We start from the raw sequence: 55668 nt of genomic DNA on the forward strand, positions 1-55668 counted from the left end.
GAGGCGCGGGTGCAGGTCACCGACAACCTGCAGCTGATGGGCAGCTACACCTACAACGACGTGGAGTACAGCAAGTCCTACTTCGTCTTCGACGCCCTCGGCGGCGTGGTCGACGCCAAGGGCCACACGCCGTACCAGACCCCCGAGCAGATGGCCAGCCTGTGGGCCGACTACGCCTTCAGGGAAGGCCCGCTGGCCGGCCTGACCCTCGGCGCCGGCGCGCGCTACGTGGGCGAGAGCTACGGCAGCGACCTGAACGACTTCGAGGTGCCGTCCTACACCCTGTTCGACGCGGCGATCGGCTACGACCTGAGCCACGTCGGCCTGGCGGGCACCTCGGTGCGGGTCAACGCCAACAACCTCACCGACGAGTACTACGTGGCGTCCTGCTACTCGGAAGCCGCATGCTACCTGGGCGAAGAGCGCACCGTGGTGGCCACCGTCACCCAGAAGTTCTGAGGCGTCACTCCAGGCCGGTGAAGGCCGGCGCATTGTCACGGTAGTAGTGCAGGGCGTCGACGAAGCGTTCCGCCTGGTGGCGGTCGGCCACGCGAAATTCGCGGAGCAGGTCGCCGCCGGGGCCGTTCAGGCGTACCCGGTAGCCGCGCAGGGCATGGTCCAGGGAGATGGTGTCGAGCGAGTTGAAGTAGATGCGCTCGCGGATGTCCTGTGGCGTGCCGACCGCCTCGCGCTCGTCGCGGAAGCCCAGGAAGCGGCTGTCCAGGTAGGCAGAGTCGGGGCTGCGGGCGGCGGGCTGCTGCAGTGCCACCTCGGTGATGACCGCGTAGGCCTCGCGTTCGGAAATGGGCTGTGGCCGATAGTCCTCGCGGGTCACGCAGCCAGCCACGAGGCAGGTGACGAGGGCGATCCAGATGGCGCGCATGGCGTGTTCTCCCTGGCAGCGTGATCGGATGCGCCGGTCCCCCGAACCGGCCTGGCGTCGGCGGCCATCCGCTGCCAAGATGGCGCCCCGACTTCCCCCGAAAACCTTCCTGGACCCTCCGTGATCCCTGCGCCTTTCCGGCTTGCCGCTCTGTGTCTCGTCCTCGGCGTTTCGCCCGGCGCGTTCGCTGCCTGCCCCGCGGGGCAGGTCGAAATCTGCTTCAACGGCTGCCTGTGCGTGCCCGAGTTCGAGCGGGTGAAGGAGGACGTGGTCAACCTGGCCGCGCTTTCCCTCGAGCGCTGGATCCTGCAGTCCCGCACCACGGCCCTGTCCAGGGGCACCCGGCCGGTTCCGCCGCCCATCCGCGAGCAGCTGCTGTCCTATTACGACCGCGAGCTGCTCGACGCGGTTCGGTTCCGCGTCGGTGGCCACGAGGAGCTGGACGTCGCCACGGCCATGCTGCAGAACCCGGACGTGCAGGCGGTCACCCTGGTGGACGTGGTGGTGTTTCGCAACGAGGAGGACGCCGAGCTGGACGTCGCCCTCTGGGCCCACGAACTGCACCACGTCCGCCAGTACCGGCAGTGGGGCAGCGCCGGCTTCGCCCAGCGCTACACCCGCGACTTCGAGGCGGTGGAAGGTCCGGCCTACGACGTGCAGCTGCAGGTGGCGCGGGACATCCGGCGACGCTGACGTACGGTTTGGCTTGAAAACCAAGCAAGCGCTCGGTTAAGTTGACGGGAAAACAAAACGGGAGCCACCCGCATGTCCGCCTTTCAGGAATACTTCGACGATTCCCATCAACTGATCCGCGACTCGGTACGCCGCTTCGTCGAGCGCGAAATCCTGCCCCACGTGGCGGACTGGGAGGAAGCAGAGGAATTCCCCCGCGCGCTCTACCGCAAGGCCGGCGAGGCCGGCATCCTCGGCATCGGCTACCCGGAACGCTTCGGCGGCAGCCACGAGGGTGACCTGTTCGCCAAGGTGGTGGCCAGCGAGGAACTGATGCGCTCCGGCTCCGGCGGCCTGGTCGCCAGCCTCGGCTCGCTGGACATCGGCCTGCCGCCGGTACTCAAGTGGGCGCACCCCGAGGTGCGTGACCGGGTGGTGCCTCAGGTACTGGCCGGGGAGAAGATCGCCGCGCTGGCGGTGACCGAGCCCTCCGGCGGCTCCGACGTGGCCAACCTCAAGACCCGCGCCGTGCGCGACGGCGACTGCTACCGCGTCACCGGCAGCAAGACCTTCATCACCAGCGGCGTGTGCGCCGACTACTACACCGTGGCCGTGCGCACCGGCGGCGAGGGCTTCGGCGGGGTCAGCCTGCTGCTGGTGGAGAAGGGCACCCCCGGCTTCACCGTCGGCCGCTCGCTGAAGAAGATGGGCTGGTGGGCCTCGGACACCGCCGAGCTGTTCTTCGACGACTGCCGAGTGCCGGCGGAGAATCTGATCGGCGCCGAGAACATGGGCTTTGCCTGCATCATGGCCAACTTCCAGAGCGAGCGCCTGAGCCTGGCGCTGATGGCCAACATGACCTCCCAGCTGGCGCTGGAGGAGGCCATGGCCTGGGCCCGCGAGCGCGAGGCGTTCGGCAAGCCGATCGGCAAGTTCCAGGTGCTCCGCCACCGCCTGGCCGAGATGGCGACCCAGCTGGAGGTGTCCCGCGAGTTCACCTACCGCCAGGCCGCCAAGATGGCCGCCGGCAAGAGCGTGATCAAGGAAATCTCCATGGCCAAGAACTTCGCCACCGACGTGGCCGACCGCATCACCTACGACGCGGTGCAGATCCTCGGCGGCATGGGCTACATGCGCGAGAGCCTGGTGGAGCGCCTGTACCGCGACAACCGCATCCTCTCCATCGGCGGCGGCTCGCGGGAGATCATGAACGAGATCATCGGCAAGCAGATGGGCCTGTAGCGCCTCCGTCCCCGCGAGCGCGGCGTCGCCGGTTTGAACCTGGCCGCCGTCTCGACCCTCCTATGCGATACGCCATCTCGCGCCTGGCCGGATGACGCCTGAGCTATGCTCGGCTGAAGCCGGTCGTTATATGCAGAATGTAATAATTTATCCATGGCTAGTGCCTGATAGTTATGGATAATCGCAGCGAACCCTTCGCTGACAGAGGCAGAGCCGCGCGAGGAGACAGATCAATTCGCCCCATCCGGCCATGGACGGGGCATGGGACAGGGGAGATTCATGGAGCTGTTGCTCATCGTCGGCTTGCCGTTTCTCGGCGTCTTCCTTCCCATTCTCTTCGAGCGCCATGGGCGCCTGGCCAGCAGCCTGGCGACCTCGGTCGCGCCGTTGCTGGGCCTGGGCATCCTGTTGTGGCTGGCGCCGCGGGTATTCGCCGGCGAGCCGCTGGTGGTGTCCCAGCCCTGGCTGACCCAGCTGGGCTTCAACCTGTCGCTGCGCCTCGACGGCCTGTCCTTCCTGTTCGCCCTGCTGATCCTCGGCATCGGCCTGCTGGTGATCCTCTACGCCCGCTACTACCTGTCCGAACGTGAGCGGATCGGCCGCTTCTTCGCCTACCTGCTGCTGTTCATGGGCGCCATGCTCGGCGTAGTTCTGTCGGAAAACCTGCTGCTGATGCTGACCTTCTGGGAGTTGACTAGCCTGTCGTCGTTCCTGCTGATCGGCTTCTGGAACAAGCGTAGCGACGCCCGCCGCGGCGCGCGCATGGCGCTGGCGGTCACCGGCGGCGGCGGCCTGGCGCTGCTGGCCGGCATCCTGCTGCTCGGCCACATCGTCGGCAGCTTCGAGCTGAGCGTGGTGCTGGCTTCGGCCGAGCTGATCCAGGGCCACGCGCTGTACCCGCTGACCCTGGCGCTGGTGCTGGTCGGCGCTTTCACCAAGTCGGCGCAGTTCCCGTTCCACTTCTGGCTGCCCCACGCCATGTCGGCGCCCACCCCGGTGTCCGCCTACCTGCACTCGGCGACCATGGTCAAGGCCGGGGTGTTCCTGCTGGCGCGCCTGTACCCGGCGCTGGCCGGCTCCGACCTGTGGTTCCAGCTGGTGGCCAGCGCCGGCCTGGTGACCCTGCTGCTGGGCGCGTTCATGGCGCTGTTCCAGCATGACCTCAAGGGCGTGCTGGCCTACTCGACCATCAGCCACCTCGGCCTGATCGTCCTGCTGCTGGGCCTCAACTCGCCGCTGTCCAACGTCGCGGCGGTGTTCCACATCATCAACCACGCCACCTTCAAGGCCTCGCTGTTCATGGCCGCCGGCATCATCGACCACGAGACCGGCAGCCGCGACATGCGGCGCATCAACGGTATGTGGAAGTACATGCCGCACACCGCCGTGCTGGCCATGGTGGCGTCCTCGGCGATGGCCGGGGTGCCGCTGCTCAACGGCTTCCTGAGCAAGGAGATGTTCTTTGGCGAGACCCTGCAGCAGGCGCTGCTGGGCAGCTTCTTCAACTGGCTGATCCCGGTGGCGGCCACCGTGGCCGCGGTGTTCTCGGTGGCCTATTCGCTGCGCTTCATCCACGACGTGTTCTTCAACGGCGAGCCGGTCAACCTGCCCAAGTTCCCGCCCCACGAGCCGCCGCGCTACATGAAGGTGCCGGTGGAGATCCTGGTGTTCCTCTGCCTGCTGGTGGGCATGCTGCCGGCCTACACGGTGGCGCCGCTGCTGGCGGTGGCGGCGCAGGCCAGCCTGGGCGGCCCGCTGCCGGAATACAGCCTGGCAGTCTGGCACGGCTTCAACTTCCCGCTGATGATGAGCTGCGTGGCGCTGGTTGGCGGCGTGCTCATCTACATCGGCCGCAAGCCGCTGTTCCGCTGGTACGAGGGCCTGCCGGAGCTGGACGCCAAGGACCTGTTCGAGCGCGCGGTGCTGCGCCTGGTCGGCGCGTCGGCGTGGATCACCGGGCGCCTGGAGAACGGCTCGCTGCAGCGCTACCTGGCCCTGCTGCTGCTCAGCGCCCTGGTGCTCACCGTCGTCACTCTGGCGCCGATGCCGCAACTGGTGGGCGAGCGGGCGCTGACGCCGCTCGACGGCATCACCACGCTGGGCATGCTGCTGCTGGCGGGCAGCGGCCTGCTCGCCGCCGCCTACCATCACCAGCGCCTGGTGGCGCTGCTGATCCTCGGCGTCGCCGGCCTGCTGGTGTCGCTGGCCTTCGCCCGTTTCTCCGCGCCGGACCTGGCCCTGACCCAGCTGGTGGTGGAGGTGGTGACCATCATCCTGCTGATGCTGGCGCTCTACTACCTGCCCTCCGTCACCCCCCGCGAAAGCTCCAGCCTGCGGGTGCTGCGCGACGTGGCCCTGGCCGGCGCCGGCGGTACCGTGGTGGGCATGCTGGCCTACGGCGTGCTGACCCGTGGCTACGAGACCAGCATCGGCGAGTTCTTCCTGGCCAACAGCGTCAGCGGAGGCGGCGGCACCAACGTGGTCAACGTGATCCTGGTGGACTTCCGCGGCTTCGATACCCTGGGCGAGATCACCGTGCTGGCCATCGCCGCGGTGGGCATCTTCGCCATGCTCGACGGCCTGCGCCTGACCAACCCGACCTGCGATCCCCAGGGACGCCGCTGGGCCTGGGCGAAGAACCCGCTGATCCTGATGACCCTGTCGCGCCTGCTGTTCCCTCTGGCGCTGCTGATCTCGGCCTTCATCTTCCTGCGCGGGCACAACCTGCCGGGTGGCGGCTTCATCGCTGGCCTGGTCACCGCCGTGGCCCTGGCCCTGCAGTACATCGCCAACGGCGTCGCCTGGATGGAGGAGCGGCTGCCGCTCGACTACCAGCGCATGGCCGGCGCCGGCGTGCTGATCGCCGGGCTCACCGGCCTCGGCAGCCTGGCCTTCGGTCAGCCGTTCCTGACCTCGGCCTTCGGCCACTTCGAGCTGCCCCTGGTGGGCGAGTTCGAACTGGCCACGGCCATGCTGTTCGACCTCGGCGTGTACCTGACCGTGATCGGCGCCACCCAGCTGGTGCTGGTCAACATCGGCAAGCTCGCCCTGTCCCCGCCCGCGAGCAAGGAGATTCACTGATGGAAGCACTGTTCGCCGCGACCCTCGGCCTGCTCACCGCCAGCGGCCTGTACCTGCTGCTGCGCGCCCGCACCTTCGCGGTGGTGCTCGGCCTGACCCTGCTGTCCTACGCGGTCAACCTGTTCCTCTTCGCCATGGGCCGGCTGGCCGGCGACGCGGCGGTGCTGGGGCAGGGTGGCGCGCACGCCGACCCGCTGCCCCAGGCACTGGTGCTGACCGCCATCGTCATCGGCTTCGCCATGACCGCCTTCGTCGTGGTGCTCGCCCTGCGCGGCGTCGCCAACCTGGGCAGCGACCATGTCGATGGCCAGCCCGGCGGGCGCCTGGACGAGGAGCGGCCGCGTTGAACCACCTGATCATCCTGCCGATCCTGATCCCGCTGCTGGTCGGCGCGCTGCTGCTGGTGCTGCCGTCCCACGAGCGGCTCAAGCGCACGCTGTCGGTGCTCGCCGTGCTGGCCCTGGTGCCGCTGGCGCTGCTCCTGCTGCAACAGGCCGACGAGGGGCCGCTGCGGGTCTACGCCCTGGGCGGCTGGCGCCCGCCGTTCGGCATCGTGCTCATGCTCGACCGGTTCAACGCCCTGCTGCTGCTGGCCGCCGCCGTGCTCGGCAGCGCCGTGGCGATCTACGCGGTGCGCGGCGACGACCGCCTCGGCCCGCGCTTCCACGCGCTGCTGCAGTTCCAGATGCTGGGCATCAACGGCTCGTTCCTCACCGGCGACCTGTTCAACCTGTTCGTGTTCTTCGAGATCCTGCTGATCGCCTCCTACGCGCTGCTGCTGCACGGCGGCGGCGCGGAGCGGGTGAGGGCGGGGCTGCACTACGTGATCCTCAACCTGACCGGCTCGGCGCTGTTCCTCATCGCCCTGGGGCTGATCTATGGCGTCAGCGGCACCCTGAACATGGCCGACCTGTCGGCGCGGGCGGCCGCCGCCAGTGGCGACCGGGTGCCGCTGCTGGCCGCCGCCGGGCTGCTCCTGCTGCTGGTGTTCGCCCTCAAGGCGGCGCTGCTGCCGCTGCACTTTTGGCTGCCGCGGGCCTACGCCGCGGCCAGCGCGCCGGCGGCGGCGCTGTTCGCGATCATGACCAAGGTGGGCATCTACGCCATCCTGCGGGTATGCACGCTGATCTTCGGCGACGACGCCGGCGAACTGGCCAACCTGGCCCAGGCCTGGCTCTGGCCGTTGGCGCTGGCCACGGTGGCGCTCGGCGCGCTCGGCGCCCTGGCCGCGGACAGCCTGCAGAAGCTGCTGGCCTACCTGGTGCTGATCTCCGCTGGCACCCTGCTGGCGGCGGTGGCCATCGGTACGCCCGAGGCCCATGCGGCGGCGCTCTATTACCTGCTGCACAGCACCTGGGTGGCCGGCGGGTTGTTCCTGCTCGCCGACCTCATCGCCCGCCAGCGTGGCAGCCGTGGCGCGACCCTGGTGCCGGGGGCCGCGCTGGAGCACCCGGGGCTGCTCGGCGCGCTGTTCTTCTTCGGCGCGGTGGCCGTGGTCGGCCTGCCGCCGCTGTCCGGTTTCCTCGGCAAGCTCCTGCTGCTGCGCGCGGCGCCGTCGGTGGCGCTGTGGAGCGTGCTGCTGCTGGGCGGCTTCGCCGCGCTGCTGGCCCTGAGCCGCGCCGGCAGCACCCTGTTCTGGCGCGTCGGCACCAGCAGCCTGGACAGCGCCGAGCTGGACCGCGGCCGGCTATTCGCCACCGTGCTGCTGCTGGCCGGCTGCCTGCTGCTGGTGGTGCTGGCCGAGCCGCTGCTCGCCTACACCGAGGCCGCCGCCGCGCAACTGCATGACCCGGCGGCGTACCGGGCGATCCTCCAGGAGGGCCGACCATGAACCGCCTGTTGCCGCACCCGGCCCAGAGCCTGCTCCTGCTGCTGATCTGGCTGATCCTGATGAGCTCCTTCGCCCCCGGCCACTGGCTGCTCGGCGGCCTGCTGGCGGTGGTCATCCCGCTGGCCTGCAACCGCCTGCTGATCGAGCACCCTCACGGCTGGAAGCCGCTCAAGCTGCTGCGCTTCCTGGGCCTGGTGATCTTCGACATCCTGATCGCCAACTTCCAGGTGGCGCGCCTGACCCTCGGCCGCATCGACAAGCTGCGCCCGGCCTTCGTCGAAGTGCCGATCGACCTGGATAACGAACTGGCCGTCAGCGTGCTGGTCAGCGTGGTGTCGCTGACCCCCGGCTCGCTGGCCGCGGACCTCAGCGTCGACCGCCGTACCCTGCTGGTGCATGGCCTCGACGTGCCGGACGCGCAGGCCATGATCGACGAGATCAAGCAGCGCTACGAGGCGCCGCTCAAGGAGATCTTCCCATGCTCGGATACGTGATCCCGATCAGCCTGGTCATGCTCGCGGCGGCCCTGCTGCTGGCCGTGGCGCGCCTGGTCAAGGGCCCGTGCCTGCCCGACCGGGTGCTGGCGCTGGACACCCTGTACATCAATGCCATCGCCATGGTGGTGCTGTATGGCATCTGGAAGAACACCCAACTGTTCTTCGAGATCGCCCTGCTGATCGCCGTGCTGGGCTTCGTCAGCACCGTGGCCGTGGCCAAGTACATGCTGCGTGGAGACATCATCGAATGAACCTGTGGCTGGAACTCCTCGTCTGCGCGCTGCTCCTGCTCGGCAGCGGCTTCGTCTTGATCGGCGCCATCGGCCTTTACCGCCTGCCGGACTTCTTCACACGTCTGCACGGCCCGACCAAGGCCACCACCCTGGGTGTTGGCGGCATGGTCGTGGCCTCGCTGGTGTTCTTCAGCGCGGGTGAGCGCGGGCTCAGCCTGCACGAGCTGCTGATCAGCCTGTTCCTGTTCATCAGCGCCCCGGTCAGCGCCTACATGCTGGCCAAGGCCGCGGTGCTGCAGCAGCTGCCGCTGGAGCCGAAGACCCGCGGCAAGCCCTGGGAGCAGTAGCGCTTTTATCTGTGTGTGGGAGCGGCCTCGGCCGCGATGGCGGTTGGCAAGCCAATCGAAATGCCGCCCAACCGCTCCCGCACAGTTTTCGCCGCCCGCTGTGCCTGTCGGCACCCGTGCCCGGCGCCTACACTCAGGCTTTTGAGTGGAGGTGGCGATGGCCCGGCAGGGACGTGCGTTCGCGATGGCCTGCCTGGTGCTGGCGATGGCCCTGTGGGGCAGCTCGTTCATCGCGCTCAAGTTCGCCTTCGCCGAGCTGCCGCCGATGTGGGTGATCTTCGGCCGCATGTTCCTCGGCAGCCTGGTGTTCCTGTTGGCCTGGCGCTGGCGTGGCCGCCTCGACTACCGCCGTGGCGACTGGCGCTATCTGCTCGCCCTGGCCGCCTGCGAGCCCTGCCTGTACTTCATCTTCGAGGCGCTGGCGCTGCAGAACACCAGCGCCACCCAGGCCGGCATGATCACCGCGCTGCTGCCGCTGATGGTGGCGATGGGCGCCTTCGTCTTCCTGCGCGAGCGGGTGGCCCGCAGCACCTGGGCCGGCTTCCTGCTGGCGGTGTGCGGGGCGATCTGGCTGAGTCTGACCGGTGAGGCGGACGCCAGCGCGCCGGCGCCGCTGCTCGGCAACTTCTACGAATTCGTCGCGATACTCTGCGCCACCTGCTACACGCTGCTGCTGAAGTTCCTCTGCGAGCGCTACTCGCCCTTCGTCCTCACCGCCATGCAGGCGTTCATCGGCTCGCTGTTCTTCCTGCCGCTGGCGCTGGTCACCGAACCGCTGCCGAGCCAGTTCGGCGTGCTCGGCATCGGCTCGGTGATCTACCTGGGCCTGGTGGTCACGGTGGGCGCCTACGGCCTGTACAACTTCGGCGTCAGCCGGCTGCCGGCCAGCCAGGCGTCCGGTTTCACCAACCTGCTGCCGGTGTTCACCCTGATCTTCGCCGCGCTGCTGCTGGGCGAGAGCCTGGCGCCGGCGCAGTACGCCGCCGCCGCGCTGGTGTTCGCCGGCGTGGCATTGAGCCAGTGGCGCAGCACGGCCCCGGCGCCGGCCGGCATACTCGACTGAGGTGATGGCATGACCGACACACGTCCCTGGACCCGCGAGGCGCTGCGCATCATCGAGGCGGACTTCCAGCGCAGCGCCGACACCCACCTGATCCCGCTGGCGCTGCCGGGCCTGCCCGGCGTCGAGCTGTACTTCAAGGACGAGTCGAGCCACCCCACCGGCAGCCTCAAGCACCGCCTGGCCCGCTCGCTGTTCCTCTACGCCCTGTGCAACGGCTGGCTGCGGCCGGGGGCGCCGGTGATCGAGGCGTCCAGCGGCTCCACCGCCATCTCCGAGGCGTACTTCGCCCGCCTGCTGGGGCTGCCCTTCATCTCCGTGGTGCCGGCCGGCACGGCCAAGGAGAAGCTGGCGCAGATCGCCTTCCACGGCGGGCAGACGCACCTGGTCGACGACCCCACGCGCATCCACGCCGAGTCGGTGCGCCTGGCCGGCGAGACCGGCGGCCACTTCATGGACCAGTTCACCTACGCCGAGCGGGCCACCGACTGGCGGGCGAACAACAACATCGCCGAGTCGATCTTCCAGCAGATGCGCCACGAACGCTTCCCTGAACCGGCCTGGCTGGTGTCCAGCCCCGGCACCGGCGGCACCCTGGCGACCCTGGGCCGCTACGTGCGCTACCGCCAGCACGCCACCCGCGTGCTGTGCGCCGACGCCGAGCGCTCGGTGTTCTTCGACAGCTACGTCAGCGGCGACCGCGGCCTGACCCTGGACTGCGGCTCGCGCATCGAGGGCATCGGCCGGCCGCGGGTCGAGCCCTCGTTCATGCCCCAGGTGATCGACGCCATGTGCAAGGTGCCGGACGCCCTGTCCCTGGCTGCCATGCACTACCTGGCGTGGCGCCTGGGTCGGCGGGTCGGCGGCTCCAGCGGCACCAACCTGGTCGGCGCGCTGCTGGTGGCGCGGCGGATGGTCGAGGCCGGCCAGGCCGGCTCGGTTGTGGCGATCCTCTGCGACGGCGGCGAGCGCTACGCCACCAGCTACTACTGCGACGCCTGGCTGGCGCAGCAGGGCTACGACCTGGCGCCGCTGATCGACCGGGTGGCCGCCTGCGCGGAGCGGGGCGAGGCCCTGCCCGACATGCCGCGGAGCTGGCCATGAGCGAGACCTTCACACACCGCGCGGCGCAGGCCGCGGACATCCCGGCCATGGCCGCCTTCATCTTCGAACACGGCCCCAACCCCTGGAACCACCTGCCGGAGGACGCCGTGCTGGCGCACCTGCGGGGCATCGCCGAGGGTTCGGTGCGGGCCGTGCTGGCGGAGCGGGCGGACGGCGCGCTGGCCGGCTTCGTCACCTTCCTCGCCAGCAATGACTTCGCCCACCACCAGCCGGTGGAGCGCCGCGACCTGCCCCGGGGCTACGTCGGCGAGGCGGTGGTGCACCGTGACCTGGCCGGCCGCGGCCTGGGCAGCCGCCTGCTCGGCGAGGCCGTGCGCGGGCTCGGCGAACTGGGTATCCACGACATCTACATCGAGCGCCACGAGGAAAACGCCGGCTCGGCGGGCATGATGCGCAAGGCCGGCTTCGTCGAGGTGGCGACCTTCACCGACCCGCAGCGCCGCACCGCCGGTTCGCGGCGCACCACGCTCTGCTACCTGCGCACGCGCTAGGCGGCGCGTGCTCCCGGCCAGGCCAGCAGGACGTCGAGCAGGCGGTTGGCGAAGGCCCACTCGTTGTCGTACCAGGCCAGCACCTTGACCAGATCGTCGCCCTGTACCCGGGTGTGGTTGAGGTCGACCACACAGGACACCGGGTAGCCGTTGAAGTCCGCGGACACCAGCGGCACCTCGTTGCACTCCATCACGCCCGGCGGCAGCCGTTGCGCGGCCTGGCGCAGGAGATCGTCGATCGCCTCGCGACTGGTTGGGCGCTCGCTGCTGAAGGTCAGGTCGAGCAGCGACACGTTGGCGGTCGGCACGCGCACCGCCAGGCCATCCAGGCGCCCCTCCAGCTCCGGCAGCACCAGGCCGATGGTCTTCGCCGCGCCGGTGGCGGTGGGGATCATCGACAGGGCGGCGGCACGGGCGCGGTAGAGGTCGGCGTGGGTCTTGTCGAGCAGGTTCTGGTCGTTGGTGTAGGCGTGCACCGTGGTCATCAGGCCCTGGCGGATGCCCACCCCGGCGTGCAGCGCCTGGGCCAGCGGCGCCAGGCAGTTGGTGGTGCAGGAGGCGTTGGAGACGATCCGCTGGTCGCCCAGCAGGTGGTGGTTGACGCCATAGACCACGGTCAGGTCGGCCGTCTCCAGCGGGTGCGACAGCAGCACCCGCGCCGCGCCGGCGGCCAGGTGCTGTTCGGCGAGGGCGCGCTTCTTCGACTTGCCGGTACAGTCCACCACCACGTCCACCGCGAGCTGCTTCCAGGGCAGCTGGGTGAAGTCCTTCTGGCTGACCAGGCGGATCGGCTGGCCGTCTACCTGCAGGGTGTCGTCGTGCAGCTCGACCTGGCCGCCGAAGCGGCCGAAGGTGGAGTCGAAGCGGGTCAGGTGGGCGAGGGTGGCGAAATCGCCGATCTCGTTGATCGCCTCGATCCGCAGCCGGCTTTGCAGCCCGCGCTCGAACAAGGCACGCAACAGGGCACGGCCGATGCGCCCGTAACCGTTGAGGGCAATACGCAGCATGGTGGTTTCCGACTGTCTGGGTTCGCCCTCAGCATAGGCGCCTCCCCGGCCCTTCGAAAGCGAGGCGGGCCGCTCAGAGGCTGCGCGCGCCGCCGAAGGAGGCGCAGCCCCGGCGCACCTCGCCGTTCAGGCGCAGTTCGGCGCTGAGGTGCTGCACCGAGCCGCTCATGCTGTCCACGCAGCGCTGCGGCGTCAGCCACAGCTCCAGGCGATGGTCGTTGGCCTCGCTGCTGAGGTTGAAGCTGCCGCCTGGCAACTGCTCCTCCAGGTAGGGCACCGCCAGCGGCTCCTGGCCGGGGCGCAGCAGCACCAGGCCGCGCTCGCTCACGCCCAGGCTCCAGTCGGGTTCATTGCCGCTGGCGCGCAGCAGTAGCCGGTCGAAGCCCGGTTCGTTGCAGCCCGGGCCCTCGCCCTGCAGGCGGTAGACCCGGTCCAGCCGCAGCTCGCCGTCGAGCCCCGCCTGCTGGGTGCCGCGGGACCAGCCACGGAGGTCGACGAACAGGCTGTCGTGGCCGTCGGCGAGCAGCTCGCCAGCGTCCCGCAGGGCCTGCGCGCTGCCTTCCCCGGCGACGGCGATGCGCCGCTGCTCGCCGCAGGGCTGCAGCACCAGCCGCTCGCCTTCGACGGACAACTGGCCCTGCAGGCGCTGGGCCGGGACGACGGGTTTCGGGTCGTACACCGTGAACAACTGGCAGCCGGCGAACAGCGGCAGCAGGGCGAACAGCAGCGAGCGGGCGTGGGGCATGGTGGCTCTCCTGGCGACAGCGGCCAACTTACCCAGCCTGGGCGGCCAGCTCAAGCGTCGTGGCCTGCGAGTTTTCAGGAGACGCCGGGCGTGGCAGGCTAGGTGTCTTCCACATCGCACGGGAATGCCCATGTCCAGCGTCACAGAAGACCGCGAACCGCTCAACGCCACCGAGATCCGCGTACTCGGCTGCCTGATCGAGAAGCAGGCCACCACCCCGGAAACCTACCCGCTGACCGTCAACGCCCTGGTCCTGGCCTGCAACCAGAAGACCAGCCGCGAGCCGCTGATGAACCTCACCGAAGGCCAGGTCGGCCAGGCCCTGCGCGCTCTGGAAGGACGCGGCTTCACCCGCCTGGTGATGGGCGGCCGCGCCGACCGCTGGGAACACCGGGTGGACAAGGCGCTGGAGCTGGTCAAGCCGCAGCAGACCCTGCTCGGCCTGCTGTTCCTACGCGGGCCGCAGACCATCAGCGAACTGCTGACCCGCAGCAACCGCCTGTACCAGTTCGAGGACGCCGCCGAAGTGCAGCACCAGCTGGAGCGCCTGATCGGCCGCGAACTGGCCTGCCTGCTGCCGCGTCAGAGCGGCCAGCGGGAGGAGCGCTACATGCACCAGCTCGGCGAGGCCGCCGACCTGGAGGCCCTGCTGGCCGCGCGCCAGAGTGATGCCCCTGCTCTCCGTGGCGGCGCAGACGAAGGCCGCATCGCCGAGCTGGAGGCGCGAGTCGCCGCGCTGGAAGAGCGCCTGGCCCGGCTGGAGGAGCAGGCATGAGCCTGCTCGATGCCCTGCGCGGCGCCGACATGCTGCTGATCGACGGCCTGCACGCCTGGCAGTTCGAACTGGACGAACAGGCCAGCGGCGAGCAGCCGCAGCTCAGCGTCGAGTGCATGGACGGCCGCGTCCGCCGCGTCTGGCAGTTCAGCGCTGCCGCCGTGTCCGCCGCCGTGGCGACGGATGCTGCCGGCGGCTGGCGCCTGTGCGATGCCGAAGGCGAGCACGAACTGGTCTGCCTCGGTGCGATCAGCGCCAGCAACGACGAGGACGAGGAAGACGAGCCCGCGCCGTAGTCCGGCGTAGGGTGCGCCATGCGCACCGGCAAGCTCCGTACAGGGCCTTGGTGCGCACGGCGCACCCTACCAACGCCGCGACTTCGCTGCGGGAGCGCGGCGTTTTTCATAGCTGTGTATCCGTTATGGGTTGAAGTGCCCCGACCCCTTCTGGGTCCCCGCCTGCGCGGGGATGACGAGGTAGGGGGTGGAGTTTCTAATTTCTTCCGAAACCGTCATTCCCGCGCCGGCGGGAATCCAGGGGCAGGCAACTGCAGAGCTCAGATAGAGAGGCTTGACCGCGAGCGCGTAGGTTGGGTTTAGCCGCTTGCCGGCGTAACCCACCGTGGTGCCTCAGTCGATTGCGCTGGTGGGTTACGGCCTGTGGCCTAACCCTCCCCACGGGTTCTCCAGGCAGGCCGTTTTCGCAGGGCAGCTGTAGCGTCTGCAACACGCAACAGGGACATAGCCTTTTTCATAGCTATGTCCCCGTTAAATGTTGCATACCTTCCTTGTGGGAGCGGATTTATCCGCGAATTTCGCGGCCAATCGGAATCCAACCGCTCCCACAAAAAGCAGGATTGCGCCACCAATCCGTCACGGGGCCATAGCCTTTTTCATGCCCCGGAGAGCCTGGGCGTCAGAATCGCAGCTGAACGCTCAGGTTGGCCGTGCGGCGGTCGCCGACGTAGTCCACGCCGAGCTGGTCGCTGGCGGTGATGTAGCGGCGGTCGAAGGCGTTGCGCAGTTCGCCGACCACCAGCAGGTTGTCCTGCTCGTAGCCCAGCCTCAGGTTGGTCAGGCTGTGGGAGCCGATCCGCTGGTCGCGGGCGTTGAGGGTCGAGCCGGTGCTGTAGTACCAGTCCTTGTAGCTCAGATCGCCGCCGGCGAACCAGCGGTCGGCGAAGCGGTAGGTGACCTCCAGCGAGCCCGACCACTGCGGTGCCTCGGGGAAGCGGTTGCCCTCGTGCTCCGGGTGCTGGGTCAGTTCGGTGCGCAGCCAGCCGACCGCGGTGCGGATGTCCAGGTTGTGCAGCGGGGTGGCCTCCAGGCTCAACTCAGCGCCGTAGGCCTCGGCCTTGCCGATGTTGCGGGTGACCGCGCAGGGCATCGGCACGCCGTTGTTGTCGCAGAAGCCGGTGGCGGTGTGCTGCATGTCGCTCCAGTCGTAGTAGAACAGGTTGCCGTTCAGGCGCAGGCGGTCGTCCAGCCAGTGGCTGCGCGAGGCCAGTTCGTAGGACCAGAGGTGCTCGGGATCGACCTCGAAGGCTTCCCGGGACTGCGGGTTGCGCTCGATGAAGCCGCTGCGGTAGCCCTTGGTCGCCGTCAGCGCGAGCCGGTGATTGTCGGCCAGCTGGTAGGCCAGGCCCAGCTTGGGCAGCAGCGCGTCGAAGCGGGTATCGCCGGTGAACGGGGCATCGGTCTGGCGGTTGAGGAAGTCGTAGTCGTGCTTCTCGTATTCGTAGCGCAGGCCGGCCAGCAGGCTCAGGCGCGGGGTGAGCCTGTACTCCAGGTCGCTGTAGGCCGCCAGGTTGTCGCGGTCCAGCTGGTCCTCCAGGCTCTGCAGCTGCAAGTAGTCGGTGCCGAGCAGGTATTTCATCTCCGAGTCCACGCTGTGGCGCAGGCGGCCGTAGAACACGCCGAACAGGCCGGAGAGGCGGTCGTCGGCGTGGCCGACGCGCAGGCGCAGGTCCTGGGTCAGGTCGCGGTCTTCGCGCAGCTCGTCGCGGACGAACACGTTGGTCGGCGTGTTGAAGTGGGTCCGGGTCTCGGTGAACGTGGTGGTGCTTTCCAGCGTCAGCCGGTCGCTCAGCGGATAGCGCACGTCGAGCACGTGGTTGTCGACCTCGTTGAGGCGGGTCTCCAGCCAGTGGTACTCGGAGCTGTTCATCACGTAGCGGCGATGGCGGGCGTCGGTGGTCGAGGTGATGGCCGGGTCGTCCTTGCCCCGCGCGAAGCCGTACTGGATGGACAGGCCGGGAGCGAACGACGGCGTGTACAGCAGCTTGGCCCGGCCCTGCCAGTATTCCCCTTCCTGCAGGTACTGCAGTTCGTCTAGGTTGTAGCGGATGCCTTTCTCTTCCCACAGCTTCTCGCCGGCCAGGCGGAAGGACAGGTCGTCCGTCAGCGGGCCGGACAGCATCACGGCCTCGTCGTGGCTGTGGCCCGAGCCGAGGGAGGCGCGGGCGGCGCCTTCCCAGTAGGGCGTCGGGTCGTTGGTCTTGACCACCACGGCGCCGGCCATGGCGTTGCGCCCGAGGGTGGTCTGCGGGCCGCGCAGCACTTCCAGCTGCTGCACGTCCCACAGGCCGCGCAGGCCTCGGCGCACGCCTTCCAGGGACTGGGGCGCGCCGTCGATGTACAGGGTGCTGAGGGGCGCCTGGTTGCCGTCGGCGCCCCACAGGCCCTCGGAGTTGATGCCGCGAATGGTGAAGCCGTTGTTGTTGCCCCGGCTGGGCGAGGCGTTGACGTTGGGCAGCAGGCGGAAGCTCTCGCGCATGTCGCGGATGCGGCCGGTCTCGATGCGCTGCTGGTCGATCACGCTGACGCTGGCGGGGTTGTCGTCGACGCTGCGCAGGCTCTTGTCGCCGTAGATGGTCAGCGAGTCCAGCTCCAGTGCCTTGGGCGCGTCCTCGATCTCTTGCAGCAGGAAGTGCCGGTCGTCCTGGCGCACCGCCCGCAGGCCGGAGCCTTCCAGCAGCCTGGCCAGCGCTTCCTCGGGCGCGAATGAGCCCTGCAGGCCTGGGCTGTGCAGGCCGCGGACCCGTTCGCTGGCCATCATGACGCTCAGGTCGCTGTCGCGGGCGAAGTGGTCGAGCGCCTGGCTCAGGCTGCCGGCCGGGATCGAGTAGTGGCGCGGCGCCTGGTCGGCCTGGGTTCGCTCGGCCAGTGCCACGGGCGCGAGGGTTGGTATGGCGAGGCCGATGAGGGCGGCGAGCAGCAGCTTGTGGTGAGTGGGGGCGGGCATGGCAGATCCTTTTTCGTTCTGTTTGCCTGTTTCACACGCGAAAGGGAAAAAGGTGCCAAACGATGTTCAGGCGGCCTCGACCACCACCCAGTAGCGACTGCGGAAACGCACCGCGACCGGCAGGATGGCGGCCAGGCCGCGCAGGATGGCGTCGGTGTCGTCCAGGCGGAAGCTGCCCGACAGCCTCAGGTCGGCGACCTCCGGCGCGCAGCGCAGGAAGCCCGGGCGATGGCGCTCCAGTTCGGCGAGGAACCGGCCCAGCGGCATCTCGTCGGCGTACAGTCGCCCCTCGGTCCAGGCGTCCGCGTGCGGCGGCAGTGCCTCGACGGGCCAGGCGCGGTGCGCGCTGAAGCTGACCTGGTGGCCCTGGTCGACCCGCAGGGGCGGATCGCCGGCAGCGGCCAGGCGCACCTCGACGGCGTGTTCCAGCACGCCCAGCCGGGTGTGGTCGTCGGTTCGGCAGACATCGAAGCGGGTGCCCAGGGCGCGCATCGCGCCGTGCTCGGTGACGACGACGAAGGGGCGGCGCAGCGGGTCCGCCGTGGTGATGACGAGAATCTCGCCGTCGATCAGCTCGACGCTGCGCCGGTTCTCGTCGAAGTGGAGGTTGAGCCGCGTGTCGCTGTTCATGTGCAGCAGGGAATCGTCCGGTAGCGCCAGTCGCCGTCGTTCGCCCTTGGCCGTGCGCTCCTGCGCCAGCCAGCGCTGGCCCTGGGTGGTCCAGGCCAGGCCGCCGGCGCCGCCTGCCAGGAGCAGCAGGGAAAGTACCTTCAGCGCATGGCGGCGCGCTTCGACGGGGGCGTCCAGTGTGGCGAGGGCGGCCGGGCCGGAGAGGCTGCCGAGCATGCCGCAGAGCTTCTCGGCCCGTTGCCAGGCGTGGCGGTGGCGGATGTCCCGCTCGTACCAGCGCCGCCAGTCGGCGAGCAGCGTTTCCGCCACCGGCTGTTCCTGCAGCGCCAGGTACCAGCGGGCGGCCTCCAGCGCGATCTCCGGGGTGAGGGTTTCGTCGGCGCGGCTCATGGTTCCATGGCCAGGATGCAATGGGCCAGGGCCTGGGCGACGTAGCGCTTGACGCTACGTTCGCTGACGCCGAGGCGCTCGGCGATCCGCGCATAGCCCAGGCCCTCCAGCTGGGCCAGGAGGAAGGCGCTGCGCACCTTGCCGGGCAGGTCGTCCAGCAGCAGGTCTATCTTCAACAGGGTCTCGATGATCTGCAGGCGTTCCTCGGGCGAGGGCGCCTGCAGCTGCGGTTGCTGTGCCAGCACGCCCAAGTAGGCGGCCTCCAGGGCGCGCCGACGCTGCAGGTTGGACATCAGGCGCTTGGCGACCAGGGTGAGGTAGGAGCGCGGCTCCTGCAGCTGCCAGCCGCCTTGCTTCTCGCGGCTGTGCTCGGGCGCGGTGAGCAGGCGCAGGAAGGTGTCGTGGGCGATGTCCGCGGCATCGCTGTGGTTGCCCAGGCGCGACTGCAGCCACTTCTGCAGCCAGCTCCGGTGCAGGCGGTACAGGTGCTCCAGCTGGCGAACGGCGGGGTCGGGCTGTGTCAGTAGGGTCATAACGCTCGCTGTTCCCGGGCGCGGTTTTCTGGGGGAGTGCTGCTATTGAGAATTGTTATTGATTGTGCGGCGGGCATGCAAGGTGATTGTCGGCCCGGCCGCCACGAGGAGGAGACGAGATGATCCGCTGCAAGCGTGTCTACGAGCCCGTCGAGGAGGCGGACGGGCAGAGGGTGCTGGTCGACCGCCTGTGGCCGCGCGGCTGCCGCAAGGACGGCCTGGCGCTGGCGGCCTGGCTCAAGGAGGTGGCTCCGTCGGACGCCCTGCGCAAGGCCTTCGGCCACGACCCAGCGCTGTTCGACGACTTCCGCCAGCGCTACCGCGTCGAACTGGCCGGCCACCCCGAGCACTGGCAGGGACTGCTGGAGATGGCGGAGAAGGGCACCCTGACCCTGCTGTACGCCGCCCGCGACGAACGCTGCAACAACGCCCAGGTGCTCGCCGAGTTCCTCGAGGACGAACTGGACCGGCGCGGGCCTTCCAGTTCGCCGGTGTGCTACGCCAGGGACTAGCTTCTGTTGCCGTTTCGCCGCGACCGCGATGCAGCCAGGCCCTATCGCATCATCTTGTCCAGCGCGCGTTTTTCTTCCGCCAGCTCCTGCTGGCGCGCGTCGATCCGCGAGGCCAGGGGGAAGTTGCTGCTGGCGCGGCGCTTGGCCAGGTCGAGCTGCTGCAGGGCCTGGTCGTAGTCGCCGACCAGGGCGAAGTATTCGGCGCGCGCCTGGTGCAGGCCGACGATATGGCGGTTGAGGCCGCGCACTTCCGCCACCTGATACCACACGTCCGGGTCGTTGCCGCGCCGCTTGAGCAGGGCGTCCAGCGCCGCCTCGGCTTCCTGGTTCTGGTTCTGCTTGAGCATCAGGTCGATGCGCGCCTGCTCCAGGGGGTAGCTGTCCGGGTACAGGCCGCGCAGGCGGTCGACCCGCTGGCGGGCGTCGGCCAGGCGGTTGGCGGCCTCGTCCAGATCGACCATGGCCAGGTTGTAGGTGAGGTTGTCGGGTTCCTTGCCCAGCAATTCGCCCAGCTCCTTGCGCGCCTCGCTCAGACGGCCACCCTTGATCTGGGCGATGGCCAGGCCGTAGCGGGCGGCGTCCAGCTTGGGATTGCTGTCGAGCATGGCGCGGAAGCGCTTGGCGGCGATGCCGGGCGTTTCCTCGAAGATCAGCTGCACGCGGGCGCGCATCAGCTGGTAGCGCAGGCTGTCTTCCACGCCCTTGGACGGGTACTGCTCGGCGCGGTTGCGGGTGTCGGCGATGCGCGACTCCGTCACCGGGTGGGTGAGGAGGAATTCCGGCGGCTTGGAGTCGTAGCGGTACTGGCGCATCAGGCGCTCGAACATGCTCGGCATGGCGCGGGGGTCGTAGCCGGCCTTCTCCAGGTTGAGCAGGCCGATGCGGTCCGCCTCCTGTTCGTTCTGCCGGGAGAAGCGGCGCTGCTCCTGGATGGCCGCCGCCTGGGTCGACATGATGGCCGCCATACCCGCGTCGCCGGCGCCGGCCGCGGCGGCGACGATGCCGGCCAGCATTGCGGCCATCATCGGCACTTGCATCCGCTGCTGGGCTTCCAGGCCGCGGGCGAAGTGGCGTTGGGAAAGGTGCGCCAGTTCGTGGGCCATGACCGAGGCGTACTCGGCCTCGGTCTGCGCGTTCAGCAGCAGGCCGCCGTTGACCCCGACGATCCCGCCGGGCGCGGCGAAGGCGTTGAGCTGGGGGCTGTTGAGCAGGATGAACTCCAGGCGCCGGTCTTCCAGCTGGCTGGTTTCCGCCAGGCGGTAGACGCTGGACTCTACATAGTCCTTGATAAGCGGGTCGGACAGTTGCGCGACCTGGCCGCGCAGCACGCTGAGCCAGGCGCGGCCGAGGCGGTGTTCCTGCTCCGGCGAGACGATGGAAGAGCTGGCGTCGCCCAGCGAGGGCAGATCGCTGGCGCCGACCGGCACGGCGAGGCAGGCGCAGGCGAGGGCGAACAGGGAAGGGCGCAGAAGATTCATGCACTGGGCTCTTGGTCGAAAGGCTCTACTGTAGCCGCCCCGCCGCTCTGCGTGCCAGGGTTGTGCGGTATCCTTGCCGGCCTGCAAGGAGACTGCCCATGTCCGACATTCCCGCCTGCGATGCCGAGCTGGACGCCAGCGGCCTGAACTGCCCGATGCCGCTGCTCAAGGCCAAGCTGGAACTCAACCGCCTGCCCAGCGGCGCGGTGCTCAAGGTGACCGCCACCGACGCCGGCTCCCAGCGCGACTTCCGCACCTTCGCCACGCTGGCCGGCCATGTGTTGCTGCGCGAGGAAGAGGGCGACGGCGTGTTTCGCTACTGGCTGAGGAAGGGCTGAATCTCGGAGGCTGGGCACGTCTAGGCTGTTGATCATCAAGACGGCTGAGGTTTGCATCACGCTTTGACGCGGGTTATTTGACAGCGGATCAAGGCTGGCGTTACCTGAGCCACCGCTTGGCTGCTCTGGATACTGTCGGCCTTGCTCCCAACGTGTTTCAAGGATGGAACCATGGCTGACCAGGGACCGGAATCAGCACCTGACATCTGCCCGGACACCGGGCTCGCATGTTTGGTGATGCTCGCGCGCTTTCACAAAGTTGCCGCTTCTGCGGAGCAACTTGCCCACGAGTTCGCAGAGGATGGTCGCCATTTCGGCCGCGCCGAGCTCCTGCTCTCGGCCAGGAAGCTGGGCCTCAAGGCCAAGTCCGTCCGTAGCACCCTGAGCCGCCTGGACACCACCCCATTGCCTGCGATCGCTGCCGATCACGACGGCCGCTATTTCATCATCGCCCGCATCGACGACGGCAAGGCGCTGATCCACGACCCCCGCGCGCAGCGCCCCGAGATCCTCGATTTCGAGCACCTGGAGCAACGCTGGACCGGCGAACTGGTGCTGGTCCGCTCCGAGGCTTCGTTGGCCACCGAGCTCTCCAGGTTCGACTTCACCTGGTTCATCCCGGCGGTGGTCAAGTACCGCAAGCTGCTTGGCGAAGTGCTGCTGGTGTCCTTCGTGCTGCAGATATTCGCACTGCTGACGCCACTGTTCTTCCAGGTGGTGATGGACAAGGTGCTGGTGCACCGTGGCCTGTCGACCCTGGATGTGATCGCCATCGGCCTGCTCGGCATCATGATCTTCGAGACCCTGCTCAGCGGCCTGCGCAGCTACGTGTTCGCCCACACCGCCAGCCGCATCGACGTGGAGCTGGGCTCGCGATTGTTCCGTCACCTGGTGACCCTGCCGCTGGCCTACTTCCAGGCGCGCCGGGTGGGTGATTCGGTGGCGCGGGTGCGCGAGCTGGAGAACATCCGCAGCTTCCTCACCGGCAACGCCATCACCCTGATCCTCGACGTGCTCTTCTCGGTGGTGTTCATCGCCGTGATGTTCTTCTACAGCGGCTGGCTGACGCTGGTGGTGATCCTGTCGCTGCCGCTGTACTTCATCATCTCGATGTTCATCACGCCGCTGCTGCGAGCCCGGTTGCAGGAAAGCTTCAACCGGGGGGCCGAGAACCAGGCCTTCCTGGTGGAAACGGTCAACGGCATCGACACCCTGAAGTCCATGGCGGTGGAACCGCAGATCGGGCGCAAGTGGGACAACCAGCTCGCCGGGTACGTGGCGGCCAGCTTCAAGACGCAGAACCTGTCCACCATCGCCAACGAAAGCGTGGGCTTCGTCGGCAAGCTGGTCACGGTCGCTACGCTCTGGCTGGGGGCGCGCCTGGTGATCGAGGGCGACCTGACGGTCGGCCAGCTGATCGCCTTCAACATGCTCGCCGGCCGGGTCTCGCAGCCGATCATGCGCCTGGCCCAGCTGTGGACCAACTTCCAGCAGGCCGGCGTATCGGTGCAGCGCCTGGGCGACATCCTCAATACCCGTACCGAACTGTCCCAGGCCACCCGCAGCAGCCTGCCGCCGTTGCGCGGGCGGGTCGAGTTCGATCAGGTGCATTTCCGCTATCGCCCGGACGGCTCGGAGATTCTGCGCGGCATCAGTCTGCAGATCGAGGCCGGCGAGGTGATCGGTGTGGTGGGGCGCTCCGGCTCCGGCAAGAGCACCCTGGCCCGCCTGCTGCAGCGCCTCTATACACCGGAACGGGGGCGGGTGCTGGTGGACGGCATGGACCTGGCCCTGGCCGACGTCTCCTCGCTACGCCGGCAGATTGGCGTCGTGCTGCAGGACAACATGCTGTTCGCCCGCAGCATCCGCGAAAACATCGCCCTGACCGACCCCGGAGCGCCGTTGGAGGTCGTGATCGAGGCGGCCAAGCTGGCCGGAGCCCACGAGTTCATCCTCGAGCTGCCGGAAGGCTACGACACCGTGGTCGGAGAGCATGGCGCCTCGCTCTCCGGGGGCCAGCGTCAACGCATCGCTATCGCCCGAGCGCTGATGGGCAACCCGCGCATCCTGATCTTCGACGAGGCCACCAGCGCCCTGGACTACGAGTCCGAGCGGGTGATCCAGCAGAACATGCAGGCCATCTGCAAAGGCCGCACGGTGATCATCATTGCCCACCGTCTTTCCGCCGTGCGCGACGCCAACCGCATCATCGTCATGGACCGCGGCCAGCTCGTCGAGCAGGGCACCCACGCGGAACTCCTTTCCCACCAGGCCGGCCACTACTCGCGCCTGCACCGACTGCAGCAGGGCTGAGCCATGGGCGCCAAACGTGAATTACTAAACCGCTACCGCAGTGCCTGGCGCCATTCCTGGCGCCAGCGCAAGGCCATGGATGCGCCTGCGCGCATGACCCACGAAGTGCAGTTCCTGCCTGCCGCCCTGGCCTTGCAGGAAGCTCCCGTCCATCCAGCGCCCCGGATCATTCAGTGGGCCATCATGGCGTTCGCCGTCCTGACGTTGCTCTGGGCCTGCATTGGCGAGATCGACGTGGTGGCCACCGCCAGCGGCAAGATAGTCCCCAGTGGCAAGAGCAAGATCATCCAGCCCAGCGAAGTGGCGGTGGTCAAGGCCATCCATGTGTACGACGGCCAGCAGGTCAAGGCCGGTGAACTGCTGGTTGAACTGGATGCCCGTATCACCGGTGCTGATGTGCAGCGTCTGAAGAACGACCTGCTTGCTGCGCAGGTCGACAGCGCCCGTGCCGGCGCGCTGCTGGAGTCGATCCAGCATGACCGGCCACCGGCTTCGCTGGCCGAACGCATTCCCCAGGCCATGCCGCAGCAGCAGGCCTCGGCGCAGGCTTGGCTGCAGGGCCAGTACCTGGAACTCAAGGCTGCACTGGAGCAGGGCGATGCCGAGATCGCCCAACGCACGGCCGAGATCCAGGCCGCAAAGGCCTGGGTGGCGAAGCTGCAGGAGTCCCTGCCCATCACCCGCCAACTGGCCGACGACTACAAGCGCCTGCTGGACAAGGCCATCATCGGTAAGCACGCCTTCTTGGAAAGAGAACAGCGGCGGATGGACCAGGAGCGCGAACTGGCCATCCAGCAGGCCCGCGTGATCGAACTCAATGCCGCCAGGCTGGAAGCCGAACGCCGACGCCAGGGCGTCATCGCCCAGACCCGCCGCGCCATGCTCGACCTGCAGCACGAGGCGGAGCAGCGCGCCGCCGCCCTGGAGCAGGAACTGACCAAGGCCGAACAACGCGACCGCCTGATGCGCCTCACCGCCCCGGTGGAGGGCACCGTGCAGCAACTGGCGATCCACACCCCGGGTGGCGTGGTCACTGAGGCCCAGCCACTGATGGTGATCGTGCCGAAGGATCAGCCGGTGGAAGTGGAGGCGATGCTGGAGAACAAGGACATCGGCTTCGTGCGTGCGGGCCAGGAAGTGGAAATCAAGATCGAGACCTTCACCTTCACCAAGTACGGCGTGGTGCACGGCACCGTGCTGAACATCTCCAATGACGCTATTGAAGACGAGCGCCTGGGGCTGGTGTACAGCACGCGGATTCAGTTGAAAGAGAACAGCATCCGGGTGGGTGAGCAGCAGATCCAACTCTCGCCGGGCATGGCGGTGCGGGCGGAAGTGAAGACGGATAAGAGGAAGGTAATCGACTACTTCCTGAGTCCGTTGCAGCAGTACGTGGACGAGAGCATGGCCGAGCGCTGATCAAGGAGGGCTGCACATGAACGTGCTTTTCATCCATCAGAACTTTCCTGGACAGTTCCGTCACATCGCTGTGCACATGGCAAAAATGCCAGGCGTTCAGGTATTAGCCATTGGCCGCCAGCAAGCGCCCGGGCTGCCAGGTATACGGCTCTTGCGTTATACGCCCCATCGCAGGGCTAGCGCTCATACACATCCCTATGTCCGTACTTTCGAGGACGGTGTGCTGCATGGTCAGCAGGTCCTGCGCCTGCTCCTTGATCTGAAAGCCAAGGGTTATCGACCGGATGTAGTAGTCGCTCATCCTGGCTGGGGGGAAGCGCTGTATGTCAAAGACGCATTCCCCAATGTGAAGCTGATCCACTTCTGCGAGTACTACTACCAGCCTCAAGGGGCTGACGCTGGCTTTGATCCGGAATTCCCGCTAGCAGTTAACGGCGCGGCCAACATTCGCAGCCGCAACGCCTTGCATTTACTCAACTTGGAAAACTGCGACCTAGGTATAACCCCGACTCGCTGGCAGCACAGCCTGCATCCAGCCGCCTATCGCGACAAGATTCAGGTGATTCATGAAGGAATTGACACCGCGAATCTGGGCCCAGACCCCGAGGCGACCTTGCAACTGCCCAATGGCCGGGTGCTTAAGGCTGGTGAACCGATCATCACGTACGTAGCGCGTAATCTGGAACCGTACCGGGGCTTTCACAGCTTTATGCGCGCGCTGCCCGAAATCCTCAAAGAACATTCAACCTGCCAAGTAGTGATCGTCGGTGGCGATGGGGTGAGCTACGGCAGCAAGCCCAAGAACGCGCCCAACTGGCGCAGCAAGTTGCTGGCGGAAAATCCGCTCGATCTTAATCGCGTGCACTTTCTTGGCAAGGTGCCTTACGCCACTTATAAGAAAGTGCTGCAAGTTTCTGCTGTGCATCTCTATCTGACGTATCCCTTTGTGCTGTCTTGGTCGTTATTGGAGGCTATGGCTAGCGGGTGCTTAGTTGTCGGCTCCGACACTGCGCCAGTGCGTGAGGTTATTCGTGATAAAGAAAACGGCCTGTTGGTGGATTTTTTCAAATCGGACGAAATTGCCATGCGAGTGCTGCAGGGGCTTTCGAAACCAGAGGCATTTGCCGAATTGCGTGAGGCGACCTACATAACGGCACAACGCTATTCCGTTGAGCATGGAAATAGCCATTATGCTCAGGCCTTGCTGAGGCTTGGTGAGCGCTTACCGGTGATTGAGCAGGTTAGCAGTGCAATGGTCTCCCTAGCCAATGCAAAGGAGACGATATGATAAGTAGAGTAGAACGGCATGTTGCTGAGAGTAGAGGGTGTGATGGTAAGTGCTAAAAATAGTACTACCCATATTGCTTTTAGTCGTTAGTTTGGTTCTGCTTTATGGTAGCAGGGTCGTGATCTCATCTTATGGTGGGGGTTAATCATTCAACCAGCATGGATGGATATAAAATTTCGTTTGCAGGAACTGCTTTTTGTATGCCCAAAGCCTATTTCATTTCTCAAATGGAGATCAAGGCGTTCGGCTGGGCCTTTGGTCAGATCGACAATATGCGGGAGTGGCATGGGAGGTTGGTCGCATGAAGTGTATTAACGGAGCTTATTGGCTTATCGCCCTATTGCTGCTGGCCGGTTGCGACGCGGAGCAGGCGTCGATACAGGCCAATGCGCCCAAGTCAGTGACCAGCGATCTGGCGGCTATGACCCCGTTGCAACGTGCCAAGGCCGGAAAGGCACTCTGGGAAGAGAAGTGTCGCAGCGTGGCTGGAGAGAAGATTTACAAGGTAGTGCCGGATGTGGAGGGACTGGTCCTGCTTAAAGTCAGACCTAAGGCTGGGGTTCAGGAGTGGGCAGACCCAAATTGGCCAGGGGCGGCGTTTGCGAAGGAAGCTCAGAGAGATGAGTACGTTAATACCTTTCTAGGATACGAATACGCTACTTTCACTCTGGGGCGTGATGAGCCAAACAAAATCACTAAGGAGCAGCGCGGATATATCGCAACTGATTCTCGCCCTGGACTTATGGATCGTCCTGGATATAGTTATATCGATGTAGTCGATCCGGGTGATGGGAAGCGCTATCGCTATACCGGTTCGATAAAGGTCGTGGGTCGTAAAGATACTGAAGCTGAAGGCGTGCAGATGGCTTTGGCGCGCAACCCGGATTATGACCTGAATATCTATCGCTGGGCTCTTGACCGGAATCCTGCTCCTGATCTAAGCCCACTCTATGGCGTGACCTTCGAAGACCATGTAATCCCAAGTGAACGCGCTTTGGGCGTGGCCAGCAGTACGGTTCGGGTTATCAATCTCAAGACAGGTGACGTACTGGGTGAAATGCTGCGTTATGTTTGGAGCACGCCAGCCAGTCGCGCCAATCCTAGTCCCTGGCTAACAGCTTATAAATGCCCTGGTCATGCAGTGGGTGCGGAGGCAGCCACACGTAAGTTCGTCGATCAAATATTGATTCCAAGGAAGGAAAAATAATCATGAGCACACTAAATACCCTGAGCATCACCGACTATCTTAAGTTCGCCAACTTACAGATGGCTGCAGAGGCTTTGTACGGCTTCGATGCGACAATCAACCCCCATCAGGAGCCTAGCGGAAAGGCATCGGGCGCATTGACGGCGTCCAACCTCACGACCGGTAATAACCACGCCAGCAAATTCACCGAGACACAGTATGTACTCTCCTGCTTGGGCACCGACTGGGAAGTGCTTGAACACCTATCAAATACCGCAACCGGCTTTTCGGGAACGTTATTTAAGAATGAAAGTACCAACGAATACGTCATGAGCTTCCGCTCCACCGAATTCCTCGACGATGCCGCCCGCGACAATCAGGCGACCAACGCCATGGAGATCGCGAAGTTCGGCTGGGCCTTTGGTCAGATCGACGATATGCAGGAGTGGTACGCCTCGTTGAGTGCACGGGGACTGATTGACGGTCCACTATCTGTCACCGGCTACAGCCTGGGTGGCCACTTGGCCACTGCCTTCAACTTGCTGTACCCCGATGTGGCGCAGCAGGTGGTTACCTTCAATGGCGCAGGGGTTGGAAAGATCAAGGAGGGTGACTTGGCCAGCGTCATGGCTTACTTCGACAGCTTGCGCAACGATCCGACGCAGTTCGACGCCGTACTTAAGGTTCCTGAGTTGGTGGATCTTTATCGCGATTTGAACGCAGAGTTCACCGCGTTGATTACTGCCAGTGTCAATTATGACAGCGAACAAGCGAAGAGCGCAGTTGAAAGTCTCAAGGAAAGCTTCGACAGCCGAGTCACTACCACATGGTTGATTTATTCGCTCGAAATTCAACTTATCAGGGCTGCGCTGGATAGGGCCGGGGCGATATTTGTAGAGGCTCATCGCGCTCCCGAGCTTTCATCGGGGGGCGACACGCCAAGCAATCCGGCCGATATTCCCGTCACTCACATCGCACAGATAAGTCTTGATTACCAGATGGCCACGCTGTTGGCCGCCAAGCGCACCGAGGCTGTACAACTGCTCGGTAATACGATCCAGACTTTTTTCGGCCGCGAGTTCGCAGACACCCTGAAGAGCAATCAGTACGATGTGATGGGCGTCGGTGAACCTTCGGCGGTGGCCAATTCTCAGATTCACTATGGTGCCGATATCAAGGTATTCATTGAGGCTCAGCCACTGCTGCGCGGTAGTGTCTTCAGTGAAGCCTTGGCTGCCACCTTGGCTGCCAGCTACACCTTTGATGACATCAAGTTGTTGGTACCCAACTACAGCCAGAACGATTTTGGTGACAGCCATAGTTTGGTACTGATTCTCGACTCGCTGAATGTGCAAAACACGTTGCTGCAATTGGTGCCCGAGGCGCAGCGTAACGAGGCCGCAAGCGAGTTGTACTCCATCTTGCAAAGTGCTTCCTGGTGGCAGAAGGATACTCAGCTTGGTGGGCAGGGAAAGTCTGAAGGCGATGTGTTGGAGAATGTTGTCAATAGCTTGGCTTCCATGCTTCTGGGCGGCGCTGCGGTGGCGTATCGTCTGAACGGCAATCCCGATGGCAACACTTGGGCTGATGTGGCTGGCAGCGGGTTGTATACCGGCCGGGAGGCACTTTATCTCGCGCTGAAGGCGATCATGGGTAGCGAGACTTACCACGCTCTGCTCGGTAAGGCAGAACTCGTTACCCCGACAACGGACGGTAGTGTTGCACGCAATGATTTTGGGCAGTTTCTCGCCCTGTACGAGCTTTCGCCGTTTGCCCTCAATGTAAATGATGCCGATGCCCTAGCAGCGCTTAAGAGCATGCATGATGGCCTGGCTTCAGCCTGGGACGCTGACCGGTTGCAAGGGGCTGATGATGGGCTCCTTAACTACAGCAATACCTGGCTACAGGATCGTGCCAATTTCCTAGAGCGCAAGCTTTGGTTCGGAGAGAAGAACACTAACCCCGTCAATCCGAATGCCGGAGACGGGGAGTATCGAAATGAGCGGACTTATTATGAGGATCTGGCTAGTGGTTACCGAATAGCTCAAGGGTTTGATCCCGAAAATATACCGGACAATATACGCCAATACCGTTTTGGTAATGATGCTGGAAACTCTCTCACCGGCAGTACTCAGAGCGATCATTTATATGGCATGGGCGGCAACGATACTCTCAGCGGTGGAAGCGGTACCGACTACTTTGAAGGTGGCAGCGGCAATGACCATCTCAACGGTGGTAAGGGCAACGACACCCTGCTCGGCGGTGCCGACAACGACCGCTATGAGTTCAAGACCGGCGATGGTTCCGACATTCTCATCGACAGCGATGGCCTTGGCAGTCTATGGATCGATGAGACGCACTACCGCAAGGGCAAGAAGATTGCGCAGGGGGCCGATACCTGGGTCAGTGAGGACAACAACGTTCGCTTCCTGCGCTCCGGCTCCGATCTTCTGGTGCTGTACGGCCAGGGCGACAGCATCCTGATCCGCAACTATGTCGAGGGTGCGCTGGGACTGACGCTTGAGGGCTACGCTCCGCCGGAACCGGTGTCGGCCACGTCTGTGATTACTGGCACCGCAGACCCCGATAGCCTGGATGGCACTACAGGGGATGATCGCATCCTGGGGCTCGAGGGTAATGATCGAATCCACTACTACGTCGGCGATGTCGCTGAGGGCCACGATACGCTCATTGGCGGTGCGGGCAGCGATGTGATTTTTGGCGGGCCCGGTAATGATGCCATCTATGCATTTACCGAGCTTTCACAGGGGGCGGCCAATCCCTTGCCGGAGCGGGGCGGCATTACCGGCGACTGGCTGGATGGTGGAAACGGTGCTGACTTGGTCGTCGGCTCGGGTGGTATGGACGGGATTTTCGGTGGTCCTGGCGCGGACACCATTTCCGCCGGCGACGGAGACGATTTCATTTACAGCGATGACGTCAGTTATGCGCTGGATCCCTACATGCAGGTCGCGTTTGGCGCAGGCGCGGTGGGTCCTGATATCCATCGCTATGTAGTAACGCGGTCAGGTACGAGCACTCCGCTGACTGATGAAAATGCCGACGACGTGATCATGGCCGGTGAAGGAAATGATCTCGTATACAGCAATAGGGGTAATGACTACGTCGAAGGTAACGCCGGCGATGATTACCTGATGGGTGATACGGGTAACGATTCCCTGATAGGTGGTGAGGACAACGACACCTTGGTAGGGGACGGCTATGACATAGCGGGGGAAATATACGAGCTGAAAAAAGTGCCGGGGGCCGAGCATGGCAATGACCTGCTGATTGGCGGTCATGGCAACGACCTGTTGTATGGCAATGGCGGTCATGACCGACTCTTGGGGGGCGAGGGGCAGGACACCCTGTTTGGCGATGATCGCTCGACACCACGGGAGTATCACGGTAACGACGATCTCGATGGTGGCGCGCAAGACGACCTGTTGTACGGCTTGGGTGGGAGCGACACGCTGCAGGGCGGTGGGGGTAACGACAAGCTTTACGGCGACAGCGATGGCAGCGCGGCAGTACCGACGACGCACGGCGCCGATTACCTTGATGGCGGCGAGGGCGACGACAGCTTGCAAGGTGATGGCGGCGATGACGTGCTGTTGGGCGGCGATGGTAACGACCGCCTCGATGGTGATGACAACGTGGGGTCGGATGGCATATCGCAAGTGACCGGCAATGACACCTTGCTGGGGGGAGCGGGCGATGACCAGTTGTTGGGTGGCAACGGCAATGACTACCTGGATGGCGGTGCCGGTGCGGACTCTCTCTGGGGCGGGCTTGATAACGACACCTTGCTGGGCGGTGATGGGGATGATCATCTTGAGGGGCGAGAGGGCGATGATTTCCTCAACGGCGGCTTGGGAGATGACGTGCTGCTCGGGGGGGCAGGTGCGGACACCTTACAAGGTGGCGGTGGTCGCGATGTGCTGCTCGGTGGTGCTGGCGATGACCTTTACCTGCTGAAGCTGAGCGATATGGAGGTGTCGGAGGGGCTGATGGGGCGCATCGACGACTCCGACGGTCACTCGCGTGTACACCTGCTCGATATCTCGCGCGCAAACCTGAGCCTGCGGGATGGCGGCGGCGGTCATCTTGTGTTGCAGGTCGATGATGAACACCAAATGCAGGTGGATAGGGGGTTGAGTGGCGCCTCACTGGAGTTTCAATTCAGTGATGGTCGAGTGAGCCTGGATCGTCTGCTAGGTGAGGCGCTGCTGTCGCGCGTGGCGCGCACAGATACCACGGGTACCGGCGCCGTGTACGGTGGCGCGGCGGACGATGCCTTGACGGTCACGGGGGCTGGCGGTGGCGCGACGATCTCTGGCGGACGGGGCAATGACAGCCTGACTTTGCTGGCGGTTGGAGGTGGAACCCTGCTGTTTTCCGTGGGTGATGGGCGCGATAGGTTGATAGGTGAGAGTGCTACCGGTCCGCGTCGCACTGGCGAGAATACCCTGCGATTGGGCGAGGGTATTACCCTCGACGATCTGCGGTTGACCAAAACCGGCACCGTTTCCTATGTCTTGTCGATTGGCTCCGAGGGCGATGCCATCCTTTTCAACGCCCTGGGGAGCTCAAAGCTGCCCCGTCCCTTTGATCGGGTGGTATTCAACGACGGCACGGAGGTGAGTTGGCAGCAGGTATTGGATAGCGGTATTCATTTTGACGTGAACACCGGGCACATAACTGGGACGGAGACCCATGATTTCATTGCCGGCAATGATCGAAACCGTACAATCGAGGCCTTGGGGGGCAATGATCGGCTCGAGTCGGGTGTTGGAAATGAAACCCTGCTGGGTGGTCGAGGTAATGATACTTACATACTCAATGCCGGTTTTGGTCACGACAAAATTTCTAATGAAGGCGCCTTGGCTGATGAAGTGGATCGCATCATTTTGGGCGAGGGGTTGGCCCATGCCGATGCGCGCTTTATCCGGCACGGAAATGATCTGCTGGTGTGGTTCGGCGAGATAGATCGCCTGAGGATCACCGGTTTCTTCAGCAACGAAGGAATAGAAACCCTTGAGTTCGCCGATGGGCAGGTATTTGACCGTCTGCATCTGCCGCCTTATGAGGGTGTGCAGGCGTTGGCCACTGAAAAGACAGACACCTTTGGTCTCGGCCCTGGCGACGATTACTTCGATGCGCTGGGTGGCGACGACTTTATTGCCGGTGAAGACGGTAATGATCGACTGATAGGTGGTGCTGGCAACGATTACCTGGAAGGAAATGCTGGTGACGACTGGTTGGTTGGCGGTCACGGTCAGGACCATCTAAATGGCGGAGCAGGGGTCGACACTTACGAGATATCTCTTACGGGTTTGGGCTACTCACGCACCCAGATTGTTGACCTCGACAGTGGCAACCAACTGATTATGGGGGGTGGCCTGCGGGCGCAGGATGTGCGTGTTATTCGAGACCAGCAAACCTCAACACTTCAACTGTGGTTCCTGCATGGCGTCAATGGCGAGTACAGCGTGGTGCGCTTGCAGGACCAACTGCGGGGGCAGGGGGTGTCTGGGCCCATTGCTCAGGTACGGTTCGAGGCCGAACCAGATGTGATTTGGTCAGCGGCGGATCTATTGCGTATGGCCCTCACCGGTGGGCCAGACGATGAGGGGATTTTCGGCTTGGCCGATGTTGCGAATACGTTGCTCGGAGGAGGCGGCAATGATCGCCTAGTAGGAGGGGCGCTGGATGATCATCTGGATGGCGAGGCTGGAAATGACTGGTTATTGGGTGGTGCGGGCAACGACCGCTACACCTATGGTCTGGGTGCCGGTAATGACCGCCTGACAGATCTGGAGGGGCTGAACCGGGTCGAACTGGCTCAGGGGCTCACCCCGGACGATATCGAACTGGTTCGAACCGCTGCTCCACTGAACAGCGTCACGCTGGAGCACGATTCCCTGGTTCTGGTGCTGCGAGACTCGGGTGAGTCTCTGGTGCTGGAGCACTTTTTCAAGCCGGGTGATGCACAGACTGCCGTTCATTTTTATGACGGTACGGTTTGGAGCCATGCCGAACTGGGTTTGCGCGCAGGCAACAGTGTGACCGGGCCGGCCGATACGCAAACCGGTGGTGCTGGAGATGACGAGTTCCAGGTCGACAATCCTCTCGACCAAGTGGTCGAGCTGGAAAATGGCGGCACTGACAATATCATCAGTTCCGTCAGCTACCAGTTACCGGCCAATGTAGAAAATCTGCAGCTCACCGGTATTCTGTCAATCGACGCTACCGGCAATAACGCTGACAACGTGCTGCGTGGCAACGCGGGGGATAACCGCCTCGATGGTAGGCAAGGAAGTGATACCTATATAGGTGGTGCTGGCAACGATACCTACATCATTCGCGATATCGGCCAGTACCCGAGCTTGCCAATATACAGCCTGATGGCTGGCCTTTCCTTCTCAATAGAGGAGCGGGTCGGCGAGGGTGTCGACAGCATCGAAACCAATGCCTTTGTTATGCACATGCCCGATCAGGTTGAGAACTTACGGGTAACCTCGCTGATTGACGTGCAGCGTATCGAGTATCGAGGTACTGGGGCAGGTGCGGGCTACCGCTATACCGGTAATACCTTGAACAATCGCATCGACCTTTCTAATACGGATTTCAGATCGTTCGGCGGCCTTCTTAATACGGTCAGGATCGATGGCGGTGCCGGTGCCGACACCATGCTCGGCAGCGACATTGAGGACACCTACGTCGTAGACGATGCGGGCGATGTCATTATCGAGCGCGGCAATTCCATCGATACGGTTGAATCCCAGGTGTCCTGGCAGTTGGGTGAGAAGCTGGAAAACCTGCTGCTTACCGGTGATGGTGCCACCGAAGGTCTGGGAAATGAACTGGACAATGTCCTGAACGGCGCCGAAAACGGCGCGGCCAATCGGTTGAGCGGTTTTACCGGCGACGACACGTATCTCATTGGCTTGAACGATACGGTGATCGAAGCGGCTGATGAAGGCACGGATACGCTGCATCTGAACGAACGGGCGGGCAATACCTCAACCGTTTTTCACGCTCAGCAGTGGGCGAATATTGAAGTCATCAAGGTCGGTGACAAGCTCGGCTCGGTTGATCTGATTGGCGACGACCGCGATAACAGCTTGTACGGCAACTACTCGAGCAATCTGCTCGAGGGCGGTGCGGGCAATGACATCCTTTATGGCGCCAGCCTGCGGTACAACAGCCTGTACAAACAGTTCGATTACCCGACTACTGCATTAGATCGGTTCTCCGGCGGAGATGGGGACGACCGTATCTACGCCTTTGGCGGCCATGCTGAGATTGAAGGCGGGGCCGGGGCGGATCTGATTGAGCTGGATGGTGTGATATCCGCGCAGGTTGAGGGTGGTACGGGTAATGACCTGATCCGCTTAACCGGACGACCTTCGTCTGTGGCCCTTGGTTTTGGTATAGGCAGTGGCCAGGACACCGTGGTGTCCGATCACATCCGGACAGCCGCAGCCTGGGAGCAGGACAAGAACATCCTGTCCAGCGTTGTGGTCGCTGCCGACACCCAGGCGAGCCGTTTGCGTTTCACCCGCGAGGGGGCCGATATGCTGGTCAGCCTGCAGGGCAGTACGGACAGCTTGAGAATTACCGCGTTTTATGAGAGCGGGAGCAGCGCGTTGATCCAATCGCCGATCGACTCGATCAGACTGGCGAGCGGTACGCTACTGAATCGTGATGCCATAGCGGCAGGTTTGGGGCGGGTCGAGTTTAGCGCCGCGACGGCAGCAGATGATTTGCTGATTGCGGATGAGGCAGGTGCTGTGCTCTACGCAGGGGATGGCAATGACTACCTGTTCGGCCAGGCGGGCGAAGACCATTTGTACGGAGAAGCGGGTAACGACCAGCTATCGGGCGGCGGCGGAGCGGATCTGCTCAGTGGCGGAGCTGGTGATGATATTCTGATGGGCGGTGCGGGCGCTGACCTTTATACCCTGTCCGCGGGTTGGGGCCAGGATGTGATCGACGACAGTCAGTTCCGCGCGGGCCCAACGTTCTTTAGCGACGACGGTGCCGTTGACAGGATTCTGTTCGATGCTTCGGTAAACGCCGATGCGCTACAGCTCGAGATCGATGGAGATGACCTTGTGCTGCGTCACCAGTCGGACAGCCTGCGGGTGGTCAATTACTTCAGTGGTGGTGAGCACAACGGGCAAGTTGAGGAAATCCGCTTTGCGGACGGAACGCTCTGGACGCGTGAGCAGGTGGTGCGGATGGCAAACTCCATCATAGGCACCGCCGGCAACGATGTGCTCACGGGGCTGGGTAGTGAGAGCCTGGTGTTTGGCCTGGCCGGGGACGACACCCTGGAAGGGTTTGGGACCCTCGACGGCGGCGACGGTAATGACCGTATCGACGGAAGCGGTGTGTTGCACGGCGGAGACGGTCAGGACCATCTGACTGGTCAAGGCGCAGATCGCCTCGAGGGTGGCGCGGGTGATGACTTGCTCATCGCCTACGACCACGTTTGGGAGCCCCGCTCCAGTACTCTCGAAGGAGGCCAGGGCAACGATACCCTGTATGGCTCGTTCGGCGAGGACAGCTATGTCTTCAACCTGGGCGATGGTCGCGATCTGCTGATCGAGCGACGCCCGGATCAGGCCTACAGCAATGTCGAGGCGAGTATCGACTATCTGTATTTCGGTGACGGTATTGTCGCCAGCGATCTGGTGTTCAGCCGTCAGGGGCAGGACCTGCTGATAGAGCATGCGAATGGCGAGGATGCCATTACGGTACAGAACTGGTTCCGCGGGCCGACTGCGCACTTCAAGTTGGACGTGTTCAGCTTTGCCGATGGCAGTGAGCTGGGCCTGGACGAGATCGAGGCTCGTGTTGTCTACAAAGGGACTTCTGCGGCAGACAGTCTGGTGGGCACCGATGAAAACGACACCTTTTTCGGTGGTGCGGGCAACGACCAGATTTGGGGGCGTGCTGGTGATGACCTGATTCACGGCGAAGCCGGCAACGATTACCTCGAAGGTGAGTTCGGCAGCGACGAGATATACGGTGGGCTGGGCAATGACCAGCTCAGGGGAGGGGCGGGTACGGACTTGCTGGCCGGTGGAGCGGGTGATGACACATACGTCTACGGGCTGGGTGACGGTGCAGATGAGATTCAAGTCGGTGGCGGCCAGGACGGCTTGTTTTTTAACGGTGGTATCACCGTAGAGCGTTTGAGTTTCTCTCGTGAGCAGGATGACCTGCTGATCCGAGTTGACCAAGATGATGCCCAGTCTGTGCGAGTAGTGGGGCATTTCCTCGGTGGCGACAATGCCCTCAGCTTCGTACAGCCCGAGGGCGGGTCAATGCTCACCGCAGCACGTATCGCCCAGATCATCAGCGGTGAAGTACCTCCAGGAGGTGGCGGCAATACCGTGACTGGGACGGCATCCAACGACCAACTCTCGGGTACTGCTGGCACAGATGTGCTGCGCGGCCTGGCTGGCAATGACACCCTGTTCGGCATGGGTGGTGACGACCAGATCGAAGGGGGGGATGGCGACGACTACCTGTCAGGCGGCAATGGCCAGCTCGGTGGTTCAGGCAACGATCTGCTCAACGGTGGTGCCGGCAACGATATTCTGGCCGGTGAGGATGGCAATGACACCCTGATCGGTGGCGCTGGCGACGATGACTACTACTACCGAGCGAATGGTGGTGTGGATGTGATCGACAACAGCGGCGGTGGCTTCGATGGCGTGTTTTTCCTCGATGTGCCGCGGAGCCGCCTGAGCTTCCATCGGGATGGCGATGATCTGGTGGTCCTGGTCGACGGTGACCTTGGTCAGCAGGTACGCGTGACCAATCACTTCCTGGGCGGCGACCATTCGATCGACTATGTGCAGCCGGATGGTGGCAACTACCTGACCACTGCACAGATTGCAGCCCAACTCACGGTACTGCCCGATAGTGGTGGCGGTGAGGAGCCGGGCGAGCCTGGGGAGCCAGGCAATCCGGGTGGGCCGGGAGAGCCGCCTGTCGCGGGCGTGGGTGGCGATGATCAGCTGGTCGGTACTGCCGGTAACGACATCCTGCTCGGTGGTGCCGGTGATGACACCTTGAGCGGTGTGGCGGGCAACGACACCCTGCTTGGTGGGGGCGGCGACGATACCTACATCTACACCGCCGGCCAGGACGTGATAGAGGAAGTCGGCGGTGCCGACACCCTCGTGTTCGCGGGTGGCATCACCTTCAACCAGGTGGCTTCGGGCCTGATGAAGTCAGGCAACGACTTGGTTCTACGGGTCAACGGCAGTACGGCCAATCAGGTCACGCTGAAGAACTTCTTCCTCGGTGGCGACAATCTGGTGGAAACCATCGCTTTCGAAACTGGCGGTCAGCTCACCGCGGCGCAGATCTTCGGGGCTTTTGGCCTGCCTGTGCCAACCCCGGCCGCTGCTTTCGATGACATCACCCAGGGTTCGATTGGCGATGATGGACTCGATGGCACCACCGGAAACGACCTGCTACAGGGAGGCAACGGTGATGACGAGCTGTTTGGCGATGCCGGAGCGGATCGCCTGGAGGGCGGTAACGGCAACGACGTCCTGGCGGGTGGTGCGGGCAACGATACGCTCTTGGGTGGCCGTGGCGACGATACCTATGTCTTCGCCTCCGGTGGTGGCCAGGATGTGATCGATAACAGCGGTGGTGGAGCCGATACCCTTCGTTTCGAAGGTATCAGCTTCAACCAGGTTGCCAGCGGTCTGATGAAAAGCGGCAACGACCTGGTGCTCAACGTCAGCGGCGGCAGCGACAAGGTGACGATCCGCAATTGGTTCCTGGGCGGCGATTATGTGGTGGATACCATCGCTTTCGCCTCGGGTGGGCAGATTACGGCCGATCAGTTGTTCGGCGCCTTTGGGCTGAGCAATCCCGATCCGCTCGGTTCGCCGACCTATCGGCACCTGCCCGATGAGCGTTCCTTCGGCACTGTGCTTGCTGGTCAGGCGGGCAACCAGATCATCCTCGGCTCGTCCGATGATGACCTGATCGACGGTGGTGCCGGCAACGACACCCTGCGTGGCAATACCGGCAACGACTACTTGATTGGTGGGGCAGGGAGCGACACCTACGTATTCGCTGCAGGTGATGGCCAGGATGTAATCAACAATCTGTCCAACACGCCGGATGCCGATAGCGATGTGCTGAGCGTTGCTGATATCGGACGCGAAAATTTGTGGTTGTCGCGCCAGGGAGACGACCTGGTGATCGATGTGACGGGGTCGGAGGACCGTATCACCATCCAGGACTGGTATGCCGACCTGGCTCAGCAGCTGGATGTGATCCAGGCCGGTAGCGCTTCGCTGTATGCCAATCAGGTCGACAATCTGGTCAATGCCATGGCCGCCTTCGGCGCGCCAGCGGGTGGTGAGATCAATCTGACCTCGGCCCAGCGAGACCAGTTGAACACGGTGATCGCGGCCAACTGGCAGTAGCCATGAGAGTTTGCCCTTGGCCTGGGCAAGGCCAAGGGCAAACTCCCGATGGGTTAGTGACCGTGCTTCTCCTCAGTAGAAACCATAGATATCCATGCCCAGCGCGCCGAGGGTGAAGCCGCTGTGCTCGACGCGGAATTCGCCGCCGGTTCCCAGCGCGAAATACAGCGGCAGCAGGTGCTCGTCGCTGGGGTGGCTGCGCACCGCGTGGGGCGCCTGGCGGCGGTAGTCGAGCAGGGATGCGCGGTCGCCGGCGTGCAGCTTGTCCACTATCCAGTCGCGGAATTCCAGCGCCCAGGGCTCGACTGTTTCCGGGCCTGCGCGCCAGTCCAGTTCGCGCAGGTTGTGGGTGATGCTGCCGGAGCCGATCAGCAGCACCTCACGTTCGCGCAGGCTGGCGAGCGCCTGGCCGATGCGTTCCTGCAGCGCCGGGCCGGCGTGGCTCGGCAGCGACAGTTGCAGCACGGGGATATCGGCTTGCGGATACATCAGCGACAGCGGCACCCAGGCTCCGTGGTCGAGTGGGCGCTCAGGGGCCAGGCGGCTGGGGATGTCGGCGGCGGCCAGCAGGCGCTGCACGTCCAGCGCCACCTCGGGGGCGCCTGGGGCCGGGTACTGCACGGCGTACAGCGCCGGGGGAAAGCCGCCGAAGTCGTGCCAGGTGTCGGGGTTGGGCGAGCTGCCGATCAGCAGTTCGTCGCTTTCCCAGTGGGCAGAGACCACCAGGATCGCCCGTGGCCTGTCCATCCCGGCGGCCAGGCGGGCCAGGGCGGTGCCGCTGGCGCCCGGCTCCAGAGCGAGCATGGGCGATCCGTGGGAGATGAAGAGGGCGGGCAGCATCGGAGTTCCTCCGCGAGGTTGATGCTGCCATGGTGGCGAGTCGATCTATCGATATCCAATATAACTTTCAGCTGATATCGATCGATTCTTTCGTCAGGTCTGCTCGGTTTCCAGGTTGGCCTTCGGCGCGATCTCGTCGAACACCTCGGGTGTCAGCGCCGCCTCGCCGGCGCTGTCGAGCACCTCACGCGGGTGCTCGCTGCCGGGGATGCTGCTGTCGAGCATGCTCAGCAGCTGGGCGCCGCGTGGGGTGAGGACGAAGTTCTCGCCGTTGCCGCCTTCTTCCTCGGGGCGCGGGGCGATGAACTGGTTCTCCACCAGCAGCGATTCGTAGCGGGCGGCCTCGGCGCGGAAGTGGTCGAGGTCGTCGACCGTCTCGCCGGCGTTCTCCATTTCCGCGGCCAGTTCTTCCGCGTAGCGGCGCGGGGCGAAGGATTGGCCGGCCGAGTTCTGTGCCTCGTGCAGCAGGCGTTCGATCAGGTCCCAGTGATAAACCATGGCGATTCTCCGCAGTCGTGGGGCTTATCAGTTCCGACTGGCGCCGGCGGGCCAAGGTTCGAGCTTTTTCACAGCGAGAGAGAGGAGGGCCGTTCGTAGGAGCGAGCTTGCTCGCGAAAGGGTATGCACAAGAGCTTCGCGAGCAAGCTCGCTCCCACGGGAGCATGGGCATGAAAAAGGCTATGTCCCCGTTAGTGTTGTAGTGCCCTGAACCCTTCTGGGTCCCCGCCTGCGCGGGGATGACGAGGTGGGAGCGGAGTTTCTTCCGAAACCGTCATTCCCGCGCAGGCGGGAATCCAAGGGGCAGGCAGCTGCAGTGTTCAGATAGAGGGGCTTGACCGCGCAACGGGTAGGGTGGGTTAGCCGCTTGCCGGCGTAATCCAGCGGTACCGCGGTCGATCGCGTTGATGGGGTATGGCCTGCGACCCAGCCACCCTACCGGCTCCCAGGCAGGCTGCTTCCGCAGGGCAGCTGTAGCGTCTGCAACACGTAACGGGTACATAACCATGAAAAAAGGCGATCCGTGGATCGCCTTCTTTCGTCAGTCGCCGGTTCAGCCGCGGAGGCGCAGGGCCTCGATGCGGTCTTCCAGCGGCGGGTGGGTCATCAGCAGGCCGGCCAGGCCGTTCTTCAGGCCGCCGTTGATGCCGAACGCGGTCAGGCTGTCGGGCATGTGCACCGGCACGCCCTGCTCGGCGCGCAGGCGCTCCAGCGCGGCGATCATCGCGCCGGTGCCGGCCAGGCGGGCGCCGGCGTCGTCGGCCTTGAACTCGCGGCGGCGGGAGAACCACATGACGATGATGCTGGCCAGGATGCCCAGAACCAGCTCGGCGAAGATGGTCGCGACGATGTAGCCGATGCCATGGCCTTCACCCTCGTTCTTCAGCACCACGCGGTCGACGAAGTTACCGAAGATGCGTGCGAAGAACATCACGAAGGTGTTCACCACGCCCTGGATCATCGCCAGGGTGACCATGTCGCCATTGGCCACGTGGCCGATCTCGTGGGCCAGCACGGCGCGCACCTCGTCGGGCGAGAAGCGCTCTAGCAGGCCCTGGCTGACGGCCACCAGGGCGTCGTTGCGGTTCCAGCCGGTGGCGAAGGCGTTGGATTCGTAGGCGGGGAAGATACCGACCTCCGGCATCTTGATGCCGGCATCGCGGGACAGCTCCTCGACGGTCTGCAGCAGCCACTGTTCGTGGCGGGTGCGGGGCTGGGTGATGATTTCGGTGCCGGTGCTCATCTTCGCCATCCACTTGGACAGGAACAGCGAGATGAAGGAGCCGACGAAGCCGAAGACGGCACAGAAGGCCAGCAGGCTGCCGTAGTTCTGGCCGGTGAAGCGATCCACCCCGAGCAGTTTCAGGGTGACGCTGGCGATCAGCAGGACCGCCAGGTTGGTGGCCAGGAACAACACGATGCGCATCATGGTGGGAAGCTTCTCCTCAGGCGAGAGACGTTCTAAGTATGCGAGCTATATAAGGTTGGCCCGGGGTGCCTTCAACCGAGGCACTATTTCAAACTATGTCGCTTGCCGGATTCAGAGCGCTTTCGAACAGCAGGCGGGTGAGCCGCGCGACCTTCTCGCTGCTGTGCTGGGCGAGCGCCTCGCGCAGCTGCCAGGCGAGGGTGGCATGGACGCGGCGCACGCCCGGTGGCAGCGCGTCGCCCTGGGGCAGAGCATGGGGAATGGCGCGAGACAGGCGCAGGAAACCCTTCTCGGTGAGCACCGCCTGGTCCAGCGCATCGTAGGCGATGGTGCTCTCGAAGCGCAGGAAGCCCTCCTCGGCCAGCCACAGCAGGGCGCCGAGACAGGCCTGGTGGCGTTTGCTGGGCAGGCCGAACTCGTCGGGCTCCTCGCGGCCGATCAGGTCCTCCACGTAGAGCGCGACCTTGCGCGGAAAAGCCTGGTAGAGCAGCAGCAGGCCGCTGGCGGCATCCTTGTAGAACTCGTCGATTTGCAGGTCCAACGCTACATCCTTCTCGATCAGTCTCTCGCCTGGCCGCCTCCAGGGGCGCCGGTCGTCACGGTGGGCAGATGCTGAACGCTGCCCGCGCACGAGGCAAGCGCATTGTGTGCGCCGCTCTACTGCCCCGCCAGGAAGGTCACCAGTTGCCGGGCATGGGACGACAGGGATTCCCAGTCCTTGATGCAGAGGCGCAGTTCCCGGGTGGCCCAGGCGTCGTCCAGGGCGACCGGGCTGACCGGCAGTTCCAGGGCGAAGCGCGCCGCCGCGGCTTCGGGCAGCAGGGCGATGCCCACGCGCTGGGCGACCAGCTGGGCGATGGCGTCGAAGCTGGGCGCGCGCACCCGGATGCGCAGTGGCCTGGCCTGGCGGGTGGCCATTTCCTCGACGAAGCGCTGCATGGCGCGTTCCGCCGGCAGGCCGACGAAGGGGTGGTCGAGCGCGTCGCGCAGTTCGATCGACGGGCGGCCGGCCAGTGGGTGGTCACGGGGCACCAGCATGACCAGCTTGTCGTGGCGGAAGGGCAGCGAGAGCAGGCCCCCGGTGGGCAGATTGCCGTCGTAGACGCCGATCTCGCATTCCCCGCTCTGCACGGCACGCAGCACCTCGACGCTCTTCTGTTCCACCAGTTGCAGGTCCACTTCCGGGTAGTCGGCGAGGAACGGGCCGAGGGTGGCCGGCAGGAAGGTGCTGTTGGCCACCGTGGTGGCGGAAAGGTTGAGCGAGATGCGGCGCCGGCCGGAGAGGTCGCCGAGCATTTCCCTGAGCCGCTCCGCCTCGCCGAGCACGCCGCGGGCGCGCTCCAGGATCAGGCGGCCGGTCGGGGTCGCCGTCATGCCGTCGGCCCGGCGCTCGAACAGGGTCAGGCCGCAGCGCTGCTCGAACTGGCGCAGGCGGGTGCTGGCGGCGGAAACGGCGATGGGGAAGGTCGCGGCGGCCTTGCTCAGGCTGCCGGTCGCCTCGATGGCCGCCAGCAGGCGCAGGTCGGTGAGGTCGAAGTGCATCAGGGTTTCTCCTTTAGCGAACGCCATGTTCGTGAAAATGAGATTCTAGCGTGGCGGCGTTATCGCCAAAATAAGGCTCTGCCTCCCTGCCGTGGATCGTCATGAGTTCCCTGTCCCTGCTTTACCGCCGTTGCCTGGCCGATGGGCGCCTGTTCGCCGTCCTGTCGGCCACGGGCTTCAGCCTCAAAGCCATCTTCGTCAAGCTGGCCTACGCGGCTGGCCCGATCGATGCCCTCACCCTGCTGGCGCTGCGCATGGGCCTGGCCCTGCCGCTGTTCGCCTGGCTGCTGTGGCTGAGCCGCGGCGAGCAGGGCGAGGCCGTGGGCGCCGCGGACGTGGCGCGCATCCTGCTGCTAGGGCTGCTCGGCTACTACCTGTCGAGCCTGTTCGATTTCTATGGGCTGGAGCACATCAGCGCTGGGCTGGAGCGGCTGATCCTGTTCACCTACCCGACCCTGGTGTTGCTGCTCCAGGCGCTGGTGCTGCGCGAGCGGCCGAGCCTGCGCACATTGCTGGCGATGGGGGTGTGCTACGCGGGGCTGGGCATCGCCTTCGTCCATGACGTGGGCGTGGCTGAAGCCGGTTCGGACGTGATGGTAGGCGCCGCCTGGGTGTTCGCCAGCGCGGTGACCTACGCGCTGTACTACTTCGGCGCCGGGGTGATGCTCAGGCGCCTGGGTTCGATGCGCCTGGCCGGGCTGGCCGGCGGTGCGTCCTCGCTGATGGTGCTGGTGCACTACGGGGTGGCCGGCGACACGGCGCAACTGGCCAGTCTGCCACTCTCGGTCTGGGGCTTTGCGGCGGCGATGGCGCTGTGTTCGACGGTGCTACCGATCTACTGGATGGCGCTGGCGATCCAGCGCATGGGGTCGACCCAGACCGCAGCGGTGGGCAACCTGGGGCCGGTGCTGACCCTGCTGGCGTCATGGGCGGTGCTGAGCGAGTCGGTGTCCCTTTACCAGCTGGCCGGCCTGGGCCTGGTGCTGCTGGGGATTTCGCGCCTGAAGCCGTCGCGTCCGGCGGCACCCGCGGCGGCAGCCCGCGAACCGGATGCCCAGCCGCTGCGCTAGCGCGGCGGGGTCAGCCCATGCGTGCCTTCATGGCCTGGCGGATGAAGGCACGCTCCTCGGGCGGCAGATGGCAGCAGAAGCGCATCATCAAGCGTGCATCCGGGGTCAGGGGTTCGCGCAGCTGGCGTGGCCGGCTGTCATCTCTGGTCTTGTTCATCCTCTATGTCCTCTCGCCATCGCCCGGAGCCTGCCGGGCCATCATCAGAAGAAAGCCCGCCGAAGCGGGCTCTCCGCCTGACCTGACAGGTCAGGCGATCTGCACGCGCTCCGCCATCGGCCCTTTCTGGCCGGCGGCGACCAGGAAGGAAACGCGCTGCCCCTCGTTGAGCGTGCGGTAGCCTTCGGCCTCGATCTGGCGGAAGTGCACGAACACGTCGGGACCTTGGTCCGGCGTGATGAAGCCGAAGCCCTTGTCGGCGTTGAACCATTTGACGATACCGTTTTGGCGATCTGCCATGATGTCTCTCTCCAGGGTAGGTAACGACCGGGCCAGGCCCGGGCACACCGTTGCGCGTGAAGCCGGGCCGAGGAGATGATCGAACATTCGCCGTACCGCTTAACCGAGCAGTCAGTGCTTGCAGTGCTAGAGAGCCTGGCCGCTCGGGGATAGTTCGAAGAACTTTTGCCGGCCGCCCTGTTTCATGATCCGGTTCCGAAAACGGGCGATCCGCTGCCGCCGCGCTTCCATGTTGCGGCCACGAGCGGTACAACGAAGCAGGCTGCAATTGCACGGGAAGAAGACTGATGGCGGACTGGCTGCAGGGCGGTGAAGCGATGGCCGACCGTATCCGCGACCACGACTGGGCTTCCACGCCGCTGGGGCCTCGCGAGCACTGGCCCGACGTGCTGAAGACCACGGTCGCGCTCTGCCTCGGCTCGCACTTTCCCCAGGCCATCGTCTGGGGACGCGAGCTGATCACCCTGCACAACGACGCCTTCGCGCCGATCCTCGGCGGCAAGCCGCCGGCGCTGGGCCGGCCGTTCAGCGAGGTATGGAAGGAGGCCTGGAGCGACATCCGCCACATCGCGGAAAAGGCCCTGGCCGGCCAGGCCACCTTCATCGAGAACTTCCCCCTGTTGATCGAGCGTGGCGACAGCCGTGAGCTGGCCTACTTCACCTTCTGCTACAGCCCCATCCGTGACCACACCGGCGAGGTGGTCGGCATCCTCGACACGGTGGTTGAGACCACTGCCACAGTGGTCGCCCACCAGCGCGTGTGCTTCCTCGACGAGCTGAGCCGCGCCGTGGCGGACGCCACCAGCGCCGACATGATCATGGCGACCATCACCCGCATGCTCGGCGAGCACCTGCGAATCTCCAGCTGCGCCTACGCCGACATGGACGCCGACGCGGACGGCTTCACCGTGCGCGGCGACTGGGTGGCACCGGGCTCGTCGCACCTGGTGGGCCGCTACCGCCTGGTGGACTTCGGCCGCCTGGCGGTGAACAACCTGGGCCTGGGCCGGCCGCTGGTGATCAACAACAATCGTGAGGAGCTGGCGGAGGAAGAAGCCGCCACGTTCCAGGCGCTGGGCATCACCGCCACCCTGTGCATTCCTCTGGTCAAGGAGGGCCGCCTGACCGCGCTGATGGCGATCCATGACCGCATACCCCGGCTCTGGTCCGAGTACGAGCTGGCGCTGGTCAGCGAGGTCGCCGAGCGCTGCTGGGCGCACATCGAGCGGGTGCGCGCCGACGCCGAGCTGCGCACGGCGATGGCCGCCCTGGCGACCCTCAACGCCACCCTCGAGGAGCGCGTCGAGGAGCGTACCGCGCAACTGGTCGAGACCGAGGCGGCGCTGCGCCAGTCGCAGAAGCTCGAAGCCATCGGCCAGCTGACCGGCGGCGTGGCGCACGACTTCAACAACCTGCTGACCATCGTCCGTTCCTGCCTGCACTTCCTGCAGCGCGGCAACCTCTCCGAGGAGCGCCGTGGCCACTACCTGAAGACCGTGGCCGACACCGTGGAGCGGGGCGCCAAGCTGACCGCCCAGTTGCTCGCCTTCGCCCGGCGCCAGGCACTCAACCCCGAGGTGTTCGAGGCGGGCCAGCGCCTGCGCGCCATCGGCGACATTCTGGACACCGCCACCGGCGCCTGCGTGCAGGTGGCGCTGGAGCTGCCGGACGAACCCTGCCACGTCCGCGCGGACCTGAGCCAATTGGAGACGGCCTTCGTCAACCTCGCGATCAACGCCCGCGACGCCATGGACGGCGAGGGCCGGCTGGTGCTGCGCCTGGCCGCCAACCAGGCGCTGCCGCCCATCCGCGGTCACGCCGGGCAGGACGGGCCGTTCGCCGCCATCTCGGTGAGCGACACCGGCTCGGGCATCGACCCGGAGTTGATTGAACGGATCTTCGAGCCCTTCTTCACTACCAAGGCCGCCGGCCAGGGCACCGGCCTGGGCCTGTCCCAGGTTTTTGGCTTCGCCAAGCAGTCGGGTGGCGACGTGCAGGTGACCAGCGTGCAGGGCGAGGGCACCACCTTCACCCTGTTCCTACCGCAGGTGGCGCCGGAGCCGGACGAAGAGCAGGCCGCCGAAGGTGCCTTGCCCGGCGACGGCGGCCAGCGGCGGATTCTGGTGGTCGAGGACAACCTGGAGGTGGGTGCCTTCGCCGCGCAGATCCTCACCGACCTCGGCTACCGCAGCACCTGGGTGTCCTCCGCCGAGGAGGCCCTGGAACGGCTGGGGCCGACCGGGCAGGATTTCGATGCGGTGTTCTCCGACCTGATCATGCCCGGCATGGGCGGCATCGCCCTGGCCAGCGAAATCAGGCGCCGCCGCGCCGACCTACCGGTGATCCTCACCTCGGGCTACAGCCATGCCCTGGCGGACGGCGCGCACCAGGGCTTCGAGTTCCTGCCCAAGCCGTACTCCGTCGAGCAGGTGTCCCGCGCCTTGCACAGCGCATTGGGCGCCGTGGCGAAGGCGGACCGCGCCTCCTGACTCAGCGCCTCCGTGCGAGGCCGTCGATCTCGTTCCTGACCTGACGCACGAAGGCGGCGATCTCCCGTGGCTGGCGGGCCAGGTCGTCTGCGGCTTCGCCCAGATAGGCCGCGCGGGCGGTTGCCAACAGGGGGCGATGGGCCTCCCGCAGCCGCTGCAGTGCCCACGTGGCGGCCACATCCTTCGCCGCGATGCGGCCGGTGCACAGTGTGTACCAGATGCGCGCCAGGGCGAGCACCACGTTGCGCTCGTCGCCCTGCCAGTCCGCCTCGCCGTTCCACTGGGCAACGGTGTCGAGCAGCGCTCGTACCAGGTCGGTCTCGGGCACCGGCGCGAACAGCTCCGTGGCAGGCGGGCCGACCAGGGCGACGCCGTGCCGCCGAACCTTGGTCAGCAGGATCGCCAGGTCAGGGTCCGCAATCGGGGGCTCGATCGCGCCAGCCTCGATCCCTTCGCGCAGCCATTCGCCGAACTGCAGCTCGCGCCGCGCCGGGTAGCGCCAGGGGACAACCTCGCTGCGGACCACCACTGTCACCTCCAGCGCGCGCAGCGGGCCGTCGGGCACTGGCCAGGCCGACACCGCGAGCAGTCCGTGCATCAGCGCCCGGCGGGTCGCCTCGTTCAGCGGCGCCGAGACAGTCACCAGCAGGTCGATGTCGCTCAGCGGTCTGAGCCCACCGTCGACCGCCGAGCCGAACAGGTTCACGGCCAGCGGTGCCTGGCCGAGGTGGCGGGCGAGCACATCGAGTACCGCCGCGAGTTGCGTGGCGATTTCAGCCGGGGGCGAGGTGTTCATCCGCGAAGCGATCCTGGGCCGGTAGACGGCGCATCCTAGGGTCTGTACGAAAAGTCGTCGAGCGAAGGTCAGGCGAGGGCTAGGCGCCCCCACAAAAACAGGTGAGGAAGCGGACTGGGCTCGCATGCGAGTTTACGAGCTGTAAATGAGCATTCCGAACCCGTTTTAACGAAGCATCACCGAGTGCAGGCACTTTTCGTACAGAGCCTAGCGCGAGCCTCGCGGCGGATCACTCCAGCATGCCGGGGTCGGTCCGCCCGTCGCCGTGCTCGCCGCCTGGCGCCTGCGGGTCATGGCTGTCGCCGTGCTGGCCCTCGGGCACCTGGTCGCCGTCGAGGGTATCCGGCTGTTCTGCTGGGCTGGAGCGTCGATCATCGCTGCGCGGCTGCTCGTGGCGCTGGTGCTGGCCGGCGCTGCTGTCCGGGGCGGCCGGGTCCTGGTCGGTGTGCTTGTGGGCCTGTGCGGAGAGGGCGATCAGGGTGCCCAGCACGATGGCGGCATGGCGTAGCGTGTTCATGAAAGGTAGCTCCCGTTGCGGGTTGGCGTCCGGACCGGAACGGCCCGTCGTGGGCGGCCTCTGCCGATGCCCATATAGAGGTTCGTGGCGTGATGGCGCGCTGGAGTTCCACCTGTGCGACCTGCGAGCTTCGCCAGCCTACCGCTCGTCCGTCATTCGCCAGCGAAGCGTGGAAATAGACGGAACGCCTCGCGACGGCGGCCCCTCCACTGAAACGCATGGGGCAATGTCGCCCCGCCATGCAGGAGATACCGAAATGAGCAACAAGAACCCGGGTAACTTCGCCAATGACCGCCAGAAGGCCTCCGAGGCCGGCCGCAAGGGCGGCCAGAACACTGGCGGCGTCGCCAATGACCGCCAGAAGACGACCGAATCCGGCCGCAAGGGTGGTGAGAGCCGCGGCGGCCGCCAGTAGGCGAGTTCCGCGCAGGGGAGGCCCGTCACGGGCCTCCTCCGCCCGCCGAAAGCGGGAAAACCGTGACCGGAACGGGCCATGAACAGGACTTCTCCAGCATCAGCGCGAACGCGGCGCTGGTGATCCTCACGCTGATCATCACTGACGTTGGCAGTCTCGCTGCTCAAGCGTCGCGCGGAACGCTCCGCCTAGCCTCATCGACGGCTCGCTCACCCTCCTCGTCGAGGACAGCGTGCCGCTGACCTGGCGCCTCCAGCGGTATCGGTCACACGTCCCGCCACGGCAGCACATCGCTGCTGCTCGGCTGGGGGGCTGCTGCCTGGCAACCACCGGACCCGGTGGCACCATCTGCTCACCGGCCTGTACGACGCCAAGTTCGACCGGGTGCTGTCGCGCAGCATGCTGAAGGAGTGATGGGGGCTCAGCGTGGGTGCCGCAGGTACTGGCGCAGCGCCTGCTCCGCCTCGGTGGCGGCGCGCACCGGCAGCCGCAGGGCGCCGGTCTTTTCGTCGGTGTCCATGGGGAGTGCGCGTATAGCTCGACGGCCCACAGCGCCTGGTTGCCGGTATCGAGCAACTGTTGCACGTCGCTGACCTTTTGCCTGGCCATGCCTTTTCTCCAGCGGCTCCGGTGGGGTGGGCAACGAAAGAGAGCAGCATGGCCGGTCGGAATGCACATTCATCTGTCGTAGACTCGCCCCACCCGAGGCCGCCAAGGCCTCTTCTTTTTTCAGCTCGCGAGATGACGGGAGACAACCATGAGCCTGAAAGACCATGCCGAAGCGCTGGATTGCACCGTCTACCGCCCGGACGAGAACGACCCGGACGCCGAGGAACTGGAGCTGGGCGACGCCCGCATCCTCATCGAGGGTCCCTTCGAGGCGCCGGCCGAGTGGGATGCCGCCGAACGCGAGGACTACTTCGACGACAGCGATCCGGCCCTGTTCGTCACCGCGCGCATCGAGTGCGAAGCCAAGGCGGACAGCAGCGCCTGGTTCGTCGCCGAGCCGGGCGACTACGTGGCGGTAATTCGCGGCCTGCAGGTGGAGATGTACTACGTCTACGACCTGGCGGACCGCAGCTATGTGCTGATCCGCGACGACCAGCTGGACTGAGCACCTGTTCTGTGTGCCGAGAAGACGACTGTAGGAGCGGCCTTGGCCGCGAAGCTTTTACCGTGTCATCTCGGTTCGCGGCTGAAGTCGCTCCTACAACTGCATCTATCTTCTGTTCTCGCGAAATTATGAACAGGCTCCGGGAGCCTGCTCACGCTCTGCCGCGCGCCGGTTAAAGCGCTCCGGCGGCGCGCAGCGCGGCGATGGCTGCGGCGTCGTAACCCAGTTCTCCCAGCACCTGCTCGTTGTGCTCGCCCAGTTGCGGGCCGGTCCATTCCACGGTTCCCGGGGTGTCGGACAGCTTGGGCACGATGCCCGGCATCTTGAACGGCTTGCCGTCCGGCAGCTTGGCCGAGAGGAACATCTCGCGGGCGAGGAATTGCGGGTCGCGGAACATGTCCTCGGCGGAATAGATGCGGCTGGCCGGCACCTCGGCGCGTACCAGCACGGCCTCCACCTCGGCCAGCGGCAGGCTGGCGACCCAGCGGTCGATCACTCCGTAGAGTTCGTCGCGGCGGGCGTCGCGGCCGGCGTTGTCGGCCAGGTCCGGCGCGTCGGCCAGGTCGTCCCGGCCGATGGCGCGCATGAAGCGCTGGAAGATGGCGTCGCCGTTGGCACCGATCTGGATGTGCCTGCCGTCGGCGCAGGTGTGGATGCAGGAGGGGGTGATGCCGGGCATGATGTTGCCGGTCCTTTCTCGCACGAAGCCGAACACGTCGAACTCCGGCACCATGGACTCCATCATGGCGAACACCGCCTCGTAGAGCGCCACGTCCACCACCTGGCCCAGGCCGCCATTCACTTCCCGGTGGCGCAGCGCCATCAGCGCGCCGATCACGCCCCAGAGCGCGGCGATGGAGTCGCCGATGCTGATGCCGGTACGCACCGGCGGCCGGTCCTCGAAGCCGGTGATGTAGCGCAGCCCGCCCATGGATTCGCCTACCGCGCCGAAGCCCGGCTGGTCCTTCAGCGGCCCGCTCTGGCCGAAGCCGGACAGGCGCACCATCACCAGCTTCGGGTTCAGGGCATGCAGCACGTCCCAACCCAGGCCGAGCTTCTCCAGCACGCCGGGGCGGAAGTTCTCGATCAGGATGTCCGCGTCGGCCAGCAGCTTCTTCAATACCTCGCGGCCGGCCTCGTGCTTGAGGTTGAGGGTGATCGAGCGCTTGTTGCGGGCCTGCACGAACCACCACAGCGAGGTGCCTTCGTACAGCTTGCGCCACTTGCGCAGCGGGTCGCCGCCGTCCGGCGATTCCACCTTGATCACTTCGGCGCCGAACTCCGCGCAGATGCGCGAGGCGAAGGGGCCGGCGATCAGGGTGCCGAGTTCGACCACCTTCAGGCCGGCGAGGGGTTTGCTGGGGACCATCGTGACTCCTGTTATGCGACCTGGTCGGCGCTCCACTGGCTGTTGCCGGTGGAGTATCTGCGGTTAAATCGATGGGCGAAAGGATGCGTGTTTCCCTCCATCGTTTTCCCTCCCTTCTTCTCTCCGTGAGAATCCATTCCGCTGTCGGTAACGTCGTTCGTCAGACCGCCCGTGACCGAGCCATACGCACGTTTGAAAATATTACATGTGATCTGTTGATTCATTACATGTGAGCAATTAGTCTCTCGTCCATGGAAAGCAAATCTTCAGCCCATTACCAGCGTCTCTTTCGGCAACGCCTGCGCGAGCAGGGTCTGGTCAAGAAAGAGGTCTGGATACTGCCCGAGCACGCCCAGATGCTCGCGGCGTTCGAGCGGAAACTGCGCCAGCCCTTGTCGGGGCAGGCCTCTATGGAGAAGGAGGGAGGTGCCATGCCTCAGGTTTGGACTGCACAAGGTTTATTCGATGCGCTGTCCGTGACGGAGCTGTTCAAGGAAGGCCGGGCGGCCATCGAGCTGATCCAGGGCGCCGACGCCAGCCTGCACGTGACCATGCGCGAATACGGTGATCTGCCGTTGTTCATCGCGGTGTTCGGCGAGCAAATCATCGTCGAGGCGCTGCTCTGGCCGGCGGCGGACGTGCGCGACACGGCGGCCTTCAACGAGGAAGTGCTGCGCAGCCACAAGCTGTTCCCGCTGTCCTCCATCGGCCTGGAGACCCTGCCGGACGGCCAGGCCTGCTACACCATGTTCGGCGCGCTGAGCGCATCCTCGGTCCTGTCCAACGTGGTGCAGGAGATCGAGATGCTGGCGGACAACGTGATCAAGGCCACCGAAGCCTACGAAGACTTCCTCGCGGCCGAAGCCTAAGGAGATAGCCATGAACGTATGGAGCAAGCTGCTGACCGCCCTGCGCGGCGGCGCCAACGAAGTGGGTGAGGCCCTGGTGGACAGCCAGGCCCTGCGCATCCTCGACCAGGAAATCCGCGACGCCGACCTGGAGCTGCGCAAGTCCAAGGAAGCCTTGGCCGAGATCATGGCCAAGCAGAAGCTGGCCGCCGACCGTGCCGAAAAGAGCGCGGCCAAGGTCACTGAATACGAGCAGTACGCGCTCAAGGCCCTGGAGGCCGGCAACGAGTCGCTGGCCCAGGAAGTGGCGGTGAAGATCGCCAACCTGGAAGTCGAACTGGCCGGCGAGCGCGAGCAGGCCGACGGCTATGCCGCCAGCGTGGCGCAGCTGCGCAAGGCGGTGGCCCAGGCCGAGGCCAATATCAAGCGCCTCAAGCAGCAGGTGGATACCGTCAAGGCCACCGAGAGCGTACAGAAGGCGCAGATGGCCGTGGCCCAGCGCTACGGCGGCTCACAGGCCAAGCTGCACACCGCCGTCGAGTCGCTGGAGCGGATCAAGCAGCAGCAGGCCGAGCGTGCGGCGAAGATGGAAGCGACGGCCGAGCTGGCCGAGGCGGCCAACCTCGACGATTCGCTGGAGACCAAGCTGCGCGCGGCAGGCATCAAGGCCGACAACGCCAGCGCCGAGCATGTGCTGGCGCGTCTCAAGGACAAGGCCAAGTCCTGATCGGCTGTCTGGAGAGAGGCCGCGCGAAGCGACCTCTCTCGGTTAATTCGGGGAAAGGAAAGTTATGGAAATCTTCCTGCAGACGGTGTCCTCGTTTCCCACTGCGCTGTTCAGCTTTCTCCTGTGCGTGGCGATCATCTACTGGATGGTCGTGGCACTGGGACTGATCGAGGTCGACGTGCTGAACGTCGAGGTGGACTCCTTGATGGAAGGGACCGGCCAGGCCGAAGGGCTGGCCGGGCTACTGTACAAGCTCAAGCTGGGCGGGGTGCCGGTCACCCTGGTGCTGACCCTGCTGTTCTTTGCGGCCTGGACGCTCTGCTACTTCCTGGAACTCCTGCTGCTGCGCCACCTGCCGCTGGGCTTCCTGCGCTATCCGCTCGGCCTGGTGGCGGCTGCCGCGGCGCTGGTGCTCGCGGTGCCTTTCTGCGCCGCCATCTGCAGGCCCCTGCGCCCGCTGTTCGAGAAGGTCGAGGCGACCACCAGCAAGTCGGTGCTCGGCCAGGTGGCGGTCGTGCGCAGTGGCCGGGTCACCCTGAGCCACGGCGAGGCGGTGCTGGAAGACGGTGGGGCGGGCCTGATCCTGCGTGTGCGCGCGGAAGAGTCGCTCGGCTTCACGCGGGGAGACAGGGTGGTGCTGCTGGAGTATCTGCCAGCCGAGCATGCGTACCGTGTCATTACCGAGAATGAGTTTCGGGGCGTTTGATCCCCTAGCTAAGGAGATTGGAAAACAATGGAATACATCATCCCTGGCCTTATGTTCGCCGGGCTCTTCGTCCTCATCCTGTTGGCCCTGCTGGCCCTGTTCAAGGCCTTCTACATCAAGGTCCCGCAGGGCACGGCGCTGATCGTCAACGACATGTCCTCCACGCCCAAGGTGCATTTCACCGGCGCCCTGGTGTACCCGGTGATCTACCTCAAGGAGTTCATGCGCATCTCGCTGATCACCCTGGAAGTGGATCGCCGCGGCAAGGACGGCCTGATCTGCCGCGACAACATGCGCGCCGACATCACCGTGGCCTTCTACCTGCGCGTCAACGAGACCCAGGAAGACGTGCTCAAGGTGGCCAAGGCCATCGGCGTGGACCGTGCTTCCGATCGCGCGGCGGTCAACGAGCTGTTCAACGCCAAGTTCTCCGAGGCGCTGAAGACCGTCGGCAAGCAGTTCGACTTCGTCCAGCTGTTCGAGAACCGCCAGGACTTCCGCGACCGCATCGTCGAGATCATCGGCAACGACCTCAACGGCTACGTGCTGGAAGACGTCGCCATCGACTACCTGGAGCAGACCTCCAAGGCCTCCCTGGACCCGAGCAACATCCTCGACGCCGCCGGTATCCGCAAGATCACCGAGCTGACCGCGGCGCAGAACGTCGTCACCAACGAGCTGGAGCGCAACGAGGAGCTGGCGATCAAGAAGAAGAACGTCGAGACCCGCGAGGCGACCCTGGCCCTGGAGCGCCAGCAGGCCGATGCCGAGGCGCGCCAGAAGCGTGAAGTCGAGACCATCCGTGCCCGCGAGGAAGCCGAGACCATCAAGGTCAAGGAAGAGGAACGCCTCAAGGCCGAGCAGGCGCGCATCCAGTCGCAGCAGGAAATCGACGTGCGCGCCGAGAACCATCAGCGCGAGGTCGAGGTCGCCCAGCAGAACCGCCAGCGCGCCGTGGTCATCGAGGTGGAGAAGGTCACCCGCGCCAAGGATCTGGAAGTGGTGGCCCGCGAGCGCGAGGTCGAGCTGCAGCGCATCGAGGCCGAGAAGGCCCTGGAAGAGCAGCGCAAGAACATCGCCAACGTGATCCGCGAGCGCGTCGCCGTGGAGAAGACCGTGGCCCAGGAAGAGGAGCGCATCAAGGAGGTGCGCGAAGTCTCCGAGGCCGAGCGCGCCAAGCAGGTCATCGTGCTGCAGGCCCAGGCCGAAGCCGAGCAGGAGCTGGTGCGCCAGGTCAAGCAGGCCGAGGCCGACGAGACCCGTTCCAAGCACAAGGCGGTGGAAATCAACAACCTGGCCCAGGCCGAGCTGGAAGCCGCGGCCAAGCAGGCCGAGGCCAAGAAGCGCATGGCCGAAGGCATCGAGGCCGAGCGTGCCGCGCCCGGCCTGGCCGACGCCCGCGTGCTGGAGGTCACCGCCGCGGCCAAGGAGAAGGACGGTCTGGCCGACGCTCGCGTGCGGGCCGAGCAGCTGATCGCCGAAGCCAAGGGCGAGCAGGAGAAGGGCCTGGCCGAGGCGCGCGTACTGGAAGCCCAGGCCGCCGCCAAGGAGAAGGATGGTCTGGCCGAGGCCAAGGTGCTGGAAGAGAAACTGGGCGCCCAGGCGCGTGGCGAGCAGCAGCTCGGCGCCGCCAAGGCCCAGGCGACCAAGGACCTGGGTACGTCGGAAGCCGACGTGCTGCTGCAGCGCCTGAATGCGGAAGCGGAGGGCCTGAGCAAGAAGTTCGGCGCCCTGGACGCGCTCAGCGACAGCGCCCGCCAGCACGAGGAGTTCCGCATGCAGCTGGAGAAGAGCTTCGAGGAGGCCATGGCCGCCATCGCCGCCAACAAGGAAATCGCCAAGGACCAGGCCGAGGTGCTCGCCACCGCGCTGGGCAAGGCGAAGATCGAGATCGTCGGCGGCGAGGGCGACTTCTTCAATTCCTTCGCCAAGTCCCTCTCGGTGGGCAAGGCCATCGAGGGCGTGGTCGGCAAGAGCCCGGTGGTGCAGGACGTGCTCGCCCGCCTGCTGGCCGGCAAGGCGGCTCCTGCCGTGCCGGTCGCCGCGCCGACCCCGGGCTCC

The 55668-nt window shown here is 65.2% G+C and carries 46 protein-coding genes (1 of these 46 running past the window's edge); 29 read left to right on the forward strand and 17 right to left on the reverse strand.

What is annotated here, in order from left to right; genetic code table 11:
* Positions 1 to 459: the 3' portion of a TonB-dependent siderophore receptor gene (locus N7640_RS14545; protein WP_279903971.1), read on the forward strand. It extends 2019 nt beyond the left edge of the window; 459 of the gene's 2478 nt are visible here — the last part of the coding sequence; its start codon lies beyond the left edge, outside the window; its stop codon occupies positions 457 to 459.
* Between the two features lie 4 nt (positions 460 to 463).
* On the opposite strand, the gene N7640_RS14550 is transcribed toward N7640_RS14545, so the two are convergent.
* The gene (locus N7640_RS14550; protein WP_279903970.1) at positions 464 to 883 is read right to left on the reverse strand and encodes a hypothetical protein; all 420 of its coding nucleotides are present in this window, start codon (positions 881 to 883) and stop codon (positions 464 to 466) included.
* Between the two features lie 237 nt (positions 884 to 1120).
* Here N7640_RS14550 and N7640_RS14555 point away from each other — a divergent pair, with 237 nt between their 5' ends.
* The 11 genes from N7640_RS14555 to N7640_RS14605 all read left to right on the forward strand — a co-directional run bounded on the left by N7640_RS14555 (position 1121) and on the right by N7640_RS14605 (position 11462).
* Entirely contained in the window at positions 1121 to 1576 is a 456-nt protein-coding gene (locus N7640_RS14555; protein WP_279903969.1) for a DUF4157 domain-containing protein, read from the forward strand.
* A 72-nt stretch (positions 1577 to 1648) separates the two neighbouring features.
* Positions 1649 to 2797 carry an acyl-CoA dehydrogenase family protein gene (locus tag N7640_RS14560; RefSeq protein ID WP_279903968.1) on the forward strand — a complete coding sequence of 383 codons (1149 nt, stop codon included), beginning with the start codon at positions 1649 to 1651 and terminating at the stop codon, positions 2795 to 2797.
* Between the two features lie 279 nt (positions 2798 to 3076).
* Positions 3077 to 5878: a monovalent cation/H+ antiporter subunit A gene (locus tag N7640_RS14565; protein ID WP_279903967.1), complete on the forward strand. Its 2802-nt coding sequence runs from the start codon at positions 3077 to 3079 to the stop codon at positions 5876 to 5878.
* Positions 5878 to 6225 carry a Na+/H+ antiporter subunit C gene (locus N7640_RS14570; protein ID WP_220814401.1) on the forward strand — a complete coding sequence of 116 codons (348 nt, stop codon included), beginning with the start codon at positions 5878 to 5880 and terminating at the stop codon, positions 6223 to 6225. Before N7640_RS14565 ends, N7640_RS14570 begins: the two co-directional genes overlap by 1 nt.
* The gene (locus N7640_RS14575; RefSeq protein ID WP_279903966.1) at positions 6222 to 7709 is read left to right on the forward strand and encodes a monovalent cation/H+ antiporter subunit D; all 1488 of its coding nucleotides are present in this window, start codon (positions 6222 to 6224) and stop codon (positions 7707 to 7709) included. Before N7640_RS14570 ends, N7640_RS14575 begins: the two co-directional genes overlap by 4 nt.
* On the forward strand, positions 7706 to 8203 hold the full coding sequence (locus tag N7640_RS14580) for a Na+/H+ antiporter subunit E (RefSeq protein ID WP_279903965.1): 498 nt from the start codon (positions 7706 to 7708) through the stop codon (positions 8201 to 8203). The genes N7640_RS14575 and N7640_RS14580 overlap by 4 nt, the downstream gene beginning before the upstream one ends.
* Positions 8188 to 8457, forward strand: a complete 270-nt coding sequence (locus N7640_RS14585) for a K+/H+ antiporter subunit F (protein ID WP_220814404.1) — start codon at positions 8188 to 8190, stop codon at positions 8455 to 8457. The genes N7640_RS14580 and N7640_RS14585 overlap by 16 nt, the downstream gene beginning before the upstream one ends.
* Entirely contained in the window at positions 8454 to 8786 is a 333-nt protein-coding gene (locus tag N7640_RS14590) for a Na+/H+ antiporter subunit G (protein WP_220814405.1), read from the forward strand. Before N7640_RS14585 ends, N7640_RS14590 begins: the two co-directional genes overlap by 4 nt.
* Positions 8787 to 8943: 157 nt before the next feature.
* Positions 8944 to 9849, forward strand: a complete 906-nt coding sequence (locus N7640_RS14595) for a DMT family transporter (RefSeq protein WP_279903964.1) — start codon at positions 8944 to 8946, stop codon at positions 9847 to 9849.
* Positions 9850 to 9858: 9 nt separating this feature from the next.
* The gene (locus N7640_RS14600) at positions 9859 to 10950 is read left to right on the forward strand and encodes a PLP-dependent cysteine synthase family protein (protein ID WP_279903963.1); all 1092 of its coding nucleotides are present in this window, start codon (positions 9859 to 9861) and stop codon (positions 10948 to 10950) included.
* Positions 10947 to 11462 carry a GNAT family N-acetyltransferase gene (locus N7640_RS14605; RefSeq protein WP_279903962.1) on the forward strand — a complete coding sequence of 172 codons (516 nt, stop codon included), beginning with the start codon at positions 10947 to 10949 and terminating at the stop codon, positions 11460 to 11462. Before N7640_RS14600 ends, N7640_RS14605 begins: the two co-directional genes overlap by 4 nt.
* Here the strand turns inward: N7640_RS14605 and gap are convergent.
* Both gap and N7640_RS14615 read right to left on the reverse strand, forming a co-directional pair.
* Complete coding sequence (gene gap / locus N7640_RS14610; protein WP_279903961.1) at positions 11459 to 12469, reverse strand: type I glyceraldehyde-3-phosphate dehydrogenase; 1011 nt, start codon at positions 12467 to 12469, stop codon at positions 11459 to 11461. The genes N7640_RS14605 and gap overlap by 4 nt on opposite strands.
* A gap of 73 nt (positions 12470 to 12542) precedes the next feature.
* Positions 12543 to 13214 (reverse strand): hypothetical protein, encoded by a 672-nt coding sequence (locus N7640_RS14615; protein WP_279903960.1) that lies wholly within the window; start codon positions 13212 to 13214, stop codon positions 12543 to 12545.
* 130 nt (positions 13215 to 13344) lie between these two features.
* Here N7640_RS14615 and N7640_RS14620 point away from each other — a divergent pair, with 130 nt between their 5' ends.
* Positions 13345 to 13989, forward strand: coding sequence for a DUF480 domain-containing protein (locus tag N7640_RS14620; RefSeq protein WP_279903959.1), 645 nt, complete (start codon positions 13345 to 13347; stop codon positions 13987 to 13989).
* Complete coding sequence (locus N7640_RS14625; protein WP_279903958.1) at positions 13986 to 14285, forward strand: DUF5629 family protein; 300 nt, start codon at positions 13986 to 13988, stop codon at positions 14283 to 14285. The genes N7640_RS14620 and N7640_RS14625 overlap by 4 nt, the downstream gene beginning before the upstream one ends.
* A 619-nt stretch (positions 14286 to 14904) precedes the next feature.
* Here the strand turns inward: N7640_RS14625 and N7640_RS14630 are convergent.
* The 3 genes from N7640_RS14630 to N7640_RS14640 form a co-directional block, all read right to left on the reverse strand.
* The gene (locus N7640_RS14630; protein WP_279903957.1) at positions 14905 to 17232 is read right to left on the reverse strand and encodes a TonB-dependent receptor; all 2328 of its coding nucleotides are present in this window, start codon (positions 17230 to 17232) and stop codon (positions 14905 to 14907) included.
* Positions 17233 to 17298: 66 nt separating this feature from the next.
* Positions 17299 to 18252 carry a FecR domain-containing protein gene (locus tag N7640_RS14635; RefSeq protein ID WP_279903956.1) on the reverse strand — a complete coding sequence of 318 codons (954 nt, stop codon included), beginning with the start codon at positions 18250 to 18252 and terminating at the stop codon, positions 17299 to 17301.
* A complete protein-coding gene (locus N7640_RS14640) occupies positions 18249 to 18785 on the reverse strand; it encodes a sigma-70 family RNA polymerase sigma factor (protein ID WP_279903955.1) in 537 nt (178 codons plus the stop codon). Before N7640_RS14640 ends, N7640_RS14635 begins: the two co-directional genes overlap by 4 nt.
* Positions 18786 to 18904: 119 nt before the next feature.
* On the opposite strand from N7640_RS14640, the gene N7640_RS14645 reads away from it, so the two are divergent.
* Positions 18905 to 19297 carry a DUF488 domain-containing protein gene (locus tag N7640_RS14645; RefSeq protein WP_279903954.1) on the forward strand — a complete coding sequence of 131 codons (393 nt, stop codon included), beginning with the start codon at positions 18905 to 18907 and terminating at the stop codon, positions 19295 to 19297.
* A 41-nt stretch (positions 19298 to 19338) separates the two neighbouring features.
* Here N7640_RS14645 and N7640_RS14650 read toward each other — a convergent pair whose 3' ends face one another.
* Positions 19339 to 20775: a M48 family metalloprotease gene (locus N7640_RS14650; protein ID WP_279903953.1), complete on the reverse strand. Its 1437-nt coding sequence runs from the start codon at positions 20773 to 20775 to the stop codon at positions 19339 to 19341.
* Positions 20776 to 20873: 98 nt separating this feature from the next.
* Between N7640_RS14650 and N7640_RS14655 the strand changes: the two genes are divergently transcribed.
* The 6 genes from N7640_RS14655 (at position 20874) to N7640_RS14680 (ending at position 38790) form a co-directional block, all read left to right on the forward strand.
* Positions 20874 to 21113: a sulfurtransferase TusA family protein gene (locus N7640_RS14655; RefSeq protein WP_279903952.1), complete on the forward strand. Its 240-nt coding sequence runs from the start codon at positions 20874 to 20876 to the stop codon at positions 21111 to 21113.
* A 171-nt stretch (positions 21114 to 21284) separates the two neighbouring features.
* Positions 21285 to 23426 carry a type I secretion system permease/ATPase gene (locus N7640_RS14660; RefSeq protein ID WP_279903951.1) on the forward strand — a complete coding sequence of 714 codons (2142 nt, stop codon included), beginning with the start codon at positions 21285 to 21287 and terminating at the stop codon, positions 23424 to 23426.
* Positions 23427 to 23429: 3 nt separating this feature from the next.
* Positions 23430 to 24845, forward strand: coding sequence for an HlyD family type I secretion periplasmic adaptor subunit (locus tag N7640_RS14665; RefSeq protein WP_279903950.1), 1416 nt, complete (start codon positions 23430 to 23432; stop codon positions 24843 to 24845).
* Between the two features lie 16 nt (positions 24846 to 24861).
* A complete protein-coding gene (locus N7640_RS14670) occupies positions 24862 to 26133 on the forward strand; it encodes a glycosyltransferase family 4 protein (protein ID WP_279903949.1) in 1272 nt (423 codons plus the stop codon).
* A gap of 301 nt (positions 26134 to 26434) precedes the next feature.
* The gene (locus N7640_RS14675) at positions 26435 to 27340 is read left to right on the forward strand and encodes a hypothetical protein (protein WP_279903948.1); all 906 of its coding nucleotides are present in this window, start codon (positions 26435 to 26437) and stop codon (positions 27338 to 27340) included.
* 2 nt (positions 27341 to 27342) lie between these two features.
* Positions 27343 to 38790, forward strand: a complete 11448-nt coding sequence (locus N7640_RS14680) for a calcium-binding protein (RefSeq protein WP_279903947.1) — start codon at positions 27343 to 27345, stop codon at positions 38788 to 38790.
* A gap of 72 nt (positions 38791 to 38862) precedes the next feature.
* Here N7640_RS14680 and N7640_RS14685 read toward each other — a convergent pair whose 3' ends face one another.
* From N7640_RS14685 to N7640_RS14705, 5 genes are all read right to left on the reverse strand, one after another.
* Positions 38863 to 39630, reverse strand: coding sequence for a class III extradiol ring-cleavage dioxygenase (locus N7640_RS14685; RefSeq protein ID WP_279903946.1), 768 nt, complete (start codon positions 39628 to 39630; stop codon positions 38863 to 38865).
* 93 nt (positions 39631 to 39723) lie between these two features.
* The gene (locus N7640_RS14690) at positions 39724 to 40128 is read right to left on the reverse strand and encodes a transcriptional regulator (RefSeq protein WP_279903945.1); all 405 of its coding nucleotides are present in this window, start codon (positions 40126 to 40128) and stop codon (positions 39724 to 39726) included.
* Positions 40129 to 40681: 553 nt separating this feature from the next.
* A complete protein-coding gene (gene htpX / locus N7640_RS14695) occupies positions 40682 to 41557 on the reverse strand; it encodes a protease HtpX (RefSeq protein WP_279903944.1) in 876 nt (291 codons plus the stop codon).
* 88 nt (positions 41558 to 41645) lie between these two features.
* Positions 41646 to 42098 carry a hypothetical protein gene (locus N7640_RS14700; protein WP_279903943.1) on the reverse strand — a complete coding sequence of 151 codons (453 nt, stop codon included), beginning with the start codon at positions 42096 to 42098 and terminating at the stop codon, positions 41646 to 41648.
* Between the two features lie 116 nt (positions 42099 to 42214).
* On the reverse strand, positions 42215 to 43099 hold the full coding sequence (locus N7640_RS14705; protein WP_279903942.1) for a LysR family transcriptional regulator: 885 nt from the start codon (positions 43097 to 43099) through the stop codon (positions 42215 to 42217).
* Positions 43100 to 43200: 101 nt separating this feature from the next.
* On the opposite strand from N7640_RS14705, the gene N7640_RS14710 reads away from it, so the two are divergent.
* Positions 43201 to 44169: a DMT family transporter gene (locus N7640_RS14710; RefSeq protein ID WP_279903941.1), complete on the forward strand. Its 969-nt coding sequence runs from the start codon at positions 43201 to 43203 to the stop codon at positions 44167 to 44169.
* Between the two features lie 10 nt (positions 44170 to 44179).
* On the opposite strand, the gene N7640_RS14715 is transcribed toward N7640_RS14710, so the two are convergent.
* Both N7640_RS14715 and N7640_RS14720 read right to left on the reverse strand, forming a co-directional pair.
* Positions 44180 to 44326, reverse strand: a complete 147-nt coding sequence (locus N7640_RS14715) for a hypothetical protein (protein WP_220814426.1) — start codon at positions 44324 to 44326, stop codon at positions 44180 to 44182.
* A gap of 90 nt (positions 44327 to 44416) precedes the next feature.
* The gene (locus tag N7640_RS14720) at positions 44417 to 44626 is read right to left on the reverse strand and encodes a cold-shock protein (protein WP_220814427.1); all 210 of its coding nucleotides are present in this window, start codon (positions 44624 to 44626) and stop codon (positions 44417 to 44419) included.
* Positions 44627 to 44913: 287 nt separating this feature from the next.
* Here N7640_RS14720 and N7640_RS14725 point away from each other — a divergent pair, with 287 nt between their 5' ends.
* Complete coding sequence (locus tag N7640_RS14725; protein ID WP_279903940.1) at positions 44914 to 47115, forward strand: ATP-binding protein; 2202 nt, start codon at positions 44914 to 44916, stop codon at positions 47113 to 47115.
* Between the two features lies 1 nt (position 47116).
* Here the strand turns inward: N7640_RS14725 and N7640_RS14730 are convergent, their stop codons facing one another.
* Positions 47117 to 47911: an AadA family aminoglycoside 3''-O-nucleotidyltransferase gene (locus N7640_RS14730; RefSeq protein WP_279903939.1), complete on the reverse strand. Its 795-nt coding sequence runs from the start codon at positions 47909 to 47911 to the stop codon at positions 47117 to 47119.
* A gap of 229 nt (positions 47912 to 48140) precedes the next feature.
* Positions 48141 to 48428 (reverse strand): hypothetical protein, encoded by a 288-nt coding sequence (locus N7640_RS14735; protein ID WP_279903937.1) that lies wholly within the window; start codon positions 48426 to 48428, stop codon positions 48141 to 48143.
* Between the two features lie 256 nt (positions 48429 to 48684).
* Here N7640_RS14735 and N7640_RS14740 point away from each other — a divergent pair, with 256 nt between their 5' ends.
* Together N7640_RS14740 and N7640_RS14745 are read left to right on the forward strand one after the other, a co-directional pair.
* Entirely contained in the window at positions 48685 to 48843 is a 159-nt protein-coding gene (locus tag N7640_RS14740; protein WP_220814431.1) for a KGG domain-containing protein, read from the forward strand.
* 757 nt (positions 48844 to 49600) lie between these two features.
* Positions 49601 to 49957: a hypothetical protein gene (locus tag N7640_RS14745; protein ID WP_279903935.1), complete on the forward strand. Its 357-nt coding sequence runs from the start codon at positions 49601 to 49603 to the stop codon at positions 49955 to 49957.
* A 172-nt stretch (positions 49958 to 50129) separates the two neighbouring features.
* On the opposite strand, the gene N7640_RS14750 is transcribed toward N7640_RS14745, so the two are convergent.
* Positions 50130 to 51326, reverse strand: coding sequence for a CaiB/BaiF CoA-transferase family protein (locus tag N7640_RS14750; protein ID WP_279903933.1), 1197 nt, complete (start codon positions 51324 to 51326; stop codon positions 50130 to 50132).
* Positions 51327 to 51577: 251 nt separating this feature from the next.
* Here N7640_RS14750 and N7640_RS14755 point away from each other — a divergent pair, with 251 nt between their 5' ends.
* From N7640_RS14755 to N7640_RS14770, 4 genes are all read left to right on the forward strand, one after another.
* The gene (locus N7640_RS14755; RefSeq protein ID WP_220814434.1) at positions 51578 to 52195 is read left to right on the forward strand and encodes a YjfI family protein; all 618 of its coding nucleotides are present in this window, start codon (positions 51578 to 51580) and stop codon (positions 52193 to 52195) included.
* 10 nt (positions 52196 to 52205) lie between these two features.
* The gene (locus N7640_RS14760; protein WP_220814435.1) at positions 52206 to 52901 is read left to right on the forward strand and encodes a PspA/IM30 family protein; all 696 of its coding nucleotides are present in this window, start codon (positions 52206 to 52208) and stop codon (positions 52899 to 52901) included.
* Between the two features lie 64 nt (positions 52902 to 52965).
* Positions 52966 to 53607 carry an OB-fold-containig protein gene (locus N7640_RS14765; protein WP_220814436.1) on the forward strand — a complete coding sequence of 214 codons (642 nt, stop codon included), beginning with the start codon at positions 52966 to 52968 and terminating at the stop codon, positions 53605 to 53607.
* A 27-nt stretch (positions 53608 to 53634) separates the two neighbouring features.
* Positions 53635 to 55668, forward strand: a 2034-nt coding sequence (locus N7640_RS14770) for a flotillin family protein (protein WP_279906205.1), incomplete at its 3' end; no start/stop codon positions are given.

Source organism: Pseudomonas sp. GD04015 (genome assembly GCF_029837675.1).
Taxonomy (GTDB): domain Bacteria; phylum Pseudomonadota; class Gammaproteobacteria; order Pseudomonadales; family Pseudomonadaceae; genus Aquipseudomonas; species Aquipseudomonas paralcaligenes.

Coding starts and splice junctions, on each gene's coding strand:
- N7640_RS14715 (WP_220814426.1), bottom strand. CDS start 44,326: ATGAACAAGACCAGAGATGACAGCCGGCCACGCCAGCTGCGCGAACCC.
- N7640_RS14765 (WP_220814436.1), top strand. CDS start 52,966: ATGGAAATCTTCCTGCAGACGGTGTCCTCGTTTCCCACTGCGCTGTTC.
- N7640_RS14570 (WP_220814401.1), top strand. CDS start 5,878: ATGGAAGCACTGTTCGCCGCGACCCTCGGCCTGCTCACCGCCAGCGGC.
- N7640_RS14645 (WP_279903954.1), top strand. CDS start 18,905: ATGATCCGCTGCAAGCGTGTCTACGAGCCCGTCGAGGAGGCGGACGGG.
- N7640_RS14750 (WP_279903933.1), bottom strand. CDS start 51,326: ATGGTCCCCAGCAAACCCCTCGCCGGCCTGAAGGTGGTCGAACTCGGC.
- N7640_RS14550 (WP_279903970.1), bottom strand. CDS start 883: ATGCGCGCCATCTGGATCGCCCTCGTCACCTGCCTCGTGGCTGGCTGC.
- N7640_RS14755 (WP_220814434.1), top strand. CDS start 51,578: ATGGAAAGCAAATCTTCAGCCCATTACCAGCGTCTCTTTCGGCAACGC.
- N7640_RS14600 (WP_279903963.1), top strand. CDS start 9,859: ATGACCGACACACGTCCCTGGACCCGCGAGGCGCTGCGCATCATCGAG.
- N7640_RS14635 (WP_279903956.1), bottom strand. CDS start 18,252: ATGAGCCGCGCCGACGAAACCCTCACCCCGGAGATCGCGCTGGAGGCC.
- N7640_RS14725 (WP_279903940.1), top strand. CDS start 44,914: ATGGCGGACTGGCTGCAGGGCGGTGAAGCGATGGCCGACCGTATCCGC.
- N7640_RS14675 (WP_279903948.1), top strand. CDS start 26,435: ATGAAGTGTATTAACGGAGCTTATTGGCTTATCGCCCTATTGCTGCTG.
- N7640_RS14690 (WP_279903945.1), bottom strand. CDS start 40,128: ATGGTTTATCACTGGGACCTGATCGAACGCCTGCTGCACGAGGCACAG.
- N7640_RS14760 (WP_220814435.1), top strand. CDS start 52,206: ATGAACGTATGGAGCAAGCTGCTGACCGCCCTGCGCGGCGGCGCCAAC.
- N7640_RS14580 (WP_279903965.1), top strand. CDS start 7,706: ATGAACCGCCTGTTGCCGCACCCGGCCCAGAGCCTGCTCCTGCTGCTG.
- N7640_RS14650 (WP_279903953.1), bottom strand. CDS start 20,775: ATGAATCTTCTGCGCCCTTCCCTGTTCGCCCTCGCCTGCGCCTGCCTC.
- N7640_RS14595 (WP_279903964.1), top strand. CDS start 8,944: ATGGCCCGGCAGGGACGTGCGTTCGCGATGGCCTGCCTGGTGCTGGCG.
- N7640_RS14605 (WP_279903962.1), top strand. CDS start 10,947: ATGAGCGAGACCTTCACACACCGCGCGGCGCAGGCCGCGGACATCCCG.
- N7640_RS14590 (WP_220814405.1), top strand. CDS start 8,454: ATGAACCTGTGGCTGGAACTCCTCGTCTGCGCGCTGCTCCTGCTCGGC.
- N7640_RS14640 (WP_279903955.1), bottom strand. CDS start 18,785: ATGACCCTACTGACACAGCCCGACCCCGCCGTTCGCCAGCTGGAGCAC.
- N7640_RS14745 (WP_279903935.1), top strand. CDS start 49,601: ATGAGCCTGAAAGACCATGCCGAAGCGCTGGATTGCACCGTCTACCGC.
- htpX (WP_279903944.1), bottom strand. CDS start 41,557: ATGATGCGCATCGTGTTGTTCCTGGCCACCAACCTGGCGGTCCTGCTG.
- N7640_RS14660 (WP_279903951.1), top strand. CDS start 21,285: ATGGCTGACCAGGGACCGGAATCAGCACCTGACATCTGCCCGGACACC.
- N7640_RS14705 (WP_279903942.1), bottom strand. CDS start 43,099: ATGCACTTCGACCTCACCGACCTGCGCCTGCTGGCGGCCATCGAGGCG.
- N7640_RS14620 (WP_279903959.1), top strand. CDS start 13,345: ATGTCCAGCGTCACAGAAGACCGCGAACCGCTCAACGCCACCGAGATC.
- N7640_RS14710 (WP_279903941.1), top strand. CDS start 43,201: ATGAGTTCCCTGTCCCTGCTTTACCGCCGTTGCCTGGCCGATGGGCGC.
- N7640_RS14565 (WP_279903967.1), top strand. CDS start 3,077: ATGGAGCTGTTGCTCATCGTCGGCTTGCCGTTTCTCGGCGTCTTCCTT.
- N7640_RS14560 (WP_279903968.1), top strand. CDS start 1,649: ATGTCCGCCTTTCAGGAATACTTCGACGATTCCCATCAACTGATCCGC.
- N7640_RS14615 (WP_279903960.1), bottom strand. CDS start 13,214: ATGCCCCACGCCCGCTCGCTGCTGTTCGCCCTGCTGCCGCTGTTCGCC.
- N7640_RS14735 (WP_279903937.1), bottom strand. CDS start 48,428: ATGAACACGCTACGCCATGCCGCCATCGTGCTGGGCACCCTGATCGCC.
- N7640_RS14625 (WP_279903958.1), top strand. CDS start 13,986: ATGAGCCTGCTCGATGCCCTGCGCGGCGCCGACATGCTGCTGATCGAC.
- N7640_RS14665 (WP_279903950.1), top strand. CDS start 23,430: ATGGGCGCCAAACGTGAATTACTAAACCGCTACCGCAGTGCCTGGCGC.
- N7640_RS14685 (WP_279903946.1), bottom strand. CDS start 39,630: ATGCTGCCCGCCCTCTTCATCTCCCACGGATCGCCCATGCTCGCTCTG.
- N7640_RS14655 (WP_279903952.1), top strand. CDS start 20,874: ATGTCCGACATTCCCGCCTGCGATGCCGAGCTGGACGCCAGCGGCCTG.
- N7640_RS14680 (WP_279903947.1), top strand. CDS start 27,343: ATGAGCACACTAAATACCCTGAGCATCACCGACTATCTTAAGTTCGCC.
- N7640_RS14585 (WP_220814404.1), top strand. CDS start 8,188: ATGCTCGGATACGTGATCCCGATCAGCCTGGTCATGCTCGCGGCGGCC.
- N7640_RS14670 (WP_279903949.1), top strand. CDS start 24,862: ATGAACGTGCTTTTCATCCATCAGAACTTTCCTGGACAGTTCCGTCAC.
- N7640_RS14630 (WP_279903957.1), bottom strand. CDS start 17,232: ATGCCCGCCCCCACTCACCACAAGCTGCTGCTCGCCGCCCTCATCGGC.
- N7640_RS14720 (WP_220814427.1), bottom strand. CDS start 44,626: ATGGCAGATCGCCAAAACGGTATCGTCAAATGGTTCAACGCCGACAAG.
- gap (WP_279903961.1), bottom strand. CDS start 12,469: ATGCTGCGTATTGCCCTCAACGGTTACGGGCGCATCGGCCGTGCCCTG.
- N7640_RS14740 (WP_220814431.1), top strand. CDS start 48,685: ATGAGCAACAAGAACCCGGGTAACTTCGCCAATGACCGCCAGAAGGCC.
- N7640_RS14730 (WP_279903939.1), bottom strand. CDS start 47,911: ATGAACACCTCGCCCCCGGCTGAAATCGCCACGCAACTCGCGGCGGTA.